We start from the raw sequence: 42887 nt of genomic DNA, 5'->3' as shown, positions 1-42887 counted from the left end.
TTGCATGTATTAGGCACGCCGCCAGCGTTCGTCCTGAGCCAGGATCAAACTCTCCAATAAGTTTGGATGTTAAAATCCATAATGCTCATATTCAAAACGCTATTTAAATAGCGAATTGACGTACTGGTTGTTTTGTTCAGTTTTCAAGGTTCGAACGACGTCGCTCTCAAAGCGACTTAATTATTATATCAAGCTATCAACTCAAAGTCAATAACTTTTTTAATTTGTTTTGTTCGCTCCTCAAAGCGACAATTAATAATATATCATGCTGAATAACTAATTTCAACAGGAAATTTTAAGTTTTAATAATTAATTTAAGCCGTCTCTTTCAACGGCTTTTTAAATATACCATGTGTATATAATAAATGCAATAAGATGGCCCGGATTTCGACACGGTAATTTATGGCAGCAGGATAAAGTGTATGGCGAATAAAGCAGCTACCCCTGAAACTCCTAAAAATCCGGAAATAGCAGTAGTAAATAAGTTAATAGGAATATGGAGTCCAAAGTTTGCGCCAAACACATTTATAAAAAACAATACTAATGCACCAATAAGTATTTTAACCATGCCCTGCGAAACAAACTTAAGAGCCTGTACCGGTAAGCCTTTAGCTAAAATTAAAATAATGACTGCCAGTATAAGGCCGATCACCATATATGAATTCATCATTTATTCCCCTTTCGCTTGTCCTTCTACTTATATATCTATGACAGCGAAGGAGAAATAGAACTAATGAATGCCTCTTATTTTTCGTTGTCTGGCCTCCCGCAAAAGGAAAAAATATTTTCCCTCTGTACAAGCCTGGTCTGCAAAAATACCATCATTCAAATCAACACTGTTTTTCATAAGGGCATTCATTCGATCCTTTTCCTTTTTCAGTTGATGTATCCTGTGAATCAGTTCCTCATCTATATCCTTCTTTTTTATTTTCCCTTTACCAAACATGGCAATTCACCTCATAGTTCCCTTCTGCCTTCTAAGGCTTTGGAAAGTGTCACTTCATCCGCATATTCCAGGTCTCCACCTACAGGAAGTCCGTGGGCAATACGTGTCGTTTTAATTCCAGCCGGTTTTACCAGTTTGGAAATATACATGGCTGTTGCTTCCCCTTCAATATTTGGATTGGTTGCCAAGATAAGCTCTTTAACCTCTTCATCCTTTAGTCGGTTAATAAGTGAAGCAACATTGATATCCTCAGGGCCAATGCCATCCATTGGGGATATAGCTCCGTGCAGAACGTGATACTTGCCGGTGAAATCCTTCATTTTTTCCATTGCAATCACATCTTTCGGGTCCTGCACCACACAAATGACCGATCCATCTCTCTCTTTATCCTGACAAATTGGACATGGGTCCTGATCTGTAATGTGACCACAGGTAGAGCAATGGGTAAGTTCACGCTTAGCATTCACCAGCGATTTAGCAAAATCCAATACGTCATCTTCATTCATATCTAAAACGAAAAAAGCCAGGCGAACCGCAGTTTTTGGCCCTATTCCTGGCAATTTAGTAAAGCTATCAATAAGCTTTGAAATTGGTTCTGGATAGTACATTAAAAATCCCCCTAGAATCCTGGGATATTCATACCTTTCGTGAATTGTCCCATGGTTGAATTCGTCTCATCCTCGATCTGCTTAATGACATCATTAACAGCAGCCAGCACTAGATCCTGCAGCATTTCCACATCATCCGGATCAACGGCCTCTTCGTTTATATCAATATCTGTAATCTCTTTTTTACCATTGGCTACAACCTTAACCATTCCACCACCAGAACTTGCCTCAAAGCTTTTCTCATGAAGCTCCTCCTGTGCCTGCATCATCTTCTTCTGCATTTTCTGCATCTGTTTCATCATATTGTTCATGTTTCCCATTCCGCCTTTCATCAAAATTCCTCCTTAGTTATCTTGTATTTCTAATAAATCATCGCCAACCAATTTTCTCGCTTCTGAAACGAGAGGATCTTCTTCAGCTTGCTCCTCCGTTTTTTCTCCTCCATCATCATCCTGATCGCGCTGTTTCTTTACATATTCTTCTCTTAATTCCTGCCAATCGGCTTCAGGAATCGGAATAATGGCCACTTGTTTTCCAAGAAAATTCGATAATTGTGCTTCGATGGTCTCCTGATTTTCCAGCATAAGTGAACAATGGATTTCATATTTAAAGGATAAAACCAGAGAATCATTGGATGCAGCTCTTGGTTTACTATTAATCAGCTTTGCATAAGCCGGCGGGCTGTCCTGTTTTAATGAATCCATAAATGTTGCCCAGTGATTCATAATATTTTTTAATTCAGCCTTGGAAGCATCATTTAATACATTTCTAATTCGGTCATATGGAATACGATATTTCCGCCCCGAGCTTGGACGTCTTTGCGAACGCCCTTCACTTGCCTTGGGTTTTTCAGACTGAGGTGAACCCCCCGACTGTTTTATCGTATTCAATTCCTTTTCAAGCTGCTCAAGCTTTTGCACCACTTGCGGAGAAACCTCTGTTTGTTTTGGATTCTGAGAAGAGGATGTATTGGCGATGTTTAGCATGGCAATTTCAATAAATACTTTCGGACTATTGGTCCACCGCATTTCCTGCTGACATTCATTTAATCGACGGATAGCGGATTGAATCCATTCTGAGTCAAGATCCTGGGTGAGAGTCGTAAACCGCTCGTCAGGAATCGCTCTCTCAAGAAAATCACTCATTTGATTTGATGACTGATATAACAAAACATCACGCAAATAATAGATAAGATCAAAAATGAGCCTTCCTGAATCTTTTCCTTCTTCTAAAAACTCATCGATCAGCTCTAAGGCATGCTTCACATCCTGATTATGAAGAGACTCCATCACTTCGCCCAGTTTATTTTGGGAAACCGATCCGGTAACAGCCAGTACATCTTCAACGGACACATGGTTTTCTTCACTATAGGAAATGGCCTGATCGAGTAGGCTTAAGGCATCTCTCATTCCACCTTCAGCAGCTAAAGCTACGGTTTGAAGTGCTTCATCATCAACTTCAATCTGTTCTGAGGCCATAATATCCTTAAGACGATTTACGATGGAAGATTGAGAAATCCGCTTAAAATCAAAGCGTTGGCATCTTGATATAATGGTTAAGGGAATTTTATGAGGCTCTGTTGTGGCTAAAATAAAAATCACATGCTGGGGAGGCTCCTCCAACGTTTTCAGTAGTGCATTAAAAGCTCCCGTGGAAAGCATATGAACCTCATCCACAATATACACCTTATACTTGATTGAGCTGGGTGCATACTTCACTTTATCCCGAATGTCCCGAATATCATCAACACCATTATTTGAGGCAGCATCAATTTCAATCACATCAGAAATCGTACCATCCTGTATTCCCCGGCACGCTGAACATTCGTTGCAGGGCTCTTTAACAGGAGAACGTTCACAGTTTACTGCTTTCGCAAAAATTTTCGCAGCACTTGTTTTCCCTGTTCCTCTTGGGCCGGAAAATAAATAAGCATGTGAAAATTTCTCCTTAAAAATTGCGTTTTGGAGTGTTCTGGTTATATGTGATTGTCCCACTACATCTTCAAATGTGGTGGGCCGCCATACCCTGTACAATGCCTGATAACTCATGGCCACGTTCTCCTTTGTGGTTTCTTTTCTCATTATAACCTATAGACATGTTGCATTCAAAAACATTATCGTGAATTTTTATCTGCCTATTATGCGCATTTATTTTATTAGCCTGTTCATCCAGTTGATCTCCATACTTTTCCGGACAATTAAAAAACTCACCCTTAAAAAGGATGAGTTTAATGTCTATGTAGCGCCGTGCACCTACCGTCGATGAAACATTCCTGAGCGTTACGTAAGCTCGTGGCTCGGCTCAGGCAACCCCGCGGCACACAAGAATGACCGCTTACTGCTGCTTCCTTCCGGATCTGACAGGGTTCACGGGTTCCTGTTGCGCGGGACCAAAGCGTCAACACCACTTACTTACGGCAGACCTCAAAAATGCTCACCTCGGATAGGGGTTCAGCCTCGCTATAGCGGATTGCGAGTAACAAGGCACCGCTACCTCCCCACCTAGCACGGCTAATCTGCTAACAATGAATATCTGCACATTACTGCGACCAGTCCATGGCCAGCTCGGCAGTTGGCTTGGATTGCTTCGTCCAATTGCGCCTCGCTTTCTTAATGTGCATAAACAAGTATATCGGGTTTTAATGGATTTTGCAATGATTTCGCCATTCCATTTTTTTCAATCCTGTCTTTTCCTTTCCCTTAAACCCTTAAAGAATTGCTTTAAAATAAGGGAGCACTCCTCTTGAAGCACTTCAGGAATCACTTCCGCCTGATGATTAAACCTTGAATCCTGGACCAGATTCACCAAGGAACCACAGCTGCCCGCCTTTGGATCATAGGCTCCAAATACAACGGTTGGTATTCTTGATTGCAGGATTGCTCCTGCACACATGGGGCAGGGTTCCAATGTAACATATAATAAACAGTCATCCAATCTCCAACTGTTTAAAACCTGATTGGCCTTTTCGATGGCTAAGAATTCCGCATGTCCTTTTGCCATCTGTGAAGTTTCTCTTAAATTACCGGCCCTTGCAATGATCTGATCATCCTTAACAATAACAGCCCCAATCGGCACCTCATCCGCTTGCTCAGCTTTAGCCGCTTCATTAAGCGCAATTCTCATATATTTTTCATGATCCATGAATGACCCCTTCTTTTTCCTGTATTTTTAGTATTAAATGATATTTTCCTGAATTTTTTTCACCATTATTATGCATGGCCATAGAATACTTAGTGTTTTATCCCATAAATATGTAAAAGAATATCTATGGAAGGAGGAGCCTTTATTGGTTATTTATGTAGTAAAGGCTGGTGAATCGCTATATGATATTGCACAAAGATATCAGGTCTCCACAGATGAGCTTATCGCCTTAAATCAGCTTGATCAGCCCAGTCAATTAGTTGTTGGGCAAGCACTTGTTGTTCCTGTTAACCAGTATACCGTACAACCCGGCGAATCACTCTATGTTATTGGTCAAAAATTTAATGTTCCGTATCAGCAGTTAGCTGAAGCAAATCAAATTTCACTAAATGATTCCTTGCAAATCGGTCAGACCCTTACTATTCCTCAGCCGGAAAAGGTGAGCAAGCAGTTCAATGCCTACGTTGAACCTACAGGAGGTGAAGTGAGTCAAACGTTAGAGCAGTCTGCAAGAACTAAGGCCCAGTATTTAACGTACTTAGCTCCTTTTAATTACAAGGTGAATCGTGACGGTTCATTAGTTCCCCCACCTTTAAATCAATTCCCGCAAATTGCAGCTAATAACAACGCTCTCTTAATGATGGTCGTGACAAACATTGAAGAAGGATCATTCAGTGACGAGCTCGGACGTATTATTGTTACCGATGAAAATTTTCAGGATCAGTTTTTAACCAATGTTATAGAAACAGCGAATCAGGTTGGATTTGGAGATATCCATTTTGATTTTGAATTTTTGCCTCCTGAAACCAGAGAAAATTATAACAACTTTTTACGAAAAGCAAAACAAAGGCTATCAGAGGCAGGATTAATGCTGTCAACGGCTTTAGCACCAAAGACATCAGCAGAGCAGGAAGGAGCCTGGTATACAGCTCACGATTACGCTGCTCATGGTGAAATTGTCGACTTCGTTGTACTTATGACCTATGAATGGGGATACAGCGGCGGCCCGCCAATGGCTGTTTCCCCTATTGGGCCTGTAAGGGATGTTGTTAATTTTGCCTTGTCCGTTATGCCTTCTGAAAAAATATTTCTTGGGCAAAATTTATATGGATATGACTGGACCCTTCCATATGAACCCGGCGGAGAATTTGCTGAGGCATTAAGTCCACAGGCCGCCATTCAGCGGGCCCGGGAAAACAATACAGAAATCCAATTTGACCAGGAAGCACAGGCACCCTTTTACTTTTATTATGATCAGGATGGAAATCGCCATGAGGTCTGGTTTGAAGATGCCCGGTCAATCCAGGCTAAATTTGATCTGGTAAAAGAACTGAATCTTAGAGGAGTGAGCTATTGGAAGCTTGGCCTCGCCTTTCCGCAAAACTGGATATTACTGGATCATCAATTTAATGTTGTGAAGGAAAGATAATTAACCAATTGCTGTCTCATTTCTGTTTGAGACAGCATTTTCATTAATCTCCTTCAGATTCGATGGTAAAAGTAAACATCGAGAATTCTGTATTCTGGTAGATGTCTGCCAGGCCATTTTCCTGAAAATCCTTTGTATTGAAACCTTTAAAAGGTACCCTCACCTGGAACGCCTCCTTAAAAGGAAAGGGCGCTACACCAATCGTATATGGATCCTTCCAGTTAGCTTGCATCCCTCCTGGTGCAAACGGAAAGGTTTGTCTGAATCCATTTTGAAACCAGGACACCTCCTCTTCTTTAGCCGCCCCTGGTTCATTCATACATAAATAAAGAGATAAGTCATCACAAAACTGAAGCCATTTAAAGTGACAATCCAATATTTCCTCATTTTGAAAGGCTGAATTTCGACTTTTCATTTGCTGGCGTCTGTCCATTTCCCGGGAAATAAATGATTTTATGACCGGATTTGTCGATTCCGATGAAAAAAACGACGAATAATGCAGGCTGCACAAAAGCCCGGCATATGCTGAATGATTCTGAACAAAATCAATTCCCTTTTCATAGCTGGCCAACTTAGCTGTTAGCGGATAATCTGTAAAAGAGTAAGGAGCATCGGTTTCATCATTCAAGCGTGGATGCTGATCAATTTCTTTCCATGCATAATCATGATAGGTAATGGCAAATTCCACATTAGACCTTAACTGAGATTCAGGAAATAAATCTGGATGAATGTATTTGGCCATTTCCCCGGAAACTTTTCCATGCTCATGCTGTTCCACCATCCGGATACTTTCCCCGGTAAATACAACAATCATCAGATAACCCTCCTTTCAGCCATCCTTTTATACCGTTATTCTATTACTTATCCTTCCAAAGCTGTTCCAATAAAATAATCATAACGGTTCCCATCAGCAATCCATTACTGACCAGATTTTGTGCAAATCCCGGTAACCCAACAAAGGCACTGGCCGGGATAAACATAAGCCCAATTCCGGTTAAAAAAGTAATCCCTAAAATGGTGAGCCTTCTCTGGTCCAGCTTCTCACTCACAATATTCCACAGTCCTATTCCCATAAGCTGAACAAAGGTAGCCAATAATGCAGCATTGGCAACAGGTGATGGAATTTTGGATAAAAAGGCAACAATTGGCGGGAAGAAAGCAATAAGCATGAGTAAAATGGCTGCATACATAAATGGACGTTTTCTTCTTTGACCGGTTAATTCCATAAATCCTGACGAAGATGCCAGTGTTACAACAGCTACACTGGAAAATAAAGCAGACAATCCCTGATTAATTCCCAGCGTATAGCTCCCCTTATTCATCTCCTCCGGTGTGAAAGAATTCTTTCCCTTCATTGTCTGATTAGCGGCTCCCAGTGAGGCGACTATATTCGATAACAAAATGATGGCTGTAATAAATGCAATAGGAATCATACTTATATCCCAAACCGGCAGGCCCCAGGCGAAAGCTTCCGGAATTTGAATAACAGGTAACGATGTATCCGCAGAGGCCTGTCCATGAACAATGGCATAAATCACCCACCCAAGACCGATGCCAATTAAAATCGCGTAGTTCTTTAAGGGGCCCTTCCCGAGAATGGAAAATAACAAAACAAAGAAAAACACGAAAAAGGAAATAAGGGTAGCATCCAATTGGGCTACGGAGCCTTTTTCGCCTATCCCCATCATTCCCTGTAAAAAGGTGCCGCTTAACTGAATGGTTAACATAAATAAAAAGGACCCTGTAACAAGTGGTGTAAAAATAGATAGCATTTTTTGCGATAAGTGAAACAGGCCAAAAATCACTAAAAAGAGACCGGTTAAAATCATAGCTGTCTGAAGGACCTGCAGCGTCTCTCCTAAACTTCTGCCACTTTCAACCGCAGTAGCCGCATAAACGGTAAATGTGCTGATCCATATTCCTGCCGGTCCGTCCACAATCGGTAATCGATGTCCAATCAAACCCTGAAGAAAACAGGCAATCCCTACCACAAAAAATGTCCGTTGCATTAAACCGGACACCTCGTGCAGGGACATATCATAGACAGATCCTATTACTATGGGCAGTGCAATAGAGCTTGCTAACAAAAAAATAAACCATTGCAAAGTTTCAAGTGTGGAGTTTTGTAAGTCTTTTACTGAATTCATGAAGGCCACTCCTTGTGCAGAAAATTCTATTTCCATCATACTAAAGTTTAGAACGATAGGAAATGGAGAGATGTCATAAAGATGTTAAAATGCCCGACTCTATAAGATATGAAAATCTCTTATAATCATGATATAGAAATTAAGGAGGGTTTTCATGGAAGATACGCGCAGGGAAAACCTGAAAACTATTCTGAAGGAAGCTTTAAAGCCTATTCATGATAGACTGGATCAAATTGAAGAAAGACTGGAACGGCTTGAAAAATAAAAGATAGGGATCAGCCTTTGACCCCTATCTTTCCTATTCTTATTCCTCTAACGTTGATGTATCTCCTGTAGGAAGCCCAAGCTCCCAGGATTTTAGCAGGCGACGCATAATTTTACCGCTTCGAGTTTTCGGAATGGTATCCCGGATTTCAATTTCTCTTGGAGCAGCATGGGCACTTAAACCGGTTTTAACAAATTTGCGAATATCCTCAAGTAAATCATCGGATTCCTGATGACCCTCACGAAGCGTTACAAATGCCTTAATAATTTCACCGCGCTCCGGATCCGGCTTACCAATAACTCCCGCCTCGGCAACAGCAGGATGCTCGATTAATTTACTTTCTACTTCAAATGGTCCTACACGCTCACCGGATGTATTAATCACATCATCAAGACGTCCCTGGAACCAGAAGTAGCCATCTTCATCCATATAAGCACTGTCACCGGACACATACCAGTCACCGATGAAGTAGCTTTCATATTTTTCAGGACGCTTCCAGATCTGACGCATCATCGAAGGCCATCCCTTTTTAATGGCCAGGTTCCCCATCTGGTTAGGCGGAAGTTTATTACCTTCGTTGTCAATAATCGCAGCCTCAACACCAGGGATCGGCTTACCCATAGAGCCCGGTTTGATATCCATAACAGGATAATTACTAATTAATTGGGCTCCTGTTTCAGTCATCCACCAGTTATCATGAATCCGCTTATTAAAGGCATCCATTCCCCAGTGGATAACTTCAGGATTCAATGGTTCACCGACACTCAGGATATGACGTAAGGAGGATAGGTCAAACTTATTCGCCACCTCACTGCCGGCACTCAGGAATTTACGGAAGGCCGTTGGTGCGGAATACCATACAGTGACTTTATATTTTTCTATTGTGCCATACCAGTCTTCAGGGCTGAATCGTCCCCCACGCACAACATTGGTTACCCCATTTAGCCACGGGGCAAATACTCCATAGCTTGTTCCGGTTACCCAGCCTGGATCAGCTGTGCACCAATAGACATCATCCTCTTTTAAATCCAGTACCCATTGTCCTGTAGCCAGGTGCTGAATCATTGCATTATGCACATGGTAAACACCCTTTGGTTTACCTGTAGATCCTGATGTATAGTGGATGACCATTCCATCTTCCAAATCTACCCATTCAATATCAAAGGATTCAGAGGCATTCTTCATTTCCTCTTCAAAGCTGATATACTGACTTCCATCCTCCATGCCGCCCACTAACACAATCTGTTTCAAATGAGGAAGTTTATCCTGTGGAACACGGCCCAGTAATTCAGGAGTTGTAATTAACATCTTTGCTTCACTATCCTCCAGGCGATCATGCACAGCCTGTTCCATAAATGCTTCAAATAAAGGGCCGGCAATGGCACCAACCTTTAAAATACCTAAAAAACTCATATAGAACTCAGGGCTTCTCGGCATGAAAAGAAATACACGATCGCCTTTTTCAATCTGATGCTTCCTTAATACATTCGCGAATTGATTACTCTTTTTCTTCAACTCATCAAAAGTTAAGGACTCTTCACGATCAGGTGCAGAATATAATAATGCTGCCTGATCCTTTTTATCAGGATTCTCCGCATGACGGTCAACGGCTTCATAGGCCATATTGACTTTTCCGGTTGAATTCCAGGAAAAATACCTCTTCATTTCGCTCCAGTCAAAGCTGTTATACACCTTCTCATAATCCTGTAAATTATGATTTCCTTCTCTGGCAGGTATTGGATTCATATTCATACGTTTCTCCACCCCTTTGAAATCGTTTTCATATTGCTTTTACAATTACTACAAACCTATGCAATACCTAAACTATTTATTAAAAAAATTCCCCTTTGTCCTTTCTATTCTATCGAAAAATTCCAAATATTTAAAGTCCTATTTTATAGACAGGTTTTATATAGGAAAAATGTCCTCTCTTTTGTCCATTCTTAGCTTTGGATGTACCCATGTTTTTATAGGCCATCCGATTGCCTGATTGCAGACACCGTCATAGAAGCGGATATTTACTTACCTGAGACAAAAAAATGAGAGACAGATTAAATATCTGCCTCTCCGCTTACGGGTAAATCCTCATTTTTTGCAGGCTTGCTGCTGTTCACCTGTTTTTCGTTACTTTTATTATCCTGAGTGCTTTCGGTACTTTGCATATCTTGAGGGGGGATGCTGCTGCTTCCTTTCTTCCCACGATCACGATCAATGTTAGCATTCTTTTTATTGGAGAATAGCTTTATACCCTTTTTTAAGCCTGTTAATAGAGAAGTATTCTTTTGGCTGGGTTTTTCTCGTGAATATTTGTATCCGGCAACCATTCCAACTGCGTACAATGCGTATTGCAAGCCTTTCATAAAAATATCAAAGCTGAACCCTTTTGCTTCAAATGCAGCAAATCCAATACCCAGAACGATACCTGCAAGTGGAATATTCCGGTTACTGATTTTACTTGCCCTTCGGATTGCATATAAAAGGAAGGTTAATGCAACAACACCTGTAAACTCCATACTTAATAACTGTTCCAGAATCGTATCACACCTTTCCAGAAAAACAGTTATAGCCGGCCTTTATTAGTAGATGCAATACGTAGATCATGAGTGTTTACAGGCGCCTATTTTTATTCAATAATTCCTGTTCCTGTAATATCCGCATTTACCCGAACGTTGATTCCTGCTTCTGGATATAACGACTTCCACGCCTTCCATTTTTCATTTTCAGTGCCGGACCGAGTGGCACGATACCTTAAACCAAACCCAACCGGATCCATTTTCGTTTCCTGAAATTTTGCCAGCAACTTATTTATATCCTTTGTTAACACTTTTTCTGCAAGTTTATTGTATTTGTCCAGTTTTCCTTCCTTAAGCTCAACCTTACTCTCCTCAATAACACCAGATATGTCTACGATAACCTCTATGGAAATCTTTTGGTTTTGCTTTTGTTTAATCTGATATTCGGTATTTAATGAATCGACAGCCAGCATAAAAAATTCATCTTTGGCATTCACCTTTATACTTTCCTTGTCATAGCCCTTTTTCAGCATATTAAACAGCTTCGTCTCCTTTTTAGTTAGGTGAAGAGGATCAACGCCTTGTTTAAAAACGGACATTGTGGTTATCGAAAAGTTATCCTTCTCTGCCTGTACAATCGGGAGATAGCCATCGATTCCTCTTTCCTCCAAATCGCGGCGCAGGTTATAGAGAAACTTCGTAGTGACATAGGGAGATTCAGTCCCGGCTTCGTCAAAAAACATAAACAGCTTATTTGAGGGCAGACGTTCTCCTTTTGGTTCGATACTTAAGATTGTTTTTGCATCCGGCTTTCCGATGGTGATGAGTGCAATCTGCTGAATATCCCGTCTTCTGGTAAACCAATCCATAGTTTTGCCGATATCCTTACTTAAAACCTTTTCCCCCAGCACAATAACCTTCATGTGACCAAAATCAAGCTCATTACTCACCTTGGCCTTAATCAATTGTATCGCCTCAGCAATCGTACTTCCTTTTGAACTTAAAAGCTCAAATTGATCCCCTAATTCTTCTGATCCTGAACTGGGAAACGCCACCTTTAAAGTAACTTCATAGCCCTCCTGATTCTGTTCAGTTTTATCTATACCAATTCCGACCACAAATGCGCGCTTATCAATATCTTTGAAACCGCAGCCTGTTAAAAGAACCATAACAAAAACAAATAAGCCACTAAGCCTGCAGAGGTTCTTCATTTCTGCTTAGACCTCCTCACTGCATAGAACAAGACCGCACACGAAAATGCGCCCGCAAACAATAATAGAGAAAAAAACATTTTTGCCAGTTCATAAACCTGAACTTGACTAAGAAAAAAGTAACCCAGAATGGTAGCCAGCGAAAAAAGGATAGCCATCATGACCGGCACAATTTTTACTTCCTTCCATTTTATCTCCGGAAGGACACTTCTGACATGCTCCATTGCAATGTGACAGGTAATGGTTGCACTTATCATGGAAATGCCTATATAAAGTAAAAGAAAAATATAGAGTACCCTTTCAATAAAGCCAAATTCCATTCTTAAGGCATCAGCCGTTGAAAACCAGGGATAAATATAATTCTCTGCTCCATCAATGCCATTCATGCCAATTGGGACTAAAAGGGAGGTGAAGATATTAATGGTTCCGGCAATTCCAATCAGCACAATTCGCCAAACTCCCATTCCTTCTACTCTATTTTTCAGCACTCGATTATAAATAGATATAAAATAAAAGCCCACCAATGAATAAGCACCAGCTCCAATACTAGTATTGGAAGGGGGTTCAATCGTATGTGTAAAAACAATCCGGATGGCATCCCAGCTTATGTGTTCATTCAAAAATGCTTTTAAAAAGATCCCAGTAATGAGCGGGAGGCTAATAATCATAATAATTTCAAGCGCATATAAGGTTTTTTCTGTCTTCATCAGAGCCCCCAGGCAAATAATGGACAAAAAGAGAACCGATATATACAATGCAGGCATTTCCGGATTAATAAATCTCTTGGTAATATCAATAAAGGATAAAAGAACAAACCAAGTCCCGAGGAAATACAAAATTCCAATAAAAAATAAATAACCGGATGCAAACCATTTTGGCGTATATTTTTTAATGATTTCAGGCTGCCCCTGACCGGGGAATTTAAGCATGGAATTTGTATAGACAAGACAATAAATCAGGGTAATAATAATGGCAATCATTAAAGAAGTCACCACACCATTGACCCGTTCTTCAATTAAAATCCTGGGCACCAGGGCTACAACATTCGCAAGCATATTCAGAATAACTAAATAGTAAAAGTAGCGACTCACCGAATCCCTTCTTCCCTATATATGTTGCTTTTGACGACTCGTAAACAGTTTTAAATAGGGCTTTCCGAAGCTGTCTAAATAAACAAGGTAATAAATAAGACCAACCGTTCCCAGCACAAGACCAATCAATCCTGATAAAGTCGTAATCAGTAACAGGAGATATTTCATAACTCTCATCGCAAAGCTCATTTCATTAATCGGAATAATGAAATTGGATATAGCAACGGCGGCCACAATGATAATCATGATGTTTGAAACCAGTCCGGCGTCGGTTGCCGCCTGTCCTAAAATTAAACCACCAACCGTAGTTGCGGTAGGACCGATCGTTTTAGGAAGACGAATCGATGCCTCTACAAGCATTTCCATCATAATTAACATAAATAACACTTCGAGGTATGAAGGGTACGGAACCGGCATACGACTGCCAGCGATGGAAAAAGCGAGTTGAATCCGCAGTACTTCGGGGTTATACGAAATAATGCCTACGTATGCAGATGGAAGAAAGAGACTGATAAATAAACCGACATATCGCAATATAATGAGAAATTTAGACACCCAATAAGGCTGATAAAAATCCTCCATTGAACTCATGAAATCATAAAAGACCGTGGGACCAATCAAAACAAACGGGATTCCTTCAATCATAATAATGACCTTTCCCTGCGATAAATTATAAGCGATCCGATCAGGTCTCTCGGTTACCAGTAGTGTAGGGAACATGCGCCTTTTCCTATTGGTCAGTGCTCTGTGCAATTCTCCGGCAGACTGTACAATCGGTCGGTTCGCTTGATCCAGTCTTTTCTTTACCTGATCCACTATTTTTGGCTCTGCCTCTTTTTCGTCATAAAGAATACAAACCTGAATATTTGACTTACTGCCAATATCAGGTGCCTTTTCAACCCTTAAGCTTTTTTTATGGTAGCGGTGCCGAATAAGGTTAAGATTGGTATAAATATTTTCACTTAAGGCCTTCTGCGGTCCTAAAATCGTCGTTTCCACACTCGCATCCAGCACCTGTGAGTTTTCCTGATGAATGAATCCAACGATATATACTTGATCCTTAATAAAAATCACGACAGAGCCATGAAGCATTTCTTTAACCGTATCCTGTTCATCTTTAAATTCCTTGAAATTCGGCAGTGATTTTAAATAGGACTCATATCTTGTTACATCATTTATTTCAAAAAAGGGCTTAAAAAATTGTTCATGAATGTTGGCATTGTCAATGACTGTCTGAATATACACCAGTTCAATCTCCTGGTCATTTTCCAGCGACAACGTTCTGAACTGAGCATCCTCCGTTGCTTTAAACTGCTTTTCAAGTACCGGCTTAACCCGCTCCACTTCACTTTTCTTAAACGAAAACATGTATATAAACCCCTTTGACTCAATAACTCATCGCAGTTTATAGTTTCTGCCGGGAAATAAAGATTATACCTCGGGACTGTCCCGCACCACTTTAAAGCACTAAACCATCACAATAAAAAAAGCTGATTGCAGGTCCCCACCGAATAGGTGCGTTGTGCAATCAGCTTTTTCATCTATTTACTTATGCAGTGCTTCCAATGCTTCATATACATAAGTGACCTCATGTGCAGCATAGGCTTTCACTTCTTCATCGGCCTGACTCATCACATAGCTATGAGGTGTTAATTGAAACATGGAAATGTCGTTATAGGAGTCGCCAATGCACATAATTTCCTCAGGAAGTAAGTGATAAGCATCCATAATGGCTTTTACACCTTTTCCCTTATTAATCGCTTTTGGCATAATATCCAGACACTCCGGATCGGAAATAAACGAATCCGCAATAAATGAAAATTGTTCTTCAATCTTTGCCTGAATTCGCTTCAACCATTCTGTATGGTCACTGTTTACCGATATTTTTGACACCTCAAGGCCTTTTTGAATACGATCTGTAAGGTTTGTATCCAGTTCAATCGGGAAAAATAAGCGACTCATATCTACAGATTTTAGCCGGGTTGCATCATTTACAAATCCCTGATTCTCTGAAAAAATCGTCAAAGGAGCATATATGGAATTCAAAAATTGATAAAGGGCTAACACATCGTTCTTGGAAAACACCTGACCGTAAATCCGTTCCTCATCCTTTGAGTAGACAAAGGAGCCATTTTGACTGATGCGGTGACCGGTTGCACCAATCATTCCCATCACTTCTTTAATTTCCACATCCATCCGTCCACTGGCGACACTAAATTCAGTACCATTGCCGACAGCATGCAGAATGGCTTCCTTATCCCGTTCGAGAAGTCCTTTATGATAGCTTAGCAGTGTCCCGTCTAAATCACTGACGATTAGTTTGATCATAGTTGCTTACCTCCTGAATTTCTGTCTCTAATTTGAATCTTACAGGAGATTTACAAGAAAATCTATTATATATAACAAAAAAGAAGCCCAGTACAGATGTACCAGGCTTTCTTTAAAAACTTTCTCTATTAAACGGCCCCGGCAGGATTCGAACCTGCGACGCACGGTTTAGGAAACCGACGCTCTATCCCCTGAGCTACGGAGCCAAAGTGAAAACATTATTTATTATACAAAATAATACTCCAATTGAAAAGGGATAGGATTGATCTAAAAAGCAGGGTCCACTTAAAAACATTCTGATGACAGTCTGAATCATCTCCCTTTGGTGTGGGCCTGGAGCATAAGCAGTTGTACTCGCGCATGAGACTTTTACTGCTCCATACTTACTTCTGCCCAGGCCCTGACATAACCTCTAAACCCGCTGATAAGGTCTTCCCAGCTCTATTGAACGCTCTTTTGCATTTTTCACACATTCCATCAAGGCTTCCTGATACTTGTATTTTTTCAGGGTTTCGAGTCCTGCCTGCGTGGTTCCGCCTGGGCTGGTGATATTTTGACGGAGCTCTTCAGGACTTGATTCCGTATTTTTCAGCATTTCAGCTGCTCCTACTAGAGTTTGCACAATTAACTCCTTTGAAATATCCTCTTTCAGGCCTGATTCCTTTGCGGCTGCTTCCATCGCCTCTACTAAATAATAAATGTACGCCGGACCGCTTCCGGATAAACCTGTGACTACATGCAAGTCATCCTCATCTACAACCGTCGTCGTACCTATGGTTTGAAACAGCTCCTGAACCATATCCATTTGAGCAGCATTTGCATAGGTTCCGGCTGCAATGGCTGTCGCAGAAAAACCAATGGATGCTGATGTGTTCGGCATGGCACGAATCACCGAAACCTCTTTCCCTAATTCTGATTCTATATAAGAAGTTGAAATTCCGGCTAATACAGATACAACCATCTGATCCTCTGAAACGAATTCTCTTATCGATTCAATGGCATCCGTAACATCCTTTGGTTTCATAGCAAGGATGACCATATCCGCATCTGCCACAACTTCCCTTTTTTCGCTTAAAGTTTTTACCCCATAGGTCGATTTCATATGTTTTAAGCGTTCCTGATCCTCTTTATTGGTCACATAAACCTGCTCCGGACGAATGACCTGCTTATTCAGAATTCCGGATAGTATCGACTCGGCCATGGCACCTGCACCTACAAAAGCAATTTTATTAACCATCTTTTTTCCTCCTAAAATTGTTTATATCCAAAACAAACAAAGTTCAACATTCCATCATTTAAAAAACCCACTCCATCCTTACGTTAAGGACGGAATGGGCTGACTCCGCGGTACCACCTTGAATTGACATCTGAAAAAAAGGGAAACGTTTAGACAAAGATTTCCGTTTTAAAGATGTCCTCTCCAGCCTGTAACGCTAGGCTTGCGATCAAGGTTTATCGCCCTGATAGCTCCCAGGTAGGTTTCGATAATCTCCAGGTGATGGAATCTTTCAGCCGGTGAATTCCAATCTCTTTTCACCCGAGCCATTATCTACTGGCCTGTTCACAGCTTATCATTATTCAGTATATTTTATAGTATTATGCAAGGAATGTGTGAAAATGTCAAGAACAAAAAGCGGAAATGGCCTGTTCTCCCCTTCCTGCAGCAGCACAAATATCGATTTAAAATCCTGCATAAATTGCATTTTTATTCTTATGTCACGACCGGTGTATCTATGATAAAATATAATCTGTCTATTTTTGTAGAAACATGGACACTGAGCGATGTAGTTGAAGGGAGCGAAACCATGGGACAAATACCTTTTATTGCTGTTGAAGGTCCAATTGGAGTCGGAAAAACCTCTTTGGCAAAAAAGATCAATGCCCATTTTCAATTTCACTTATTAAAGGAAATTGTAGAGGAGAATCCATTTCTCGGGAAATTTTACGATAACATTGAGGAGTGGAGCTTTCAAACCGAGATGTTCTTCCTGTGCAATCGGTATAAGCAGCTGGAGGATATTGATCGAAAATACTTGAAGCAGGGCAAGCCTGTTGTATCCGATTATCATATTTCCAAGAATATGATTTTTGCAAAACGTACACTTAAAGACCACCAGTATGATAAATACAATCAGATTTTCCATATTTTAACTGATGATATGCCAAGGCCTAATATTATGATATATTTACATGCAAGCTTAGATACTTTTTTAGAGCGAATCCGTAAACGGGGGCGTTCTTTGGAACAAAATATACAAGCATCTTATTTAGAACAGTTATCTCATGATTATGAAGTATTTATGAATCAGTTTGAAACGGAAAACCCGGAAATTCCAGTGGTCCGCTTTAATGGTGATGAGCTGGATTTTGTAAATAGACAGGAAGACTTGGAATACGTCCTGAAAAAGGTGGAAAAGTCATTAAAAGAGGGGGAAGCCGTGTTATGACGAACGGAAATCATCGCCTGAATATCCCTAACGATTCAGTCATCACCATCGCAGGAACGGTAGGGGTCGGAAAGTCAACGATGACAAATGCATTAGCCAATGCTTTAAACTTTAAAACGTCCTTTGAAAAGGTCGATGCCAATCCCTATTTGGATAAGTTTTATGATGACTTTGAACGCTGGAGCTTTCACTTACAAATTTACTTCTTAGCCGAGCGCTTTAAGGAACAAAAAAAGATCTTTGAATATGGCGGCGGATTTGTTCAGGACCGCTCCATTTATGAAGATACCGGAATTTTTGCCAAGATGCATTATGAAAAAGGCACGATGTCGGAAACAGACTATCAGACCTATAAAAGTTTATTTGATTCTATGGTGATGACCCCATACTTTCCTCATCCGGATCTGCTCATTTATTTAGAGGGATCCTTTGATCATATTTTGGATCGAATTCAAAAACGTGGTCGTCCTATGGAACAGCAGACCCCTGTGGATTATTGGAAGGAAATGTACGACCGTTATCAGGCCTGGATTAATGACTTCAATGCCTGCCCGGTGATGCGAATTAACATTGCTGATTACGATATTATTAATGATCAAACGTCCATTGAGCCGATCTTGGAGCGAATCGGACATTTCATCCAGCATTCCCGTAAATACACTGGTAGTGGTGCCTGTCACCACCCGAATTTTGTCGAATAATCTATATACGTTATATACGTTAATTAATCCGCTTATCTAAAAGATTAAGCGGATTTTTTTACAATTATATAATAAAAAAAAAATCGTTACCCAAAGTAACGATTTCCTTGTTTCCGTTATATCTCCAATATTTATACGCTGATTTTATGGCGGAGGAGGAGGGATTCGAACCCCCGCGGGCTTTGACACCCCTGTCGGTTTTCAAGACCGATCCCTTCAGCCGGACTTGGGTACTCCTCCTTAATGACACTATGATAATATATCATACCCTTTTTTATTCTGCAAGGGGGAAAGAGAAGTTTTATTTTTCATACAATTTATGAGGGTTTTGTAAAAGGGAAGAGTCTATACTCCAACTCCCGAAAGAATGCTCTAATAGCCCAAATCATAAGCCCCATGAACCATTTCATCCATAGGGCTGCTTGCAGAATACTTGCTTTACCTGTACAGATTTCTTTTATTCCGCTTTAATATATTCACGGTTGCCCATATAAGGACGTAATGGCTCAGGGATTAAGATGGAGCCATCCTCCTGCTGATAATTCTCGATAATGGCTGCCATCGTACGGCCAACTGCCAATCCGGATCCGTTTAATGTATGAACAAATTCCGGCTTACCCTTTTGTCCACGGCGGAAACGTATTCTAGCGCGGCGGGCCTGAAAATCCTCAAAATTCGAGCAGGAAGAAATTTCACGGTACGTATCAGAGCTTGGCATCCATACTTCAATGTCGTACTTTTTCGCAGCTGTGAAACCTAAGTCGCCGGTACACATGTTCATCACGCGGTATGGAAGCTTTAATAACTGAAGTACCTTCTCTGCATGCCCGGTTAACTCTTCCAGCACCTCATAGGATTCCTCTGGTTTAGCAAGATGAACCAGCTCAATTTTATTAAACTGATGCCTACGGATTAACCCTCTGGTATCACGACCGGCTGAGCCTGCTTCTGAACGGAAATTGGCACTATAAGCGGCAAACTTCTTTGGCAGGTCCTCTTCACTTAAGATTTCATCCCGGTGATAATTCGTTACGGGCACTTCTGCTGTTGGAATTAAGTAATAACCATCCCAATCAGCTATTTTAAATAAATCCTCTTCAAATTTTGGCAGTTGTCCTGTTCCTAATAAACTGTCCCGATTGACCATATATGGAGGCATAGCTTCCAAATAGCCGTGCTCATCCACATGGAGGTTCATCATAAAGTTAATTAACGCACGTTCCAGTCTGGCCCCTAATCCTTTATAAAAGGCAAAACGGCTGCCTGTAATCTTTGCTGCCCGTTCAAAATCGATCATATTTAAATCAACAGCCAAATCCCAATGCGGTTTTGCCTCAAATCCGAATTGAGGAACCTCTCCCCAGGTACGGACCTCAACATTATCATCCTCATCCTCACCGATGGGTACACTTTCATGCGGAATATTTGGAATCGACATTAGCAGAGTGTCCAGGTTTTCTTCCACATCTTTCAGTTCCTGATCCAGCTCTTTAATTTTGCCTCCCACTTCTCGCATTTCCTTAATCATGGGTTCTGCGTCTTTTTTCTCTTTCTTTAGTTCGGAAATCTGTTTAGAAACATCATTTCGCTTCGCCTTTAGTTCTTCACTCTCACGGATTAATTCTCTGCGCTTTTCATCCCATTCACCGAATTTATCCAGATCGGTTAAATCCTCTCCGCGATGAGCAAGTTTTTCTTTTACTTCATCATAATGATCTCGTAAATATTTTAAGTCTAACATGATAACTTCCTCCTTCATTTTCTATTTCTTATAACTGCGCATATTGAAAAACACAAAATCTCATAAACCTTATCCTTTAATCCGGGAAAACTTATGATCCTATCCTGCACAACAAAAAACTCCCATCCCTTAACATTAAGGGACGAGAGTTTGTTTACGTTTCCCGCGATACCACCCTAGTTGAGGGCATACGACCCTCCAGCTTGGTTTCTGATAACGGTGTTTCACCGGGTATACTTACTTAAAGTTTCCGTATACCTGCTCGAGGATGGATTCACAACAGGCTTATACCGGTTCACAGCGGCCACCGGTTCTCTGAGATAAGCCCTATTGCTACTTGTTCCTCTCATCGCTTTTGCAAATATATCGATATTCCAGTTGCTTTATAATATACCTTGTTTAGGATAAAGATGCAAGTTTTTCTGTTGCTTCCTTAACCATCCCGACAAAATGCTCTGTAAGACGATGATCATCGGTTAGCTCAGGATGAAAAGCACAAGTTAAATAGTGATCCTGCCTGGCCGCCACAATTTTACCATCATAGGTTGCAAGAGCTTCCGCATTTTCTCCTGTCTCCAGAATATAGGGTGCCCGAATAAACACAGCATTAAACGAGTCTGCTATCCCTCTTAGTTCAATTTCCGCCTCAAAGCTTTCTCTTTGCCGTCCAAAAGCATTACGGGCGACCTTCATATCCATAAGCTGTAAATGAGCATCCTCCTGTCCAGCGATATCGCCAGCCAGCAAAATCATTCCTGCACACGTCCCAAACATCGGTTTTCCTGATTCACCAAAGCTGCGCAGCGCATCAAAGAAATGATATTTATCTATGAGACGCCTCATGGTTGTGCTTTCACCGCCGGGCAAAATAAGGCCATCCAGCTCTTTTAACTGATCCACACGCTTAATAACAGCTGCTTCAGCACCACAGGCCTCTATTGAACGGACATGCTCCTGTACAGCGCCTTGTAATCCCAGTACACCTATTTTTACCATGATGGATGACTCCTTTACTAGTTACTCACTGCGATCCTGCATGCGATCGGCTTCTGTCAGCGTAGACATTTCTCTTCCCTTCATCGCTGTACCAAGATCCTTTGAAAGCTGTCCAATTAATTCATAGTCTTCGTAATGAGTGGTAGCTTCCACGATTGAACGGGCAAATTTCTCCGGATTATCGGATTTAAAGATACCGGAGCCTACGAATACACCATCTGCTCCCAGCTGCATCATAAGAGCAGCGTCAGCAGGTGTAGCAATACCGCCAGCTGCAAAATTTACAACAGGTAAACGGCCCTCTGTTTTAATTTCCTTAAGAATTTCATAAGGAGACCCTGTTTCTTTTGCATAAACCATGAGCTCGTCCTCTGATAAACCGGAAATTTCACGGATCTGGGACTGAACCTTACGCATATGACGAACCGCTTCCACAATATTACCTGTACCAGGCTCTCCTTTAGTCCGCAGCATGGAAGCTCCTTCGCCAATACGACGCACAGCCTCTCCAATATCACGGCAGCCACATACAAACGGAACTGTATAATCTTTTTTATGGATATGATAGACTTCATCAGCAGGCGTCAGCACTTCACTTTCATCAATATAGTCAACGCCCAGAGCTTCAAGCACTCTTGCTTCAACAATATGGCCAATTCGTGCCTTTGCCATAACCGGAATGGAAACAGCATTCATAACTTCTTCGACGATTGTTGGATCAGCCATTCTTGCCACTCCACCAGCTGCACGAATATCAGCTGGTACACGTTCAAGGGCCATTACCGCAACGGCTCCCGCTTCTTCAGCGATTTTAGCCTGTTCGGCGTTAACGACATCCATGATGACGCCGCCCTTTTGCATTTCCGCCATTCCCCGTTTCACACGATCAGTACCTGTTTTGGACATGGTGTTTTCCCCCCTGAATATAATGAATACTTTCTTCTTAGTTCTATTTTAACGGAAAATCCCTAGTAATCCAATTTGTTTTAAAATAAACCTTTGAACCAATCAGCAATTCCGCCAAATACATCTGAGAAAAAGTCACCAATGGCTCGGAAAGTGAGAGTAAACCAGTTGGCTTTCTCCACAGAATCCTGAGTAACCAGTTGAACATTGGCATCTTGGCCGATGTCTTCAGTTATATATCCAAAAAGCTCTTCACCTGTATACTTTATTTGTGCGGTTCCAACAGCTTCTCCCTTCTTAAGAGGGGCTGTTAATTCGCCATCTTCATTAAGTTTGGATTTATCAAGGGTAAATTCAATTTCATAAGGTTTTTCTTCGCCGGAAGGGACAACCCCACGAATCGCCTGATCCGTAGCAATTTCCACCGATTGTTCCTTCCCTTTATTGACCTCGAGTGTTGAATCGTCTTTCTTTTGATAATCAGCAGGGTAAATTTCTGCTGTCTTTGTCTGGTTAAACCCATAGTCAAGCAGCTTTCTTGTTTCTTCAAATCGTGCTTCCTCAGAATCTGTTCGCATAACGACAGAAATCAGTCGGCGGTTATTCCGTTCAGCAGTACCTGTAAAGCAGTAGCCTGCTTCATCTGTCCATCCCGTCTTCATTCCATCCAGGCCTTCATAGCCAAATGGAGCAAGCTGTCCCGGCATTCCAGGCAGCATCCAGTTCCAGTTTGTGAACGATTCTTTATCTAATTTAGCCTCTGTAATACTTGAATAATCAAGGGCTTGAGGGTAGTCATTAATTAAATGATAGGCCAGTAAGGCTGCTGATCTGGCTGATAAATAGTTATCTGCATCAGCGCTCGTGCCTTCCGGGTAATATTCTCCTAAATCACTATTCCCTAAACCTGTAGAATTCACAAACTCAGCTTCTGGTAATCCCATCTCCTGAGCCTTCTGATTCATCATTTTTACAAATTCACCTTCAGAACCTGCGACCAATTCGGCCAGTGCAACGGTTGTCGCATTATCTGAGTTAACCGCCATCGCTGTGTAAAGCTCTTCTACGGTATATTCTTTATTTTGACGCAAACCAATTCCTGAAAATGCATTATCTGAAGAAAGCCAATAGGCATAATCAGAAATCGTTGTCGTTGTATCCCAGCTAATATCTCCATTTTCTATGGCCTCTAGTACCAGGTATTCCGTCATCATTTTGGTCATACTGGCTGGAGGCAAAGCTAAATCGGCTTCTTTTTCGTATAAAATCTGGCCTGTTTCTGCATCCACTAAAATAGCTGATTTTGCTTCAATATTGTTGGGTTGTGCATGGGTTGAAATCGGTGCTGGAATGATTGCAACCATTGTTATAAGAATGGCAGTCATCACCATTCCCAAAGCTTTTACTGACTTTTTCATTAAACTAACCTCCACCATTTTAATCTATCCTTTGCAATTTTATCATACCGGTATAAAAAAACATAGACAGTGAATAGTCACTATCTATGTTTTACAGATTAGGTCAATTCTACTATTACGAATAGTTCGGGGCTTCCTTTGTTATTTGTACATCATGAGGGTGGCTCTCCCGTAAACCTGCATTTGTTATACGAATAAATTTTCCATCCTCCCGCAAGGCCTCAATATCCTTGGTTCCGCAGTAGCCCATTCCCGACCGCAAGCCGCCGATTAACTGATGCACGGTATCTTCCAAAGGTCCTTTGTAAGGGACACGTCCTTCTATTCCTTCTGGTACAAGCTTTTTGGTTTCAGACTCACTTTGGAAATAACGGTCTTTGGATCCTTCCTTCATTGCTCCTACTGAACCCATTCCTCTATAAACTTTAAATTGTCGTCCCTGATAGATTTCCGTTTCACCGGGACTTTCCTTAACACCGGCAAACATGCTGCCCAGCATAACTGCATGTCCGCCTGCAGCGATGGCTTTTACAACTTCTCCTGAATATTTAATGCCTCCATCCGCGATAATAGAGACTCCATGCTTAGCAGCTTCCTCTGCACAGTCAAATACAGCTGTAATCTGAGGTACACCTATTCCTGAAACCACTCTGGTCGTACAAATGGATCCCGGACCGATACCTACTTTAATAATATTGGCGCCGGCATCAATCAAAGCTTTTGTTCCTTCTGGTGTGGCCACATTGCCAGCAATCAAGTCCAACTCAGGGTATTCCCTCCGAATGGTTTTCACCTGTTCAATCACACTTTTGGAATGACCATGAGCGGTATCTACAACAATGACATCGACTCCAGCTTCAACCAGCTGCTTTAAACGAACCATTGTATCCGCAGTCACACCTACTGCTGCACCAACTACTAAACGTCCCTGCTCATCCTTAGCTGCATTCGGGTATTCAATGACCTTTTCAATATCTTTGATGGTTATTAACCCTTTTAAACGATTTTCTCCATCAACCAGCGGCAGTTTTTCAATTTTGTGCTTTTCCAGGATATACTCTGCTTCCTTAACGGTTGTTCCTACAGGTGCAGTAATTAAATGCTCATGTGTCATAACATCGGAAATTGGTATAGAGTAATCCTGAATAAAACGAAGATCACGATTGGTAATCATACCGACCAGCTTCTGATCCTCTTCATCATTCACAATAGGTACTCCGGAAATTCTGTATTTTCCCATTAAATGCTCGGCATCATACACCTGATGTCCGGGTGTCAGGAAAAACGGATGATTGATAACGCCATTGACCGAACGCTTAACGAGATCCACCTGCTCCGCCTGTTCCTCAATGGACATATTTTTATGAATGATTCCCAAACCACCCTGTCTAGCCATGGCAATTGCCATATCTGCTTCCGTAACGGTGTCCATTCCTGCACTTATAAGTGGAATATTTAACGTTAACTGACCGGATAATTCTGTACGGACACTTACATCCCTCGGCAGTACCTCTGATTCAGCCGGCATCAATAATACATCATCAAACGTCAGACCTTCCTTGGCAAACTTATCCTCCCGCATGTTTTAGCCCCCTTATTATGAATTTGCTGTGAAATGGCAACAATACTCTTGTAAATATTTTATAGAATACGCCAGTTTTTTTAACATTTCAAGGATATATAAGGAGATTTTTATGAAGGATAAAAACCTGTCTGCATTTTATCATCAGCTTAAATCGATTCCTTATGTTCAAAGCTTTTTAAGTGAATGCTACCGGAGAGAAAATTTCAGTGATTATGAGAAGCTAAGCTTTCAGAATGCGGATCGTTTTGTTTATTACCTGGAGCATGCGGAAACTTATTTAAACCAGGCAAAAAAAGCTCCTGTATCCATACAGCCCATGCTGCTTTTTTATGGCCTGACACAGCTTATTAAAACCTGTTTGATGACCAAAAGGCCTTACTATCCCGAAAATACAAGTCTCCTTGCCCACGGAGTATCGGCAAGAAAGCGGAAAAAACAGTCGTACCGGTTTTTGCAGGATGAGGTGAAAATTCAGCAAAAAGGGCTCTTTCCTTACCTCACCAGTCACCTGTTTTCCATTCATCAATTTACAGTTGATAAATTTTCGATGGAACAGCTGCTGAAAAGAGTTCCGGAAATGAGCGAATTATATGATATTCAGCATAAAGAAAAACCAGTCATTAAAGTGGGCAATCCTGGAGAAAAAAGGCTGCTTATTCCTCTGGATATAGTGAATGACTGGCACTTATCTGAAAACAGGTTCGCTGATAAACTGAGTCATTACCATTTTCCAGTCAAGGATTGGCATTCGGATCAGGATTATCTGTATATCACTTCAGATAGAATACTGCTTCCTTTTGAAAGTAATCTTTTTTCCATGGATGCTGAAGGTTCCTGCCTCTACCTTTGTAAAAATCGCACTTTTTTTTATCCTTTTCATGAGGTCATGACTCACTTTCTGCTGCTCTACAATTTAAGTATGATCTGCCGCTATGAGACAGAGTGGTGGGGAGAGCTGTTGCACTCGTTCAGTAACAATGATTATCCCTATATCCTTCACTTTTTAAGTATTACAGCCAAAAAAATCCCCATAATGCTTGGTTATTATCTGTTCAACCAAACATAATGGGGATTGCCTCATGGTTATGCCAGTATTTCTTCTATATGCAAATGTGGATGATCCTTCAGAACAATAATTTCGCCATCATTATCCATCCGTACCATGGGCCTGGTCGGATTTTTTTCCTCTATAAATACGATTTCTCCAGACCGCTGATCAGACAGTCTGATCCTCGTTCCACTCGAAAAATTCGCCAGTCCTGCCACTAAAATCTGAACCACTTCAAGATCCAGTTTCCCAATCATTTGTTTTTGAATTTCTTCTACAGCCTTAAAAGGGGATTGCTTAGGCTTATAAGGTCTTTCACAAACCATTGCATGGAAAATGTCGCTTACCGCAATAATTCTTGCATACAAATGGATTTTCTGATGGCTTAACCTAAACGGATACCCACTGCCATCCATTCTTTCGTGATGCTGCAAAATAGATGTTTTTGTTTCCTGTTTCAGGGCTGTCATATCTTCTGCTAACCGGTAAGAATAAATCGGGTGCTGCTTGACCTCGTTAAATTCCTCAGCTGACAAGCGCTCGGATTTATTTAAAACTTGTTTCGGAATCTGTGCCATTCCGCAATCACATAAATAAGCAGCTAAACCTGTCTGTATCCGGTCTCCCTGTGGCAAATTCATCCGTTTGGCAATAAACGCTGAAATTAATGCTTTTGCCACAAAGTGATGGAAAAAATAATTTTCTTTATCCACATGGTGATGAAGAGAAAAGATAATCCCTGAGTCATTTTCGGCCTGCAGGATAAGCGGGATAAGAAATTCTCTGACTTTGGGAAGATCTACCGGGTTTCCTGCCTGCCATTTAAAAAACATTTCCTTTGTTTTCTCAACACTTTGTGCATATTTAACGGCAAAGGGGTCCGTTTGCTGTTCAATTTTTCTTTGCTGATCTCCTTTTTCTTCCGGAGTAAATTTTTCTCCGTTGACAAGGTATGAGGAAACCTCTATATTCTCAACCCCGAAGTGCTCCAATACCTGTATATGAACAGGTCCGACCACTGTTTCCTTTGATATTATTGGATTTGCTGTATGTCCTTTTACTTCCCGCTCTACGATACATCCGGGTTTAAGCTGACTGGGATGAACTAGCAACTTCTCTTCACCTCCAAACCCTTGAGTTTTGATTTATTCTGTTGATTCCCCGTCCTGATCAGAATCCTGTTCCGTGTCTGCTTCACCGGACTCATCATGTTCCTGATCATCTTCATCTTCTCCATCTTCCTGGGCAATCCTTGCTACGGTTGAAACTTCCTCTCCTTCTTCAAGGCGAATGAGTTTAACCCCTTGAGTATTACGCCCTGTCTCGGAAATGCTTTCTACAGGCATTCGGATAAGCATTCCGCTTTCCGTAATCAAAATGAGGTCCTCATCCCCGGTCACAGCTTTAACCGCTACTACATGTCCGTTTTTTTCTGTTAAATGACAGGTCAGAATTCCTTTTCCGCCACGGTTCGTCGTTCGATATTCATCAGCTTTTGTTCGCTTACCATAACCTTTATTTGTAACCGTCAGAACCTGAGTGGTTTCATCGAGAATTTCCATGGACACAACCTTATCCTCTTCATCTCTTAAGGTAATACCTTTTACACCAGCAGCCGTTCGTCCCATGGAACGTACATCCTGTTCATCAAAACGGATTAAGTACCCCTGCCTGGTCCCAATCATAATTAGCTTATTTCCATCTGTAAGTCGCACGGAAATCAGTTCATCATCTTCTCTCAGATTAATAGCTCTGAGACCACCTCTGCGGATATTGGCAAACTGGGATAGGGCGGTGCGTTTGGAAATTCCGTGTTCAGTGGTGAAGAATAAATACCAATCCTCAGAGAACTCACTGATGGCGATCATGGCATTGATCCATTCGCCTTTTTCAACCTCCAGCACATTAACTAATGGAATTCCTTTAGCTGTTCGACCAAAGGCAGGAATTTCATAGCCCTTCGTTTTATAAACCTTCCCTTTATTTGAGAAGAACAGAATGGTGTCATGTGTGGACGTAGATAGAAGATGCTCCACAAAGTCATCCTCATTCGTTCCCATTCCCTGAACACCACGTCCTCCTCGTCTCTGTGTACGATAGGTGGAAGCTGGAAGACGCTTAATATACCCTTTATGTGTGAGCGTAACAACAATGGTCTCTTCAGGAATCAGATCCTCATCCTCAATAAAGTCGGATCCACCTGTCATAATTTCTGTCTTTCTTTCATCGTTAAAACGCTCTTTAATCTCGGTTAATTCTTCTCGAATAATTTCCAGTACTTTCTCTTCATCAGCCAAAATTGCCTTTAACTCTCCAATAAGCTTCATTAAGTCACTATATTCATTCTCAATCTTTTCACGCTCCAGACCTGTCAGACGCTGGAGTCGCATATCCAAAATCGCCTGTGCCTGCTTTTCGGACAATTCAAACCGGCTGATTAGCTCTTCCCTGGCAATATCAGTCGTTTTGGAATTGCGAATAAGAGAAATAACTTCATCAAGGTGATCTAAGGCAATACGCAGACCCTGCAGAATATGAGCCCTTGCTTCAGCCTTTCTCAGTTCATAAGCCGTTCTTCTTTTAATGACCACTTTCTGATGATCTAAGTAATGGGTTAACGTCTGTTTTAGATTTAAAACCTTTGGCTCTCCATCAACCAGAGCCAGCGTATTGATTCCGAAAGTGGTTTGAAGAGCTGTCTGCTTGTATAAATTATTAAGGACGACATTTGGATTTACATCCCTGCGCATTTCAATCACAATCCGCATACCATCACGGTCGGATTCATCACGAAGGTCTGTAATTCCATCAATTTTCTTATCCCGAACCAGCTCAGCAATTTTTTCGATTAATTTTGCCTTGTTTACCTGGAAAGGAATCTCGGTAACAATAATGGATGATTTTCCATTGTTCATTTCTGTGATTTCTGATTTTGCACGGACCGTAATGGATCCTTTTCCCGTTTCAAAGGCCTGACGGATTCCTCTGCGTCCAAGAATCTGTCCGCCAGTAGGGAAATCCGGTCCATAAATATAGTTTTCCATGAGTTCACTGATGGTGATATCCGGATTTTTACTGACAGCTAAGACCGCATCAATAACCTCTCCCAGTTGATGAGGAGGGATATTGGTGGCCATTCCGACTGCAATACCTGCTGCACCATTCACCAGTAAATTAGGAAAACGGGCAGGCAGGACTGCCGGTTCTCTTTCTGTCCCATCATAGTTATCTATATAATCAATGGTATCTTTATTGATATCCCTTAAAATCTCCATGGAAATCTTGGACATACGAGCTTCTGTGTAACGCATGGCAGCAGCTGAATCTCCATCAACAGAACCGAAATTTCCATGTCCATCAACTAGAGGATAACGATAGTTAAAATCCTGTGCCATACGTACCATTGCATCGTATACAGCCGAGTCACCATGGGGATGGTACTTACCGATAACTTCCCCGACAATACGGGCAGATTTTTTATAAGCTTTGTCTGCATGCATACCTAAATCATGCATGGCATATAATATTCTTCTATGTACGGGTTTCATTCCGTCACGAACATCAGGGAGCGCACGCGCAACAATAACACTCATTGCGTAATCCAAAAATGACGTACGCATTTCCTGATTCAAATTTATTTCCTGAACCTGTGGACGATCCTGATCCACCATAAAACAACCTCCTTATTAGAAAAGCGGAAGGGCCTTGCTTAGCCCAGGCTGGATAAGACGAATTCATGGAGTGGCAGTTTTTGCCACGTAATGAATTTGGCTTATATCTGCTTAGGGGCTAGGCCCTGTAGCTAGACATGGTTAGAAAAGCGTAGGCGACTGGTCAGGTATCGCGGGATAAGACGAAGACATGTAGTGGCGATAGCCACGGAATGGCTTTGACTTATATCCGCGCATACCTAGGAGCCGCAGCTGGATGACGTAAAGCATAGGACAAACCCATAAAGGGCCACACCTCAGGCCACGGAATGGGTTTTGCCTATGTCCTTAGATATCAAGATTTTTTACATAACGGGCATTTTCCTTAATGAAGTCTCGTCGCGGTTCTACTTTATCGCCCATTAAAATTTCGAACGTCTCGTCGGCCCCCATCGCATCCTCAAGATTTACCTGCAGCAATGTTCGGTTTTCCGGATTCATCGTTGTTTCCCATAGCTGGGGCGGGTTCATCTCACCAAGACCCTTATAACGCTGCAGGCTTGGTTTCGGATTACCAGACAGCTCACTTAACCGTTTCTCCATCTCCTGGTCATTGTAAGCATAATAGACTGTCTTTCCCTGCTGTATTTTATATAAAGGTGGCTGTGCAATATAAACATAGCCATGTTCGATTAATGGGCGCATATAGCGGTAGAAGAAGGTAAGTAAGAGTGTCCGGATGTGCGCACCGTCAACATCGGCATCGGTCATAATAACAACCTTATGATAGCGGGCTTTCTCAATATCAAATTCCTCTCCAATGCCTGTTCCAAGCGCAGTAATCATAGAACGCACTTCATTGTTGGATAAAATTTTGTCCAAACGGGCTTTTTCCACATTTAAAATTTTACCGCGTAAAGCAAGAATAGCCTGAAAATGACGGTCACGCCCCTGTTTAGCCGAACCACCGGCAGAGTCCCCCTCAACGATATATAATTCACTGATGGAAGCCTCTTTGGAGGAACAATCGGCTAACTTACCTGGAAGGTTTGAAACCTCAAGAGCGCTCTTTCTTCTCGTCAGCTCACGTGCCTTTTTCGCCGCACTACGGGCCCGTGAAGCCATGATTCCCTTCTCAACAATTTTTTTGGCAATATCCGGGTTTTCAAATAAAAACGTTGAGAAGTTCTCATTAAAGAGAGAGTCCGTAACCGTTCGCACCTCACTATTTCCAAGCTTTGTTTTGGTTTGTCCCTCAAATTGCGGATCCTCGTGCTTAATGGAGACAATGGCCGTTAAACCTTCCCTTACATCATCTCCTGTTAAATTCGGATCATTTTCTTTGAACATCTGGTTTTTTCTCGCATAATCGTTAATGACTCTGGTCAGTGCCGTTTTAAAACCAGATTCATGAGTCCCGCCTTCATAGGTATGAATATTATTGGCAAAGGAGTATATATTACTAGCGAAACCATCGTTATACTGGAGTGCAATTTCCACGGATATATTATCCATTTCGCTCTCTGTGTAAAATGGTTCATGTAGACCTTCGCGATTGCGATTCAAGTACTCTACATATGAGGAAATTCCTCCCTCATAGTGAAACGTTTCTTCTTCGCGTTCCTCTCTTTTATCCTCAATCGAAATGGCGACTCCTTTATTTAAAAAGGCAAGCTCACGAACACGCTGGACCAGGGTGTCGTATTCAAATTCTGTCGTTTCAGTGAAAATAGAGGAGTCAGGAGTGAAGTGGATACGAGTACCCGTAATATCTGTATCTCCTATCACTTTTAAATCTTCATGAGGAATGCCACGATGATATTTCTGGTAATAAACCTTTCCGTCAAGATGCACAAACACCTCTAATTCAGAGGATAACGCATTTACTACCGATGCTCCTACCCCATGCAATCCTCCTGAAACCTTGTAGCCGCCACCGCCAAATTTTCCTCCCGCGTGAAGGACCGTCAAAATAACCTCAACAGCCGGGCGACCCTGTTTTTCATGTATACCAACCGGAATCCCTCGTCCATTATCAATAACCGTTATACTATTGTCCTCTTCAATTTTGATCTGAATATGATCACAGTATCCAGCCAGAGCTTCATCAATACTGTTATCCACGATTTCCCAAACTAAATGATGAAGACCTTTTTCATTCGTTGACCCGATATACATCCCCGGGCGTTTTCTGACTGCTTCAAGTCCTTCCAAAACTTGTATCTGGTTCTCATCATATGCTTGTTGATTTAAGTTTTCATCCATAGCCATCAGGTTCACACCTTCATTTCCAATATTCTTACTTTCTTTGACACGTTTCCATTACTGAGTCTATTCCTCATAGTCCTCTGAATAATCTTCCAGTTTATCTAAAGTAAAGTTCAAGCTTGAACGTTTACGTAAAGTTGCAACGGATAAAGTACTGAAATAGATAAATTCCGTAGTTATCACAATGGACTTTGCCTGGTCATGGGATGTATCAATTACGATGTTTCTTCTTTTCTGGTTTTGAATCATTTCATCGATAATCGTTGAGGATTTAACTAAATCACGATCAATAATGGCGACAACATCTTCGGATTGTATAACATGTTCTTCCCCAATATGTATAAACACACTCAACCTCACCCTTCTTTAAAAACTGTGCCTTGTTGAACTTGAAATATTTCGGCATTCTGTAGTGTTTTATGCGCAATTCCGTCCACACTGGTGGTCGACACAAAGGTTTGCACTTTACCTTGAATCGTATTTAATAAATGCGACTGTCGTTGATTATCCAGTTCACTTAAAACATCATCGAGTAAAAGAACAGGATATTCTCCCACTTCATTATGAATAAGTTCAATTTCGGCTAGTTTGAGTGATAATGCAGTCGTTCTTTGCTGTCCCTGAGATCCAAACCTTTGAACTTCCTTTCCATTCACATAAAATAAGAGGTCGTCACGATGAGGGCCTATTAGAGATGTACCCCTTTCAATTTCTCTTGTTTCTATATCCTGAAAGTGGGTTTGATAGGTCTTTACTATTTTTGACAAATCCATACCTTCTGATACATCGACACTGACATCATACGTCATTTCCAGTTTTTCTAATTCATGACTGATCCCCGTATGGATCGGCTCAGCCCATTCTCTGAGAAGCTTAAGAAATTCAAATCTCCTCTCAACAATAATCGCTGCATGTTCAATTAATTGCTCAGTTAAAACACGCAGCATGGTCCGGTCCATATTTTGTTGCCTCTGATAGTCTTTTAATAAAGCATTCCGCTGTTTCAGAACCTTTTGAAATTGATTCAGATGATATACATAGACAGGCTGAATTTGTCCAATTTCCATATCTATAAAACGACGACGTTCCTGAGGGCTTCCCTTAACTAAGTTCAAATCCTCCGGGGCAAACATAACGACATTAAATGCGCTGATATAGTTGCTTAATTTGGACTGTTCGATATGATTTAATTTAGCTTTTTTCCCCTTTTTTGAAAAGACAATTTCAAGTGGAAGAGAGTGATTTCGTTTAACAATACTCCCTTTTATTTTAGCATAAGTTGAGTCCCATTTAATCAATTCTTTATCTCGGGGAGTCCGATGGGATTTTGTAAGTGCTAAAACATAGATAGATTCCATTAAGTTTGTTTTTCCCTGTGCATTCTCACCAATAATGACATTTATCTTATGATCAAATTGAACCTGTATCTGTTCATAATTACGATAATTTGTTAGAGATAGATCCTGGATATACATGTAAATCTCCCTTTTCGCAAAAGGACTGTCATTCTACTGTCACTTCAAATGATCCTATTCCTTCAACTTCCACAACATCACCCGGTTGTAATTTTTTTCCTCTTCTCGTTTCTTGTTCACCGTTCACATAGACGTTAAATTCATGTAAAAACCATTTGGCCATTCCACCAGACTCAATAACATTGGCAAGCTTCAGAAATTGACCTAATGCAATTTTATCTGTAGAAATTTCAATTGGTTCACTCATGTCCTATCACCTTATCCTCCGTGCATTTTAATGCATTCCTATTATTTAATGATAACATAAAAGCAAGGGGATTGCCCTTGCTTCATTTTAAAATTCTCTTTAGAAATTTAGTTGCTTTAATTAAATTAATAAGTCCTTACTGGTAAGATCAACTGTAAGATTTCATCTGCCTCTTCTGTTGGTTTAATAATAAATGGCCGCATAGCTCCAGTGAAGGAAATCATTACCTTCTCAGAATTAATGACTTTCAGTGCATCCATCATATATTTTGCACTAAAGGAAATTTTTAATTCCTCTCCCTCAATAGAATCAGCCTGAACTTCATCCTGCACCTTACCTACCTCTGGTGAATTACTGGAAATTTCAAGAATATTATTTTCCTTGGTAATAAGTCTTACAACATTATTTCGGCTCTCTTTTGCTAATAAACTGGCACGATCAATGGCATGTAACAGGTCTTTAGAGTCTATGACGACATTCGTTTTGCTCTGTTCCGGGATAAGTCTTGAAGTTTCGGGATAATTGCCATCCAGTAGTCGGGATAGAAAATATAAATGCTTAGTGCGGAACAGAATCTGATTATCCGTTACACTTATTTCAACTTTTTCCTGAGTATCATCAAGAATTTTGTTAAGTTCATTCAGACTTTTTCCTGGAATAACAATATTAGAACCGAAATTGGTTTCTTCGGTTTCCTGAACAGGGATGTTTCTGGAAGCTAATCTATGACTATCAGTAGCTACAAAGTGGAGCTTTTCTTCTTTGATAGACATATTGACTCCCGTTAAAATCGGTCTTGTTTCAGATGTAGATACCGCAAAAACGGTTTGTCGGATTAAATCCTTTAACAAATCCACAGATATCTGGAAGCTGTTTTGAGCCTGTAATTTTGGAAGCTGTGGATATTCCTGAGCATCCTGTCCATTTAAATTAAATTCCGCATGTCCGGATTTGATGGTTACATTAAACTGATCATCAGAAGTAATCTCTACCGTCTGATCAGGTAGTTTTTTTACAATATCGGGAAAGTATTTAGCCTGAAGGACAATACTTCCTGGTTCAATCCCCTCAATATAAACAATTCCATCTTCCTCTTTAGGAATAAAGGATTCTATTGAAATATCAGAATCACTTCCTGTAAGTGTAACGCCTTCTTCTGTTACTTCCATTTTCATTCCACTTAAAATAGGAATCGCTGTTTTAGAAGAAATAGCTTTCATGACATCCTGGACACTTTCCATTAATTGATTACGCTGGATGTTAAACTTCATTTTTTTAAATTCCTCCTAAGAGACATATATATTATTATTTTTTATAAAAATACAGAAGTAATAATAATAGTGCTTGTGAATTTGTGGATAACCCGGAAATGATCGAGCAAATAAAGTCTATCCACATGTGGATAGACTGTGTATAGGTGTGTACCACTTATTCACATTATTCACTGCTAGCCTTGTTTCATTTTTTCCTTAAGTTCATCGATATCCTTATGAAGCTGCTGGTCATCTGCAATCATTTTCGCTACTTTTTCATGAGCGTGAATAACTGTTGTATGGTCGCGACCTCCAAACTCCTCGCCGATTTTAGGCAGAGAATAATCGGTCATCTCCCGGGCCAGATACATGGCAATTTGGCGGGGGAATGCGATGGATTTTGTCCGCTTTTTGGCCGCAAAGTCTTCCAGTTTAACATTGTAATGCTCGCCAACGGTTTCCTGAATGGTCTGAATCGTGATTTTTTTTGGCTTCGAGCTTGGGATAATGTCTTTTAAGGCATCAGCTGCTATGGAAGCATCTATATCCTGGTTAATTAATGATGAATAAGCTACGACACGAATCAGTGCACCCTCAAGTTCACGAATATTGGTATCGATTTGATTGGCAATATAAAGCATAACCTCATTCGGGATGTCCAATCCTTCTGCTTTCGCCTTTTTACGTAAAATAGCGATTCTTGTTTCCAAATCCGGAGGGGTAATATCCGTAATTAATCCCCATTCAAATCGTGAACGCAGACGATCCTCCAAAGTCGGTATTTCCTTAGGTGGACGGTCACTTGAAATCACAATTTGCTTATTATCCTCATGCAAAGAATTAAATGTATGGAAAAATTCCTCCTGAGTTGACTCCTTGCCGGCTAAAAACTGAATATCATCAATTAATAGAACATCGACATTTCTGTACTTATTTCGGAAATCAACCGCTTTGTTATCACGAATAGAATTAATAAATTCATTCGTAAATTTTTCTGATGAAAGGTAAAGGACTTTTGCCTGGGGATTATGTTCAATCACATAATGCCCAATCGCATGCATCAGGTGTGTTTTCCCCAGCCCGACTCCCCCATAAATAAACAGAGGATTGTAAGCTTTCGCCGGAGCCTCGGCTACTGCCAAGGAAGCCGCATGTGCGAAGCGATTTCCCGATCCTATAACAAAGGTATCAAAGGTATATTTTGAATTTAACATAGTTTTTGTCGATTGATTGGAGGAACCAGAAATATTCGGAGCTGGTTTAACCGGCTTTTTTGTATCCTCTTCAGCTTTTTCCTTTTCGGGAATAACAAACTTAGGGTTCAGTTTGCTGCCAGTTACTTCATGAAGAGTATTGGAAATCAGCGTTGAATAACTGTTTTCCAGCCAATCACGTGCAAATTCATTGGGAGCTGCAATTACAATCGTGTCTTTTTCAATGGATTTTGCTTCGGTGGACTTCAGCCATGTATCAAAACTGGGTTTACTGATTTTACCTTCAATCGTTTCCAGTGTTTTCTTCCACAATTCTTCAATATTCTCCAAAACGATCACCTCTTTTCCCTGAGGAGAAAATAGTCATAAATAAACATTACAGAAATAAAATAAGGATTAGGACAGTAAAAAGACAGGTAATGATAGCGAAAAAAAGCAATTTCAGGTTGTGGATAACAGATACGCGAATTCACCATAAGATAAGACAATTATCGACATTATCCACATTTTTGTGCATAACCCTGTAAACATATCTGTGAATAAATGTCCACACATTATCCACAGCTGTGGAAAAGATTAAATACAAATTCATATATAAACTAGTTAAACACAAATATGATACCAAATAAAACCCTTAGTTTCAATGCGATTTACTCAGTTATCCACAAATTCAACGGGTTGTAGAAAAAAATTATGCACAGCACTAGATTTTGTGTATAAAATGTCGATTTTTGCTGTGGATAGAAATTTTGCGAATAAATTTATTCGACAAAGCGTGTGGATAAGTTGTACAGGCTGTATTTCAGAGTTATTCACATGGGGATTATTTCTAAAGAAAAGGTGCTTCAATAAGAATGTGGATGAATGTAATAACTAAAGATAATATCAGGAGGATAAAATTTATCTTAAAGTTCGCTTTGAATGATGGGGAGAAAAAATACCGAACAGTGAAAACCTGCAGGAGTCTATTAAATAGAGTTCTGATCGACAGTCATGACTATTCTTACTATTGACATCTTATACGTACATTATATATAATGAACTGGATTGTCTTACGCCTTTGATGCCTGCTTCAGGTATGGAAAGGTGTTTCTGGATTGCTGACCGGTAATCTTCTATAACTGAATACAACTTTCCTCAGGAGGTGTATATATAATGAAACGTACGTACCAACCTAAAAAACGTAAACGTAACAAAGTTCACGGTTTTAGAGCACGCATGAGCTCTAAAAATGGCCGTAAAGTTTTAGCTCGTCGTCGTCGTAAGGGAAGAAAGAATTTATCCGCATAGGCCACTGAATCCATCAGTGGTCTTTTTTTCAGTTTAAAATAGATATTGTATTTGATTTTTATAACGATTTAACAGGATCAGATGCAGTTGGAACCAGCATCCCTTAAATAAGGAAAAATATTGTAGTCCGTAAAGTTATTTACATTTGTTCAATTGGAAATACTAGCAATGATGTCTTTGTTTTGTTGGAGTGAATAGGGGATGAAAAAGGCTTATCGAATTAAAAAGAATAAAGAGTTTCAAACGGTTTTTAAAAAAGGAAAATCCTTTGCAAATCGTCAATTTGTTCTTTATTATTATCATAAACCAGAGCAGCAGCATTTCAGGGTAGGGCTGTCTGTTGGAAAGCGACTTGGAAATGCTGTTTTAAGAAATCAGGTCAAACGTTATATAAGACAAGCTCTGTTAGAACTGGATCATGAAATCAAGCAGCAGTATGATTATGTGATTATAGCCAGATATCCTGCCCGGGAACTGAACTTTTTCCAAGTGAAAAAAAGCCTATCCCATGTATTTCGAAAATCAAAATTGTTTATAAAGTGAATAGGCTAATTTTTATATAGAATGAGACAGGTAACAATGATAGAATGAAGTTTGTAATACATAGGATGCAAAATGAGTGTTTGTATTTAAGGAGGAAGGGTGCTTGAGAAAAAAGATATTGTTGATTACAGCTTTACTGGGAATGGTTGTTTTCCTGTCAGGCTGTATGGATGTCAATACACCGATAACTGAAGATACAGGAGGTTGGTGGGCTAAGTATTTTGTTTGGCCATTACACCAATTAATTGTATATGTCTCTGACTTCTTTGGTGGTAGTCACGGAATCGGGATAATCATTGTAACGATTCTAATTCGTTTAATTTTAGTCCCATTAAACGTAAAACAATTAAAATCTTCAAAGGCTATGCAGGAAATTCAGCCGGAGTTACAGAAATTAAGAGAGAAATACAGCTCCAAAGATGCTTCTACACAGCAGAAACTGCAGCAGGAAACCATGAATCTGTTCCAACAGCATGGTGTCAATCCTATGGCAGGCTGTCTGCCGATTTTTGTACAGATGCCAATTTTAATTGCCTTCTACCATGCGATTTACCGTTCAGAAGTATTAAAAGAAGGTACTTTTCTATGGTTTGAACTAGGTAGTCCGGATCCATATTACATTTTACCGCTGGTAGCAGCCGGAGCAACGTTCTTACAGCAAAAACTTATGATGGCAAGTAATGCAACAGCGGCTCAAAATCCGCAAATGCAAATGATGCTTTACGTTATGCCGCTTATGATTGGTGTTATTGCTGCATTCTTCCCATCAGCCCTTGCACTATATTGGGTAGTCGGAAACATCTTTATGGTTGGACAAACCTTGTTAATTCATCGTCCATACAAGAAAGAAAACAATAATGGGGGAGCGAAAAAGTGAAACAAGTAACTGTTACAGGCCAAACGGTTAAAGAGGCTATTCAAACGGCATTAGGTCAACTGGATGCATCGGAGGATCAAGTGAACGTAGAGGTTATTGATGAGGGGAAAAAAGGGGTTTTTGGTGTCTTTGGATCCAAACCTGCAATCGTAAAAGTTACGGAAATACCGGACCAATCCCAGTCCGGGGATGAATATTTACGTGAGATTGCTAAGCAAATGGGAAATCCGGTGGATGTAGATATAGAGGAAACCGAAAAGGAAATTCACTACAATCTTACCGGAGAGAAAATTGCCAGGTTAATTGGAAAAAGGGGTCAAACCCTGAATGCCTTACAATATTTGACGCAGCTTGCTGTAAATCGGGACACAGACCGTTATAAAGCTGTGATTGTAGATGCTGAAGGATACCGGGAAAGACGGAGTGAAACTTTAAAACAGCTGGCCGAACGTCTGGCGAAAAAATCCGTCCGTCTTCAAAAGGAAGTTTATCTGGAACCCATGCCATCCTATGAACGTAAGGTAATTCACACAGCCTTACAGCATAATCAGAATATCTCTACGTATTCCGATGGAGCTGAACCTAATAGACGTGTTGTCATTAAACCGGAATAATCCGTAACAGTGAAATTTCTCTTTTTACCAGCTTTTAACTCTAATATTATATGATAAGTTTTAAAACACCTTCTTTTATAAGCGATTTTCACTATAAAAGAAGGTGTTTTGTTTGGGCTTGTATGGGAGTAAAAGGGTTTGTGTAAAATAGGAATAACTGAACAACTCGTCATACGGAGTCATATGCTTTTTCATATCGGATTGTTTATGATAACCTAATAAGTTAGTGAATAAAAAAGATGAGTATTATTTGAGATAAAAAACCATAAAACGAGGGGGGTGGAAGGATGGATACAGAAACAATAGCGGCTATTTCAACTCCTGTGGGTGAAGGAGCCATTTCGATTGTTCGACTAAGTGGTGATGAAGCTGTTTCCATAGCCAGCAAAGTTTTTCAAGGAAAAGATCTTCATGAAGTATCCTCCCATACCATTAATTATGGCAAGCTTATTGACCCTGAAACCAATGAGCTTGTTGAAGAATCTATGGTGACGGTGATGAGGGCACCGAAGACATTTACACGTGAAGACATTGTTGAGATCAATTGCCATGGGGGAATGGTTTCAGTTAATCGCGTTTTGGAGCTGGTTCTGACGAATGGGGCAAGACTTGCTGAACCTGGTGAATTCACGAAAAGGGCCTTTTTAAATGGACGGATTGATTTATCTCAGGCTGAAGCCGTTATGGATTTAATTCGTGCAAAAACCGATAAGGCCATGAATATTGCTTTGAAACAGATGGACGGCCGTTTATCCAAACTGATTCACACTCTTAGACAGGAGCTTCTTGAGACTGTAGCTCACGTCGAGGTCAATATCGATTATCCTGAGTATGATGATGTTGAAGAAATGACCAACCAATTACTGATTGAAAAATCGCAAAAGGTTTATGATCAAATCGAAAAGCTGATTGAGACAGCTAAGCAGGGCAAGATTTTACGGGAGGGCATTGCAACGGCGATTATTGGTCGGCCAAATGTAGGGAAATCTTCCTTATTAAATGCCCTTGCCCAGGAAAATAAGGCCATTGTTACCGAGGTACCAGGAACCACAAGGGATGTTATTGAAGAATATGTAAATGTGAGAGGAATTCCATTACGACTGGTGGATACAGCAGGAATTCGGGATACTGAAGATATTGTTGAAAAAATTGGTGTGGAACGTTCCCGCCAGGTGTTAAAAGAGGCGGATCTCGTTTTACTCGTTTTAAATTATGGCGATGAATTTACGGAAGAGGATAGACGGCTTTTCGAAGCAGCCAGCGGTATGGATGTGCTGGTCATTGTGAATAAAACAGATCTTCCGCAAAAATTAGATTTGGATAAAGTAAGAGAAACAGCTGAAACTGCTTCTATTATTGAAACTTCTATTCTTCATGAACAGGGAATTGACCAGCTGGAGTCTGAAATAGCGGATCTTTTCTTTGAAGGGGACTTAAATAACGCTGACATGACATATGTATCCAATGCCAGACATGTTCAGTTATTAAAGGATGCAAAGAGAACCCTAAAAGAAGCTATGGAAGGTATGGAAGCAGGTATGCCAATTGATATGGTTCAAATCGATGTAACGAGAACGTGGGAGATATTAGGAGAAATAGTTGGGGATACTGTTCAAGAGAGCTTAATTGACCAATTATTTTCACAGTTCTGTTTAGGAAAATAAGAGAAAGTAAGGAGCGGTTGATCATGTATGATGCCGGGCAATATGATGTTATCGTCATTGGTGCTGGCCATGCTGGAGTAGAGGCAGGTCTTGCTTCAGCGAAAAGAGGGGCCAAAACACTCATGTTAACATTAAATTTGGATTTAATTGCGTTTATGCCTTGTAATCCATCTATTGGTGGCCCTGCCAAGGGAGTGGTTGTACGGGAAATCGATGCACTTGGCGGTCAGATGGGTAAAAATATTGATAAAACTCATATTCAAATGAGACTTCTTAATACAAGTAAAGGCCCAGCTGTAAGGGCTTTACGGGCTCAGGCTGATAAAGTACTCTATCAGTCAGAAATGAAAAAGACACTGGAAAATCAGGAGAATTTAACGTTAAGACAAGGAATGGTCGAACGTTTATTAGTGGAAGATGGGGTGTGTAAAGGGGTCATTACGGAAACCCAGGCTGTTTATTATGCCAAAACCGTTATCGTAACCACAGGTACATTTATGAGAGGTAAAGTTCTTATTGGTGATATTTCCTATGAAAGTGGTCCGAACAACCAAAGACCGACCATCACTTTATCCGAACAGCTGGATGAACTCGGATTTGATCTGGTTCGGTTTAAAACAGGAACTCCACCACGTGTAAATAGTCATTCCATTGATTATTCCAAAACGGAAATTCAGCCTGGAGATGAAGAGCCAAGATCATTCTCCTATGAAACAACGGACTTTATTACCGATCAATTGCCTTGCTGGTTAACATATACAGGAGAATTCACACACCGTATTATTGATGAAAATCTGGGCAGATCTGCCATGTATTCAGGTGCAGTAAAAGGTACAGGACCCCGTTATTGTCCATCTATTGAGGATAAAATCGTCCGTTTCCATGATAAGCCAAGACATCAGATTTTCCTGGAACCTGAAGGAAGAAATACGGATGAAGTATACGTTCAGGGATTATCTACATCACTCCCTGAAGACGTACAAAAGAAAATGCTTGAAACCATCCCAGGCCTGGAAAATGCTGAAATTATGCGGGCAGGCTATGCAATTGAATATGACTCCATAGTGCCTACGCAGCTATGGCCAACATTAGAAACAAAGAAAATCGAAAACTTATTCACTGCAGGTCAAATTAACGGAACATCAGGCTATGAAGAAGCAGCAGGGCAAGGAATTATGGCTGGTATAAATGCTGCTGCCAAGGCTTTGGATAAAGAAACCCTCATTTTAGATCGTTCTCAGGCCTATATCGGTGTTCTCATCGATGACCTC

The 42887-nt window shown here is 40.7% G+C and carries 38 protein-coding genes, 2 tRNA genes, 1 rRNA gene, 1 other RNA gene and 2 other annotated features (1 of these 44 only partly in view); of the genes, 10 read left to right on the top strand and 32 right to left on the bottom strand.

The features are described 5' to 3' along the window. The 8 genes from ABD006_RS16425 to tadA all read right to left on the bottom strand — a co-directional run. Positions 1–60, bottom strand: a 16S ribosomal RNA gene (locus tag ABD006_RS16425); the annotation flags it as partial. Between the two features lie 340 nt (positions 61–400). Beyond that, positions 401–667 (bottom strand): pro-sigmaK processing inhibitor BofA family protein, encoded by a 267-nt coding sequence (locus tag ABD006_RS16420; protein ID WP_343843414.1) that lies wholly within the window; start codon positions 665–667, stop codon positions 401–403. A gap of 63 nt (positions 668–730) precedes the next feature. After that, positions 731–946: a YaaL family protein gene (locus ABD006_RS16415; RefSeq protein WP_343843411.1), complete on the bottom strand. Its 216-nt coding sequence runs from the start codon at positions 944–946 to the stop codon at positions 731–733. 11 nt (positions 947–957) lie between these two features. Continuing rightward, a complete protein-coding gene (recR, locus tag ABD006_RS16410) occupies positions 958–1554 on the bottom strand; it encodes a recombination mediator RecR (protein WP_343843408.1) in 597 nt (198 codons plus the stop codon). 11 nt (positions 1555–1565) lie between these two features. Continuing rightward, entirely contained in the window at positions 1566–1886 is a 321-nt protein-coding gene (locus ABD006_RS16405) for a YbaB/EbfC family nucleoid-associated protein (protein WP_343843405.1), read from the bottom strand. A 12-nt stretch (positions 1887–1898) separates the two neighbouring features. Continuing rightward, the gene (dnaX, locus tag ABD006_RS16400) at positions 1899–3602 is read right to left on the bottom strand and encodes a DNA polymerase III subunit gamma/tau (RefSeq protein ID WP_343843403.1); all 1704 of its coding nucleotides are present in this window, start codon (positions 3600–3602) and stop codon (positions 1899–1901) included. A 196-nt stretch (positions 3603–3798) separates the two neighbouring features. Continuing rightward, positions 3799–4064: signal recognition particle sRNA large type (gene ffs / locus ABD006_RS16395), an RNA gene on the bottom strand. Positions 4065–4230: 166 nt separating this feature from the next. After that, positions 4231–4695, bottom strand: coding sequence for a tRNA adenosine(34) deaminase TadA (gene tadA / locus ABD006_RS16390; protein WP_343843400.1), 465 nt, complete (start codon positions 4693–4695; stop codon positions 4231–4233). 145 nt (positions 4696–4840) lie between these two features. On the opposite strand from tadA, the gene ABD006_RS16385 reads away from it, so the two are divergent. Further along, positions 4841–6124 (top strand): glycoside hydrolase family 18 protein, encoded by a 1284-nt coding sequence (locus ABD006_RS16385; protein WP_343843397.1) that lies wholly within the window; start codon positions 4841–4843, stop codon positions 6122–6124. Positions 6125–6167: 43 nt separating this feature from the next. Here ABD006_RS16385 and ABD006_RS16380 read toward each other — a convergent pair whose 3' ends face one another. The 10 genes from ABD006_RS16380 to proC form a co-directional block, all read right to left on the bottom strand. Further along, positions 6168–6938 carry a DUF3891 family protein gene (locus ABD006_RS16380; protein ID WP_343843394.1) on the bottom strand — a complete coding sequence of 257 codons (771 nt, stop codon included), beginning with the start codon at positions 6936–6938 and terminating at the stop codon, positions 6168–6170. A 43-nt stretch (positions 6939–6981) separates the two neighbouring features. Then, positions 6982–8271, bottom strand: a complete 1290-nt coding sequence (locus tag ABD006_RS16375) for a purine/pyrimidine permease (RefSeq protein ID WP_343843391.1) — start codon at positions 8269–8271, stop codon at positions 6982–6984. 304 nt (positions 8272–8575) lie between these two features. Beyond that, positions 8576–10288: an acetate--CoA ligase gene (gene acsA, locus ABD006_RS16370; protein ID WP_343843389.1), complete on the bottom strand. Its 1713-nt coding sequence runs from the start codon at positions 10286–10288 to the stop codon at positions 8576–8578. Positions 10289–10587: 299 nt separating this feature from the next. Continuing rightward, on the bottom strand, positions 10588–11049 hold the full coding sequence (locus ABD006_RS16365) for a hypothetical protein (protein WP_343843386.1): 462 nt from the start codon (positions 11047–11049) through the stop codon (positions 10588–10590). Between the two features lie 110 nt (positions 11050–11159). After that, positions 11160–12260 carry a Ger(x)C family spore germination protein gene (locus ABD006_RS16360; protein ID WP_343843383.1) on the bottom strand — a complete coding sequence of 367 codons (1101 nt, stop codon included), beginning with the start codon at positions 12258–12260 and terminating at the stop codon, positions 11160–11162. Next, positions 12257–13351: a GerAB/ArcD/ProY family transporter gene (locus ABD006_RS16355; RefSeq protein ID WP_343843380.1), complete on the bottom strand. Its 1095-nt coding sequence runs from the start codon at positions 13349–13351 to the stop codon at positions 12257–12259. The genes ABD006_RS16360 and ABD006_RS16355 overlap by 4 nt, the downstream gene beginning before the upstream one ends. A 15-nt stretch (positions 13352–13366) precedes the next feature. Beyond that, entirely contained in the window at positions 13367–14719 is a 1353-nt protein-coding gene (locus tag ABD006_RS16350) for a spore germination protein (RefSeq protein ID WP_343843377.1), read from the bottom strand. Positions 14720–14896: 177 nt separating this feature from the next. Continuing rightward, on the bottom strand, positions 14897–15679 hold the full coding sequence (locus ABD006_RS16345) for an HAD family hydrolase (RefSeq protein ID WP_343843374.1): 783 nt from the start codon (positions 15677–15679) through the stop codon (positions 14897–14899). A 133-nt stretch (positions 15680–15812) separates the two neighbouring features. After that, positions 15813–15885, bottom strand: a tRNA-Arg gene (locus tag ABD006_RS16340). A 206-nt stretch (positions 15886–16091) separates the two neighbouring features. Further along, on the bottom strand, positions 16092–16916 hold the full coding sequence (proC, locus tag ABD006_RS16335) for a pyrroline-5-carboxylate reductase (RefSeq protein ID WP_343843372.1): 825 nt from the start codon (positions 16914–16916) through the stop codon (positions 16092–16094). Positions 16917–16998: 82 nt separating this feature from the next. Then, positions 16999–17253, bottom strand: a binding site (T-box leader). Positions 17254–17484: 231 nt separating this feature from the next. Here proC and ABD006_RS16330 point away from each other — a divergent pair. Both ABD006_RS16330 and ABD006_RS16325 read left to right on the top strand, forming a co-directional pair. Then, positions 17485–18126 carry a deoxynucleoside kinase gene (locus tag ABD006_RS16330; RefSeq protein ID WP_343843370.1) on the top strand — a complete coding sequence of 214 codons (642 nt, stop codon included), beginning with the start codon at positions 17485–17487 and terminating at the stop codon, positions 18124–18126. After that, positions 18123–18827 (top strand): deoxynucleoside kinase, encoded by a 705-nt coding sequence (locus tag ABD006_RS16325; protein ID WP_343843367.1) that lies wholly within the window; start codon positions 18123–18125, stop codon positions 18825–18827. Before ABD006_RS16330 ends, ABD006_RS16325 begins: the two co-directional genes overlap by 4 nt. Positions 18828–18974: 147 nt before the next feature. On the opposite strand, the gene ABD006_RS16320 is transcribed toward ABD006_RS16325, so the two are convergent. The 6 genes from ABD006_RS16320 to guaB all read right to left on the bottom strand — a co-directional run bounded on the left by ABD006_RS16320 (position 18975) and on the right by guaB (position 25470). After that, positions 18975–19067 (bottom strand) — tRNA-Ser (locus ABD006_RS16320). 217 nt (positions 19068–19284) lie between these two features. Continuing rightward, complete coding sequence (gene serS / locus ABD006_RS16315; protein ID WP_343843364.1) at positions 19285–20568, bottom strand: serine--tRNA ligase; 1284 nt, start codon at positions 20566–20568, stop codon at positions 19285–19287. A gap of 135 nt (positions 20569–20703) precedes the next feature. Then, positions 20704–20927: a binding site (T-box leader), on the bottom strand. A gap of 40 nt (positions 20928–20967) precedes the next feature. Further along, positions 20968–21564: a pyridoxal 5'-phosphate synthase glutaminase subunit PdxT gene (gene pdxT, locus ABD006_RS16310; RefSeq protein ID WP_343843361.1), complete on the bottom strand. Its 597-nt coding sequence runs from the start codon at positions 21562–21564 to the stop codon at positions 20968–20970. 21 nt (positions 21565–21585) lie between these two features. After that, positions 21586–22470, bottom strand: coding sequence for a pyridoxal 5'-phosphate synthase lyase subunit PdxS (gene pdxS / locus ABD006_RS16305; protein ID WP_343843359.1), 885 nt, complete (start codon positions 22468–22470; stop codon positions 21586–21588). 80 nt (positions 22471–22550) lie between these two features. Then, positions 22551–23888, bottom strand: coding sequence for a D-alanyl-D-alanine carboxypeptidase family protein (locus ABD006_RS16300; RefSeq protein ID WP_343843357.1), 1338 nt, complete (start codon positions 23886–23888; stop codon positions 22551–22553). A gap of 115 nt (positions 23889–24003) precedes the next feature. Beyond that, complete coding sequence (gene guaB, locus ABD006_RS16295) at positions 24004–25470, bottom strand: IMP dehydrogenase (RefSeq protein ID WP_343843355.1); 1467 nt, start codon at positions 25468–25470, stop codon at positions 24004–24006. A 112-nt stretch (positions 25471–25582) separates the two neighbouring features. Between guaB and ABD006_RS16290 the strand changes: the two genes are divergently transcribed. Next, positions 25583–26539 carry a YaaC family protein gene (locus ABD006_RS16290; protein WP_343843353.1) on the top strand — a complete coding sequence of 319 codons (957 nt, stop codon included), beginning with the start codon at positions 25583–25585 and terminating at the stop codon, positions 26537–26539. 17 nt (positions 26540–26556) lie between these two features. Here the strand turns inward: ABD006_RS16290 and ABD006_RS16285 are convergent, their stop codons facing one another. The 8 genes from ABD006_RS16285 to dnaA all read right to left on the bottom strand — a co-directional run bounded on the left by ABD006_RS16285 (position 26557) and on the right by dnaA (position 36958). Beyond that, positions 26557–27633, bottom strand: a complete 1077-nt coding sequence (locus ABD006_RS16285; RefSeq protein ID WP_343843351.1) for an HD-GYP domain-containing protein — start codon at positions 27631–27633, stop codon at positions 26557–26559. A gap of 33 nt (positions 27634–27666) precedes the next feature. Further along, positions 27667–30192 (bottom strand): DNA gyrase subunit A, encoded by a 2526-nt coding sequence (gene gyrA / locus ABD006_RS16280; protein ID WP_343843349.1) that lies wholly within the window; start codon positions 30190–30192, stop codon positions 27667–27669. Positions 30193–30519: 327 nt separating this feature from the next. Further along, positions 30520–32436 carry a DNA topoisomerase (ATP-hydrolyzing) subunit B gene (gene gyrB / locus ABD006_RS16275; RefSeq protein ID WP_343843422.1) on the bottom strand — a complete coding sequence of 639 codons (1917 nt, stop codon included), beginning with the start codon at positions 32434–32436 and terminating at the stop codon, positions 30520–30522. Between the two features lie 66 nt (positions 32437–32502). Continuing rightward, positions 32503–32787 carry an extracellular matrix regulator RemB gene (remB, locus tag ABD006_RS16270; RefSeq protein WP_343843420.1) on the bottom strand — a complete coding sequence of 95 codons (285 nt, stop codon included), beginning with the start codon at positions 32785–32787 and terminating at the stop codon, positions 32503–32505. A gap of 8 nt (positions 32788–32795) precedes the next feature. Then, entirely contained in the window at positions 32796–33914 is a 1119-nt protein-coding gene (recF, locus tag ABD006_RS16265) for a DNA replication/repair protein RecF (RefSeq protein ID WP_343843346.1), read from the bottom strand. Positions 33915–33942: 28 nt separating this feature from the next. Continuing rightward, complete coding sequence (yaaA, locus tag ABD006_RS16260; RefSeq protein ID WP_343843343.1) at positions 33943–34161, bottom strand: S4 domain-containing protein YaaA; 219 nt, start codon at positions 34159–34161, stop codon at positions 33943–33945. Between the two features lie 125 nt (positions 34162–34286). After that, complete coding sequence (gene dnaN, locus ABD006_RS16255; RefSeq protein WP_343843340.1) at positions 34287–35432, bottom strand: DNA polymerase III subunit beta; 1146 nt, start codon at positions 35430–35432, stop codon at positions 34287–34289. 176 nt (positions 35433–35608) lie between these two features. Continuing rightward, positions 35609–36958 carry a chromosomal replication initiator protein DnaA gene (gene dnaA / locus ABD006_RS16250; RefSeq protein ID WP_343843337.1) on the bottom strand — a complete coding sequence of 450 codons (1350 nt, stop codon included), beginning with the start codon at positions 36956–36958 and terminating at the stop codon, positions 35609–35611. Positions 36959–37783: 825 nt separating this feature from the next. Here dnaA and rpmH point away from each other — a divergent pair. The 6 genes from rpmH to mnmG all read left to right on the top strand — a co-directional run. Beyond that, on the top strand, positions 37784–37918 hold the full coding sequence (gene rpmH / locus ABD006_RS16245; RefSeq protein ID WP_044164521.1) for a 50S ribosomal protein L34: 135 nt from the start codon (positions 37784–37786) through the stop codon (positions 37916–37918). A gap of 201 nt (positions 37919–38119) precedes the next feature. Next, the gene (rnpA, locus tag ABD006_RS16240) at positions 38120–38461 is read left to right on the top strand and encodes a ribonuclease P protein component (RefSeq protein WP_343843333.1); all 342 of its coding nucleotides are present in this window, start codon (positions 38120–38122) and stop codon (positions 38459–38461) included. Positions 38462–38564: 103 nt separating this feature from the next. Next, positions 38565–39338, top strand: coding sequence for a YidC family membrane integrase SpoIIIJ (gene spoIIIJ / locus ABD006_RS16235; RefSeq protein ID WP_343843330.1), 774 nt, complete (start codon positions 38565–38567; stop codon positions 39336–39338). Next, complete coding sequence (gene jag, locus ABD006_RS16230) at positions 39335–39952, top strand: RNA-binding cell elongation regulator Jag/EloR (protein ID WP_343843327.1); 618 nt, start codon at positions 39335–39337, stop codon at positions 39950–39952. Before spoIIIJ ends, jag begins: the two co-directional genes overlap by 4 nt. A gap of 287 nt (positions 39953–40239) precedes the next feature. Further along, on the top strand, positions 40240–41616 hold the full coding sequence (gene mnmE / locus ABD006_RS16225; protein WP_343843325.1) for a tRNA uridine-5-carboxymethylaminomethyl(34) synthesis GTPase MnmE: 1377 nt from the start codon (positions 40240–40242) through the stop codon (positions 41614–41616). A 23-nt stretch (positions 41617–41639) separates the two neighbouring features. Continuing rightward, positions 41640–42887, top strand: the 5' portion of a protein-coding gene (mnmG, locus tag ABD006_RS16220; protein ID WP_343843323.1) for a tRNA uridine-5-carboxymethylaminomethyl(34) synthesis enzyme MnmG. 639 nt of this gene lie beyond the right edge of the window; 1248 of the gene's 1887 nt are visible here — the first part of the coding sequence; its start codon is at positions 41640–41642; its stop codon lies beyond the right edge, outside the window.

Source organism: Salinibacillus aidingensis, assembly GCF_039522525.1.
In the GTDB taxonomy this organism is placed as follows: domain Bacteria; phylum Bacillota; class Bacilli; order Bacillales; family Alkalibacillaceae; genus Salinibacillus; species Salinibacillus aidingensis.
The sequence above is the reverse complement of the archived record's forward strand: the minus strand, read 5'-3'. Positions and strand labels throughout refer to the sequence as shown.

Bases quoted from the DNA above. Each gene is read 5' to 3' on its own strand.
- pdxT (WP_343843361.1), bottom strand. From the start codon at position 21,564: ATGGTAAAAATAGGTGTACTGGGATTACAAGGCGCTGTACAGGAGCAT.
- proC (WP_343843372.1), bottom strand. From the start codon at position 16,916: ATGGTTAATAAAATTGCTTTTGTAGGTGCAGGTGCCATGGCCGAGTCG.
- recF (WP_343843346.1), bottom strand. From the start codon at position 33,914: ATGTATATCCAGGATCTATCTCTAACAAATTATCGTAATTATGAACAG.
- ABD006_RS16300 (WP_343843357.1), bottom strand. From the start codon at position 23,888: ATGAAAAAGTCAGTAAAAGCTTTGGGAATGGTGATGACTGCCATTCTT.
- ABD006_RS16345 (WP_343843374.1), bottom strand. From the start codon at position 15,679: ATGATCAAACTAATCGTCAGTGATTTAGACGGGACACTGCTAAGCTAT.
- ABD006_RS16350 (WP_343843377.1), bottom strand. From the start codon at position 14,719: ATGTTTTCGTTTAAGAAAAGTGAAGTGGAGCGGGTTAAGCCGGTACTT.
- dnaN (WP_343843340.1), bottom strand. From the start codon at position 35,432: ATGAAGTTTAACATCCAGCGTAATCAATTAATGGAAAGTGTCCAGGAT.
- acsA (WP_343843389.1), bottom strand. From the start codon at position 10,288: ATGAATATGAATCCAATACCTGCCAGAGAAGGAAATCATAATTTACAG.
- tadA (WP_343843400.1), bottom strand. From the start codon at position 4,695: ATGGATCATGAAAAATATATGAGAATTGCGCTTAATGAAGCGGCTAAA.
- ABD006_RS16405 (WP_343843405.1), bottom strand. From the start codon at position 1,886: ATGAAAGGCGGAATGGGAAACATGAACAATATGATGAAACAGATGCAG.
- rnpA (WP_343843333.1), top strand. From the start codon at position 38,120: ATGAAAAAGGCTTATCGAATTAAAAAGAATAAAGAGTTTCAAACGGTT.
- ABD006_RS16365 (WP_343843386.1), bottom strand. From the start codon at position 11,049: ATGGAGTTTACAGGTGTTGTTGCATTAACCTTCCTTTTATATGCAATC.
- ABD006_RS16290 (WP_343843353.1), top strand. From the start codon at position 25,583: ATGAAGGATAAAAACCTGTCTGCATTTTATCATCAGCTTAAATCGATT.
- ABD006_RS16330 (WP_343843370.1), top strand. From the start codon at position 17,485: ATGGGACAAATACCTTTTATTGCTGTTGAAGGTCCAATTGGAGTCGGA.
- gyrB (WP_343843422.1), bottom strand. From the start codon at position 32,436: ATGGATGAAAACTTAAATCAACAAGCATATGATGAGAACCAGATACAA.
- serS (WP_343843364.1), bottom strand. From the start codon at position 20,568: ATGTTAGACTTAAAATATTTACGAGATCATTATGATGAAGTAAAAGAA.
- guaB (WP_343843355.1), bottom strand. From the start codon at position 25,470: ATGCGGGAGGATAAGTTTGCCAAGGAAGGTCTGACGTTTGATGATGTA.
- pdxS (WP_343843359.1), bottom strand. From the start codon at position 22,470: ATGTCCAAAACAGGTACTGATCGTGTGAAACGGGGAATGGCGGAAATG.
- recR (WP_343843408.1), bottom strand. From the start codon at position 1,554: ATGTACTATCCAGAACCAATTTCAAAGCTTATTGATAGCTTTACTAAA.
- ABD006_RS16325 (WP_343843367.1), top strand. From the start codon at position 18,123: ATGACGAACGGAAATCATCGCCTGAATATCCCTAACGATTCAGTCATC.
- rpmH (WP_044164521.1), top strand. From the start codon at position 37,784: ATGAAACGTACGTACCAACCTAAAAAACGTAAACGTAACAAAGTTCAC.
- ABD006_RS16360 (WP_343843383.1), bottom strand. From the start codon at position 12,260: ATGAAGAACCTCTGCAGGCTTAGTGGCTTATTTGTTTTTGTTATGGTT.
- ABD006_RS16415 (WP_343843411.1), bottom strand. From the start codon at position 946: ATGTTTGGTAAAGGGAAAATAAAAAAGAAGGATATAGATGAGGAACTG.
- gyrA (WP_343843349.1), bottom strand. From the start codon at position 30,192: ATGGTGGATCAGGATCGTCCACAGGTTCAGGAAATAAATTTGAATCAG.
- ABD006_RS16420 (WP_343843414.1), bottom strand. From the start codon at position 667: ATGAATTCATATATGGTGATCGGCCTTATACTGGCAGTCATTATTTTA.
- ABD006_RS16375 (WP_343843391.1), bottom strand. From the start codon at position 8,271: ATGAATTCAGTAAAAGACTTACAAAACTCCACACTTGAAACTTTGCAA.
- yaaA (WP_343843343.1), bottom strand. From the start codon at position 34,161: ATGAGTGAACCAATTGAAATTTCTACAGATAAAATTGCATTAGGTCAA.
- ABD006_RS16380 (WP_343843394.1), bottom strand. From the start codon at position 6,938: ATGATTGTTGTATTTACCGGGGAAAGTATCCGGATGGTGGAACAGCAT.
- mnmE (WP_343843325.1), top strand. From the start codon at position 40,240: ATGGATACAGAAACAATAGCGGCTATTTCAACTCCTGTGGGTGAAGGA.
- dnaX (WP_343843403.1), bottom strand. From the start codon at position 3,602: ATGAGTTATCAGGCATTGTACAGGGTATGGCGGCCCACCACATTTGAA.